This window comes from Vibrio sp. 070316B (genome assembly GCF_013114115.1).
GTDB lineage: Bacteria > Pseudomonadota > Gammaproteobacteria > Enterobacterales > Vibrionaceae > Vibrio > Vibrio chagasii_B.
Window position 1 is genome coordinate 1 of sequence record NZ_VTYC01000038.1, and the last position, 55663, is coordinate 55663.

Sequence of the window (55663 nt, forward strand, 5' to 3'; positions counted from 1 at the left end):
TCCGTGTAGCCCAGGTCCGCCGCCGTGATGGTGTAGCTGCCTGCCTCATCCACTTCCGCCGACAGATCGCCTGTCAGCTCCGGCGCATCATTCACTGGAGTCACACCAACATCAACAGTAATAGTGTCTGTTCCGCCATTTCCATCGCTAACAACAACAGTGAAGCTATCATTGCCGTTGTAATTTTCGTTTGGCGTGTAGGTCCAGTTGCCGTCTTCATCTACAACAACGGTGCCGTTGGATGGTTCAGTGCCTTTAGAGAAGTTTAATGAATCACCATCAGTGTCAGATGCTGAAATGCTACCGTTGACTGGTGTGTCTTCATCAGTAGTTACGGCTATATTGTCGCCAAGTGGGTTGCCATTTGCATCTGTAATGAGTGGGGTATCGTTGACAGGGTTAACGCCAACATTCACAGTGATCGTATCAGTACCACCTTGGCCATCGGATACAACGACCGAGAAACTATCGTCACCATTGAAATCATTATTTGGGGTGTATGTCCAACTACCATCACTGTTTAAAGTGACGGTTCCGTTTGCCGGCGGTTTAGAAATAGCAAAAGAAAGAGTGTCATTATCGCCATCAAAAGCACTCAATGTACCGCTGACTGGGGTATCTTCATCAGTCGATAAAGATATCGTGTCACCCATGGCTACATTGTTTGAATCTGCAAATAAAGGGGCTGTATTTGATTGGGTTGAAGATTCTGAGATAAAACGATAAGCATCAAGCAGGCTCAAGCTTTGTGTACGAGACATACCCAACGCTTCGAAACCTGTAGTGACGAAATCAGTACCAGGGATCGTTTCTTCGCCATCTCGCTCAATTGTACCACTAGTACCTAAGCTAGAACCATTTTGACCAGCAGCGGTTGCGAACTCTTCGCCTAATTCTGTAGGGTCTTGACCTTCTTCTAAGGCTGCGAATATATCAGCAATATCTTGGTCGAGTTCAATCTCACCATCTTCTGGTGAGAATCGCTTCGCGGAAACTTCAGGGCTATTTGATTCATTAAGAGATTCTAAGATGACATCTCCCGCCTGAAGTGGCTCGCCTTCTTCTAGGACTTTAATCGTGCCATCTGTTGAAATAACAATGCGCTGGCCCAGTGCTAGTGCGCCAGCCAAATTCAAAGTCGTCATGTCCATATTAACCCCTAAAACCCATCTTTTGTCATCAACGTCAAAATAGTGACATCTTTTTATAATATTAGTTAGAATATAACATCTAAAAACACATCATTCATAGTTATGATTCCATTATTTAACAACCTTAGATGCAAGGTAATGACAATGCTCACAACAAGTAACAATTCAGGTGCCTAAAACATCAATATAAGTTATTGTGTCAGCGAAAGATAATTCGAATACAAATAAAAGATTTCAGTGCTCAAAATCAAAATAAAACGCACGATGATCGGTTAACAAATTTACAACCATTTACGGCAGCTTCTAGAGCGAACGTTATTTTTTTGGCGGTTCACCTAAATTTTGTGTCTTTACCAAGTAAAGCTCATATTTCGGTGTCAGTCCATTTGGGGAGATGGAAATTGAATTGCATTCAAGCAACAACATTAGGATTAGCGATAGCGCTGAGTTTGCCGGCTGGCGCACAAACCTTAGAGCAGGCTGTAGCATTTACTTTAGAAAGTAACCCTGAAATCAAAAGTGCTTACAACGAGTATATTAGTAAACGTTACTTGAATGATGCATCAGGGGGAGCCTACCGACCAAGTATCGATTTAGATGGAGGTATTGGTTATGAGCACACGGACCTTGCCACGAACGCCGATACAACTGACCTCACTCGCAAAGAAGCGACAATTACGTTAACCCAATTGATATGGGATGGCTCAAACACATCAAATGATATCGACCGTACTGCAGCAGACGCTGAGTCTGTTCGCTATCAATTACTGTCTAACGCGCAAGACATCGCATTAGAAGTAACGAAAGTCTACCTTGATGCAGTTAAGGCCTATGAAGTTCTTTCTCTCTCTGAAAGTAACCTAGCGACACACAAAGAGATATACAGTGATATTCGTAAGCGCGTGGAGTCAGGAATTGGCTCGACAGCAGATATGTCTCAAGTAGAAGCTCGTATTGCTAAAGCACATGGTAACTTACTCGCAGCTCAAAATAACTTGTTTGACACTCACACTCAATTTAAGCGACTTGTCGGACAATCTCCGCTAGGTCTAACCTTTCCTCGCGCCGATGCTGGTGCTATTCCATACACTGTTGATGGCGCCCTAGCAAAAGCCTTCAATCAACACCCTGTGATCAAGATAGCTCAAGCCGACGTTGATTCAGCAAAGTTTCAGTATAAGCAGTCGAAAAGCACCAACTACCCAACAGTGTCTTTTGAAGCAGCGCAAACCTGGCGTGATGATGCCGGAGGTACAGAAGGGAGTAGTGATGAATTCTCCGCGATGGTTCGCTTAAGATACAATCTTTATAATGGTGGTTCAGATCAAGACCGCGCTGAAAGTGCCGCGTACCAACTGAACAAAGCCAAGGATCTTCGTGAGAGCACGTACCGCAATGTTGAAGAGAGTTTACGCCTTTCCTGGAGTGCTCTAGATTTGACGGTCCAGCAAAAAGAATTCCTATCTGACCACGTAGACTCGGCATCAGATACGGTTATTTCATATGAGAAACAATACCGCATCGGTAAACGAACCCTACTCGACTTGCTCAATACAGAGAATGAATTGTTTGAAGCTCGTAAAGGCTATTTAGATGCCAAGTATGACGAGCAATACGCAAAATATCGCGTTATGAACGCAACTGGTAATCTACTTACTGGCTTACGAGTTGAGATCCCTGAAGAATGGAATGAAAAGGTGGAATATTAATGAAGCTAACAAACACAGTTTTATCGCTTTGCTTCATGGTTGTATCTACCCATGCTTTAGCTGACAACAATGAAGATGAATTTGAGTATCGTGCGCTTCCGCCTGTCACTCAAATTTACGATCTACAAGATGACGACAACGACGGCGTAATCAATGCGCGTGATTTGTGTGCCGATACGCAGATTGGTGCAGAAATAGATAACGACGGTTGTGGTTCATATTTCGAGTCATCGGAGAAGAAAGAGCTCCATATACTCTTCGCCAATAACTCTACAGAAATTAACCCTGCTTTCCTCAATCAGATACGCCAAATGGCTGCCTTTTTGAAACGTTACGAAAGCACGACCATTGAACTGCAAGGTTACGCCAGTAAGGTAGGCAATGCCGAGCACAACCTAATGCTGTCAAAAGAACGTGCTGCCAACGTTAGACGCGCACTTATCAGTAACGGTATCCAACCTTCTAGAGTCAATATCGTTGGTCATGGTGATGCTGAGTTCAGTAGCAATGACACTGAAATCAACCATGCCCTTCACCGCAAAGTCGTTGCTTCCGTTGCCGGGTTTAAAGGCAATATCAAAGAAGAATGGCATATTTTCACTAAGATTAAGAAGTAACCCTCCCTACTTTAACCATACTGAAACGTTATCTTAAGTTCACGTTTCAGTATGGTTATAATTCCTTAAATAGCATATACCTAAGCCGTCTATAATGTTAATCTTGCCACGTTATCAACATAGAGAATTAATCCATGAGCAAACTAACAGCTGATACTCAAGCAAATCTAGAACTTTTCGTTTCTGAAACACAAGAAACTAAACTGGTATGGGGCCTTCGCAACGAAGAAGGTTGGCTAGCATGTGACTCAAGTGAATTCGAAAACAGCGAAGTGATGCCTTTCTGGTCTTCAAAAGAAGATGCTCAAACTCACAACGTTGAAGAGTGGGCTGACTTTGAAGTACTAGAAATTCCACTAGACATCTTTGTCGAAGATTGGCTACTAACTCTTGCTGAAGATGGCGTACTAGTCGGTGTTAACTGGAACGAATCTCTAGAAGGCAAAGAGCTTGAGCCTTCTGACCTAGCGAAATTATACATCTAATTTCAAGTATCGGCCGTGCAAATTGTACGGCCGATATCTCTCTGATAAAACTAAATAAATTAGAGATCCCGTTCGCAATCCCTGCCACAAACACCCCTCAAAAATTGAAGCAAGATCAAACTAATCATAGAATATCGTTCTTTATCTACTTGATAGCTTCTTGTGACACGTTCTCTTTTTCTTAGCTTTATCTTTTGGGTTAGTTTTGTTACACACAGCCAACCAGTCAGTCCAAGTCTCTCTTTAGACTCACCTATCACTTTGCCAAGCGCATCTGACATAAACACTCCAAACGCTGATTGGAATGCACTTTACCTATCGACTTTGAAGCACTCTCCTGAACGTGCGTTAAACATGCTGCAAACACGCTATACGAGCTCGACTGTTTACGGTGATAAGCTTTACCTATCATCTCTCCTCTATCAATACATGAGTCATCGCGATCAACCCTTCTATGGCATAGCTTCCAATGACAGCGAATACCAGGCAATTGAAAATGCGTTTCTTTCTGCGCTGATGAAAGACGGCAAAGGTCAATATGAAGAGGCACAGCAAGGCTTTTTGACCCTGTTAGCGAAGATGCAATCGCGCAGCGATTTAACCGGAAGAGCGCTACTGAAATACCAACTATGCCGATCCCTGAACGAGCAAGCGAAGTACCATCAAGCAAACTATTACTGCTCAGCTCTTCAATCCGATTTGCATAACATCGCCGACCCTGTATTGCCAAAATTTGGGACTTATCGAGTCATCGCCAACAATCACCATTTCCGTAGTGACTATCAAGCAGCGCTAAACACCTATCTAGCATTGATTAACGTATTTCCACAAGGGCATGATATTTCTGGAATCTACAATGATGTGGGTAATTTGCTCAAAGAACTAAAGCAATACGATAAATCGGCGCAGTACTTGACAGAAGCGCTAGCACTCAGAGCTGATGCTTCAGATTTAATGAAAGCTCAAGTACACCACAGCTTAGCTGACCTATATCTGAATCAAGGGGAAAATGATTTAGCGATTACCCATTTTAAGCAAGCTAAAGTACTACTGAGTACCTCATATCATAACTACGGCATCGCTCTAACCAATCTTGGTTTGGGTAAAGCGTACACACAAACCAATGACTATGATCTAGCAAGAAGCTATTTAGTCGACGCTCTTTCTGCTTCCAGCGAGCTCAACAATAATGTCATTCGAATCAACGCTTACTTAGCAATCAGCAATATGTTCGAAGATCGGAAGTTAATGAAAGAAGCACTCAATTATGCCCAACAAGCTCTAGCGCTAGCCGAACAAGTTACAAGGCATAAGTACATCGCAGAATCCCTTCTTCAGCTTTCTGATATTCATCAATCACTGGGCGATTACCAGCAAGCGTTTTACTTTTACCAACGTTACTCGTCCATACAGATGGAAGCACGAGATATTGATAACCGGTTAGCCTTTGAAGCACTAGACCTAACTCACGCTAAATATGAACAAGAGTTGGAAAACTCCTTTCTGGCACATCAGACGAAACTCGACCGCATTCAAATTGAAAAGATGGAACATCAAAGGTGGATGTACAACATCACCGTGATCCTATTGTTATGTGCAGCGAGCTTTACAGTATTGGTAAACAGAACCGTTCGTGCAAAAGCAGCCATTGACGTAATGACAAAGGCGTACGGTCGCACCGAAATAATACGAAGAATTAAGCGAGTAAAACGCTGTCAAGGCAAGGACAAGCAACACGTTCTTGTTTTGCTTGACCTAGATAAGTTTAAAAAGATAAATGACCAACATGGTCACCCTACTGGCGACAGAGCACTCGTTCATGTTAGCCAGCAAATAAGAAAACACTTAATGAATGGTGAATTGTTTGGTCGTTTAGGTGGTGAGGAGTTTGTGATCATGCTGACCGACACAAAACCTGCTGAAGTACGAGAGCGTGTTGAAGAGTTGCACTACGCCATATCAAGCACGGTCTTCTTATCAGAAAGTAAAAAGCCACTTAATGTAACCGCGAGTTTTGCTTACTTAGCAACCTCAAACGCATTAAGTGACTTTGATGACTTGTATTCAGTTCTTGATCAAGCGTTGTATCAAGCAAAGAGCAACGGCCGAAACTGCATCATCGATGCCTATAACGAGCCTATTGATTTACCAGAAGTTATTTATTCTCAGCCTGTTTTCGAACCAACTCAGCCATGATGCTTTCGCGGTCACCGAGGTAATCATTGAGGCCGACTTTACGTAATTCACACGCTGGACAATCGCCACAACCATCACCGATGATGCCGTTGTAACAAGTCAGAGTTTTATTGCGCACTAGCTCAAGTGCTGAGTATTGATCGGCTAAGGCCCAAGTTTCAGCCTTGTTTAGCCACATTAGTGGCGTTTTGATGTCCAGCTGCTTATCCATACCTTGTACTAACGCAGAGTTCATCGCTTTTACAAAGTCATTACGACAATCAGGGTAGCCAGAGAAGTCTGTTTCACACACACCGGTAATCACCGTTTCAGCGCCAATTTGATATGCGTAGATACCAGCAAGCGTTAAGAACAGAATGTTACGACCTGGGACAAACGAGTTTGGCAAACCGTTCTCTTGCAGTTCATGAGAAACAGGAATATCGTCACGAGTTAAAGAGCTGATAGCTAGCTCATTTAATAGAGTCACATCCATCACTTTGTGCGCTTTCACGCCTAACTCTTTAGCTAGTGATTCAGCGACTTCAATCTCGAGTTTATGACGCTGACCATAGTCAAACGTAATCGCATGAACTTCATCATACTCTTTTAATGCTTGAACTAGACACGTGGTTGAGTCTTGACCACCACTAAATACTACAACTGCTTTTTTCATTTCCATTCCTACCTAAAATTGACGAGCTTTCTACAACGGGTAAGCACTCTACAAAGTCACAAACTATGCGATGCTCAAGTACTTATGAGTTTGAATTGATAAGCGCCAATTGCGCTCAATGCAGGTATCAATACAAAGCTTCGTCGCACGATCTTTTTGGCTAATTGGTTGTAGAGCAATCACAGTATCGTCAGATACTTCTGCTCGTTCCAGTAAACCATCAAGTTGCTCGATGTCCTTACTTGTTCCTACTGGGTGCTTAATCTCGTTAGCACGCTGTAGAGCGCTGTCTAAGATTTCCAGCTTCGCTTTCATTGCCACTTTAGGTGACACCGTAACCCAGGTGTCAGGTGTCGCTTTGACTTCGGATGTACCGCTAGTCTCAATTTGGCAGCGACAGCCGTGTTTCTCAAATGCTTCAGTAAGAGGGACAAGATCATAAATACATGGCTCACCACCTGTAATCACAATGTGTTTAGCCGTGTAACCTTGCTTGATATATTCATTGACGATTCCTTGAGCATCAATAGAAGACCAAGTCGGTGAATCCTCTGTCTTAACCATGATATCACCAAGGCTAGTCTCGTCTTGTGGCAAAGCTTCCCATGTCTGTTTGGTATCACACCAAGAACAGCCTACAGGGCAAATTTGCAGACGAACAAAAACAGCAGGAACGCCGGTAAACACGCCCTCACCCTGGATGGTTTCAAACATTTCGTTAATCTTGTACAACTTTCCCTCAGCTCAATCATTTGATGAAATTAATCAACCGCAGACCTTAAAGCACTTACCCCTCTTGGTCAAACAAATGAGTACTGATAAATCAGTTGATCAAAGCCCTAGCCTGAAGTTTCAAGTTCCCTTATCCTTTCGCCCATTAGATTTCGTTAGCTTTTAATTTTTAGTAAGGAACAACATGTACAAACTGATTGCTCTTGATATGGACGGTACACTTCTCAACAGTGACAAAGTGATTTCTCAAGAGAACAAAGATGCAATTGCTAAAGCTCGCGCTGCGGGTGTGAAAGTCGTTCTGGCTTCTGGCCGCCCTTTAGAAGGCATGCAAAGCAAACTCGATGAGCTTTCAATTAACGGCGAGGATGACTTTGTACTCTTCTACAATGGCTCTATGGTTCAGAATGTATCAACAAAAGAGATCATTCATAGCGAGATCAGTAATGGTAAAGCAGCAAAAGAAATCGCTGCACTTGCCGAACAGCTTGGTGGCTATGTCCATGCGTTCAGCAAAGTTCATGGTTTAATTACACCAGAGAACAACGAATACACCGGCATTGAGGCGCGCATTAACGGCTTAGATATTACCGAATTCGATTTTTCTCAGTTGGAAGACGACCACGAAATCATTAAAACCATGATTGTTGCTGAGCCAACGAAACTGACAGACATCATCAGTAAATTGCCACAACAGCTTAAGAATCAGTTTACTATTGTTCAGAGCGCACCTTTTTTCTTAGAGTTCCTAAATCCGAACTCGAACAAAGGTGTTGGTATTGAAGCCATTGCCAAACACTTAGGCATTACAGCCGAAGAAGTAATCTGTATGGGCGACGCTGAAAATGACCACCATATGCTTGAATACGCGGGTCTGGGCATTGCAATGGACAACGCGATGAAAGAAACCAAGAAACTGGCAGATCACATCACAGCAAGCAACGACAATCATGGCGTAGCCGTTGCGATTGAAAAGTTTATCTTTAACTCGTAATCATTCGACTGGTATCGTAGACATTAAAAAGGCTGTGCAATGCACAGCCTTTTCGTAGTTAACAAGTATCGTTCGACTATTTTCTTGCCCAAGGCAAACGAAATGCCACAACACCAAACAAAATCAAAATTGGGAAGCGTAATGTCTCAACAATAAATGAAGCGATGCCACTAAAAGAAACAAAGCTACCAGCCCAGCTAATCAGCAGATTTCCCGCAAGCAACATCGCCATCACGCCTAGCACAACCTTAAACGAGAATTGACCGATTAAAGGTTTAGAGTCCGTTAGCGTCACCAGGCAAGCAATGGTCATTAAAATAGCGACCCAGAATGAGAACGTTGGCAGTGGCCAGATAACTGTAAGTACGATTGATAGAAGGCATAAGCCCCACCACACGCCTTTGGAGCTTAATAGCACACTAATATCAACATCGGGTTTACTATCAAGTCTCACTATATGCCAAGTCGTTAAGGCGCCTAACAAACCGCCCATCAACACATCACTGAAAAATGCACTGCCCGTATAAGCTTTAAACAGCATAATCCAAAGTAGCCCGGCAAGTACAATCAGTATCGACTTCTGCTCAAAAAGACGTTTTAGTTTCCACAGCACCAACAAAGTTAAACTCACCCAAAGCGCTGCCAACAAACTTGGAAAACTATAACCACTGCTCATCACTAATTTCAATGTTGGGAGATAAGCGTGTGGACGTGGGAAACCAAACCCTTGGTGCGCTATCAAAGTCAGCAGTGTCACTGATATCAAGGTGAAACCGAACTTCAACGCAAAGTTGCGACCAAAATGCCAAGCGATTAATGGCAAAATCACAATGAAAGCCCACGGTTTTGCGAGTAGATCGGTCAATAGAACCGTATTAGAAAAGATACTAGGTAGGTTATCGAACATGTTTTGCAGCGAGACAATCCAACCTAGTTCAACTTGATGAACTTTTGGCGCTGCACCCACCAGCTCCGTTACGTAAGTCACAGGTTGGTTTGTCGCCGAAAGAAACAGCTCATTAATCTCAGACCACTGTTCTGGGTAGCGGTATTGATTTGCTGGTAGCGCAGTAGGAGGAAGCAACATCGCCCTGCTCACTTCGACGCCATAATGCGGAGCAAACCAAATAGGTAGCTCAAAGCCACCTATTTCGTTTCGAGCTTGATAACTGATCACCTCAGAATCTGAGATACAATCATAAATAACAGCGCTGTCAGTGTAACCAAGTACATCACCAACCGTTACGGATAGCCCCGCTTCTTCCCAGGTTTCGCGCTGCGCTGCGATAGCAGGTGATTCACCGGCGACTACGGTGCCTCCTGGGAGAGACAATTGCCCCGTGATCAGCTCATCAACTAACACAATTTGATTGTCAGCACGTACTACACACAAGGCGCCCGCAATATGATCAGGCAAGGTGTTGTTTGCCAAAGCGGGAGTAGTACTCAACAGAGAAATAATAAAAATCAATAGATATCGAATAGCCAACGAATTTACCTACAAATAATAGAAGAAATGGAGACTGCTATCGCAGTTGAACTATTGTAATGAAACACGCAAAGAATCGCTGTCTATGTTTTGTGCAAAGCCTTTCTCATCCATTGAATGTGAGGTGTGAACCCCATTTTTTGATAGAAGTCCTTGGCAGGAGAGTTAAAGTCCCAAACCTCGACGAACACTTGCGTTACACCATAGTCTTCGAAAGTGGATTCGATACGCTTAAACAACGCCAGTGCAACATCCGCTTTTCGGTATTCCGGTAAAACAAAAAGCTCATCGACACTCCCCATCTGAACCGGCTTACTCACAGTAGAGATCAGCTCGCAGAAATGCCCTGAAATGAAGCCCACAATCAGCTCACCTTTTAATGCTACATACACCAAGCATTCAGGGTCATCCAAGTATCTTACAATACTCTTCTCCTGCTCGATCTCTTCAGCCGTCTTAAAGTGCTCAGGACAAGCAATATGATGGTGATGGTGAAGATCAAACATCAACTCATTAAGTTGCTCTAGATCGGTGTGCTTTGCAGCTCTTAGTGTAACGTTCATTATGAGTACGGTTCTCAGCCCAATTAATTATCTAAACAGAGTCTAGTTTACTTGCCATCACTAGCTATACAAGTGATTGAATTAATTCGTTGTTTGAACCGTGTATTTTAGATACAAAAATGACCACGTTGTCGTGGTCATTCGCGTTGAGATGGGATGGTTGTTAAACCTATTGCGCAAGAGTCGAGCGTTATGCGCCGTCGCCTTTTTTCTCCTCTTTGCCTTCCTTAAGCTCAGCAAGCTGCTGTTCCAATTCAATCAACTTAATTTCCGCTTCGACTTCAGCGACTCGTTTCTCCGCATCAGTGCGGTTATCTTGCGACAAGCCATCAGCAGTCACTTGAGTTCGCTGAGCATTTCTCGCATCATCCGTATCCTTCATTGAACCCGCGACACCACCAGTAACACCACCCAACGCAGCACCTTTAACGGCCAAGCTTGCATCTCCAGTAAGTGCACCCGCTGTCGCTCCTAGTAACGCACCGCCTACCGCACCACGATTTCGTGCAGCATTCTCATTTTCGTTATCCATTGCCGGTGATGCACAGCCAGAAAGAGTCACAATCAGTGTCGCTAAAAGAAAAGGTTTAGTGAATGTCATAGGAGTCTCGCTTCGTTCTTCGTTTGGATTGACGCTATATTAAGCAGACGAACGAACAAGATAAATAAACGCAAGTTTAGATGAAACATAATGGCCTGCTATGTATAACCCAATTTATGCATAACGAAATACTAAGTGCTTTGTGAGCCAGGGTTCTCTCCCCAGACACAAAAAAGGCGATCCCATCGGATCGCCTATTAACCTGTATCAAATAAACCTCGCCCTATTTTCCGAGCTTTTGTGCGATCTCAGTTAAACTTGTTGGGTCATCAATCGTCGAAGGTACTACGTATTGTTCACCTTCTGCAATTTGACGTATGGTTCTTCGTAAGATTTTACCAGAACGCGTCTTAGGCAATCTCTCGACTACTAAGGCTTGCTTGAAGCAGGCGACAGCACCAATCTCATTTCGAACCTTACCCACTAACTCAGCTTGAAGGTCTTCTCCATCCACTTTCACTCCATCTTTAAGAACAACTAATCCGAGAGGAAGCTGACCTTTTAGTTCATCGTAAATACCAACCACAGCACATTCAGCAATGGCAGGGTGGCCACCAACAATTTCTTCCATTTCACCAGTAGACAAACGGTGCCCCGCGACATTTATCACATCATCAATTCGGCCCATAATAAATAGGTAACCATCTTCATCAAGGTAACCGCCATCTCCCGAGACGTAGTACCCTGGGAATTGGCTTAAATAACCCGATTCAAACCTATCGTGGTTGCGCCATACCGTCGGTAAGCAACCAGGTGGAAGTGGTCGTTTTAATGCCACGAAACCTTGTTGGTTAGCTTGTGCAGGCTCACCCAACTCATTGAGGATCTCCACTTGATAACCCGGCACAGGTTTAGTTGAAGAACCCGCCTTCACAGGCAAAGACTCAAGTCCTGTAGGATTAGCTGAGATAGCCCAACCAGTCTCAGTTTGCCACCAATGGTCGATAACTGGTTTATTCGTCTGAGATTCAACCCAGTCCAACGTTGGTGGGTCTAAACGCTCTCCTGCCATGAAAATCGACTTGAGTGATGATAAGTCATACTTGCTAAGTAACTCACCTGCGGGATCTTCTTTCTTTATCGCTCGAAATGCGGTTGGCGCAGAAAACAATACATCGACTTTGTATTCTTCACACACGCGCCAAAATGCGCCGGGATCTGGCGTTCGTACTGGCTTGCCTTCAAACAAAATGGTCGTACAACCATGAATCAATGGCGCATACACAATATAGGAATGCCCAACGACCCAACCGACATCAGAAGCTGCCCAAAACACACCATCTTGCGGCATATCGTAGATAGTGCTCATCGAGTATTTCAACGCAACCGCATGACCACCATTATCACGTACAACCCCTTTTGGTTTGCCTGTCGTGCCAGAGGTATACAGGATATATAGTGGGTCTGTTGCTAGAACAGGCACACACACATTTGGCAAGGCATCCTCAACGGCTTGTTGCCAAAGTACATCGCGTTCGTTGTTCAATTCGGCTAGTGACTGCTCTCTTTGGAATACCACCACTTTTTCAGGCTTCCAGCGGCTGTCCATGATTGCGCGATCGACCATCGGTTTATATGGCAGCACCTTGTTAATCTCAACACCACAAGATGCAGTAATCAACACCTTTGGCTCGGCATCCTCAATTCGAACGGCAAGCTCATGAGGAGCAAATCCGCCAAACACAACCGAGTGAACCGCTCCTAGTCGAGCGCAAGCCAACATTGCCATTGCCGCTTCAGGAATCATTGGCATGTAGATCACCACACGATCACCTTTGGTAACGCCTTGCGTGGCTAACATCCCAGCGACTTTAGCCACTTGGTTACGCAATTGATTGTAAGTGTACGAGGATTGAGATCCGGTAACCGGAGAGTCGTAAATCAGCGCGGTATTGTCACCTCGGCCATTTTCACAATGATAATCCAAAGCCAGCCAACAAGTATTCATCACCCCATCCGGAAACCAGCGTTCAATACCATTATCGTCAGCTTGTAATATCGTTTTTGGTGTTTCAAACCAATCTATTGCTTGTGCTTGCGTTTCCCAGAACGAATTGGGATCTTCCTTCGCCCATTGATACTCGGTGATGTAATCCGTTTCTCTATTCATTCGATTTGTAGCAGACATAGTGCCACCTCCATGATTCATCCATTTTCCAAGCGCCTGCCCTTTGGCAGTAGCACTTGATTGCGCTCTTTTCTCAGCGTTGTATTCGGAACATTTAACCGAACACAACAATCGCTTTACTTGGGAAAAGGCACACGAATGGCACCTTCCATGATCACTCGGGCACTACGACTCATAATCGCCCTCTCAATTTTCCATCCACTTTCTGTCTCTAGCGCTTTAGCACCTACCTTCAATGTTCCTGATGGGTGCCCAAAAGTCACAAAGTCACGAGAGCCTCCTCCCGCCGCTAAATTCACTAGCGTGCCCGGAACACTCGCAGCTGAAGCAATCGCAACCGCGGCTGTGCCCATCATGGCGTGATGCAACTGCCCCATAGACAGAGCACGTACCAGCAGGTCAGTATCATCCACAGCAACTGACTTGCCACTTGAAGCTTGATACGCTTGAGGCTTGGCAACAAAGGCGACCTTTGGCGTGTGCTGGCGCGATTCAGCTTGTTCTAGCGAATCAATAAGTCCCATCGCAACTGCACCATGTGCTCGTATAGACTCGAACAGTGCCAAGGCTTTTGGATCGCTGTTGATATCGGATTGAAGCTCTGTTCCTAGATATCCGACCGATTCAGCATCAACAAAAATCGTTGGAATTCCTGCATTAATATAAGTCGCTTTAATGCAACCTAACTCCGGAACATCTAAAAAATCGACAACATTCCCTGTCGGAAACATCGACCCACTCGCGTCAGCTGGATCTAGAAAATCGACCTGAATTTCTGCGGCGGGGAAAGTGACACCATCAAGTTCAAAATCCCCCAACTCTTGAACTTCACCGTCCACGATAGGCACATGAACAATAATGGTTTTCTCGATATTAACTTGCCATACTCGCACTTCGACCACACCGTTTTCAGGAATACGGCTTGAATCAACTAATCCAGTATGAATGGCGAATGGACCAATCGCCGCAGACAAATTACCGCAGTTACCGCTCCAATCGACAAATGGCTTGTCTATTGCTACTTGACCAAAGAGGTAGTCAACATCGTGATCGGTTTTATCACTCTTCGACACGATGACGGTTTTACTGGTACTGGAGGTCGCGCCTCCCATACCATCAGTTTGCTTACCATAAGGATCTGGGCTGCCAATCACACGTAGAAGAAACTCGTCTCTCGCAGGCCCCGCAACTTGCGCTGCTTCGGGTAAGTCATTCAAGTAGAAGAAAACACCTTTGCTGGTTCCTCCACGCATATAAGTTGCTGGGACTTTTATCTGTTTAATGTTCATCCACAGGCTCCTATTGCGCGAGAAAGTCTTTGGCAAAGCGTTGTAATACGCCACCAGCGCTATACACACTTACTTCGTCTGCCGTATCCAATCTACAGGTCACTGGCACATCAAGTTTTTCTCCGCTTTTACGTGTGATCACTAAAGCCAAATCAGAACCCGCCTGGATGTCGCCATACACGTCGTACAGTTCGGTCCCATCCAACTCTAAGGTGTTGCGATTGACTCCCGCTTTGAATTGCAAAGGCAAAACGCCCATACCCACTAAATTGGTTCTGTGGATTCGCTCAAAACCTTCAGCAACAATCACTTCAACACCCGCTAATCGGACGCCTTTAGCCGCCCAGTCGCGTGATGAACCTTGTCCATAGTCTGCGCCAGCCACAACAATCAAAGGTTGTTTACGGTTCATGTAGGTTTCTATCGCTTCCCACATTCGGGTAACCTGCCCTTCGGGCTCAACTCGGGCTAATGAACCTTGCACGACTTCTCCAGCGTCCTTCACCATTTCGTTAAACAGTTTTGGGTTGGCGAATGTTGCTCGTTGCGCGGTTAAATGATCGCCACGATGTGTCGCGTAAGAGTTAAAGTCTTCTTCTGGAACGTCCATTTTTGCGAGATACTCACCTGCCGCACTTGATGCAAGAATCGCATTTGATGGCGATAGGTGATCCGTAGTGATGTTGTCACCTAAAATGGCTAAAGGCCTCATGCCAGATAGGCTTCGTTCACCTGCGAGAGCCCCTTCCCAATAAGGCGGTCTACGAATATAGGTACTTTGAGGTCGCCAGTCATAAAGCGGTTCAGTCGTTACCTGTTCCCCATCCGGCTGGAACATTTTCACGTAGATTTGTTGGAATTGCTGAGGCTTAACATGCTCCCCCACAACCGCATCGATCTCCGCATCACTCGGCCACAAGTCACTTAAATAGATTGGTTTACCATTGTTGTCAGTGCCTAAGCTGTCTTTCTCGATATCAAAGCGAATCGTACCCGCTAAGGCATAAGCAACCACCAATGGCGGTGAGGCTAGAAAGGCTTGTTTTGCATAAGGATGGATTCGACCATCAAAATTTCGATTGCCCGATAACACCGCAGTGGAATAGAGATCGCGCTCAATGATCTCTTGTTGAATTTGAGGATCCAACGCTCCACTCATACCGTTACAAGTCGTACACGCATAACCGACAATGCCAAACCCCAACTGTTCCAGTTCTGGAAGTAAACCTGCTGACTCTAAATAGAGCTTGGCAACCTTAGATCCTGGAGCAAATGACGTTTTCACCCAAGGCTTACGAACCAGACCAAGTTGATTGGCTTTTTTTGCCACTAGTCCTGCTGCTACCACGTTTCTTGGGTTACTGGTATTAGTGCAAGAGGTAATCGCGGCGATAATTACCGCGCCATCTGGCATTTGCTCGTCGCTATATTGCTCCGCGTGTTGCGCTTTCCAAGAAGCTTGGCTGATACCTTGCTGAGCAAGCTCACTGGTTGGTAAACGGCGATGTGGGTTCGAAGGTCCTGCGAGGTTTCGCTCAACTTTCGATAAATCAAACTCCAGTACACGCTCATATTGAGCCGAATCGAGGTCATCCGCCCACAGTCCGGTTTGCTTTGCGTAAAGTTCGACTAACTCAACCTGTTCAGGATCACGACCTGTCAATTTAAGGTATTGAATGGTCTGCTCATCAATGTAGAACATGCCTGCCGTCGCACCGTATTCAGGCGTCATGTTTGAGATAGTCGCACGATCACCAATGGTCAGTGCACGAGCACCTTCACCGAAGAATTCTAAGTAGCTTGAAACCACCCTTTCATTGCGAAGAAACTCGGTAATTGCGAGCACAATATCGGTTGCGGTAATGCCTTCTTGTCGCTGACCAGTCAGTTTTACGCCCACGATATCTGGCAAACGCATCATCGAAGGGCGACCAAGCATTACCGTCTCGGCTTCCAAACCACCGACACCAATCGCAATAACGCCCAGCGCATCAACGTGAGGAGTGTGACTATCGGTACCAACACAGGTATCTGGGAACGCAATACCTTGTTTAGATTGAATAACCGGAGACATTTTCTCCAAGTTAATCTGGTGCATAATTCCATTACCTGCAGGAATCACACTGACGTTTTTAAACGCCGTTTTACACCATTCAATGAAATGAAATCGGTCTTCGTTGCGACGCTCTTCAATTGCGCGGTTTTTATCAAACGCTTCGCTGTCAAACCCTGCATGTTCTACAGCTAAAGAGTGATCCACAATCAGTTGAGTTTCGACCACTGGATTTACTTTGGCTGGATCCCCACCTTGGTCAGCAATCGCATCTCGTAAGCCCGCTAAATCAACCAAAGCGGTCTGACCCAGAATGTCATGACACACGACACGCGCTGGATACCAAGGAAAGTCTAAGTCGCTCTTACGTTCTATGATCTGTTTTAAGCTGTCTTCTAGGGTTTCAGGATCGCAGCGTCTTACCAATTGCTCCGCCAACACTCGGGACGTGTAAGGCAAGGTTTTATAGCTGCCCGGAGATATCGCGTCTACCGCTTCACGGGCGTCGAAATATTCCAAGCCAGTTCCCGGTAGAGCCTTTCTGTATTGGCTATTTTCAACGCCTATATTTTGATCAAGGCTCGGGGTTTTCTCAATTTTCACATCAGACATACATCCACCATTATCTAAAATTCTATTCATTGGTTCTCAAGGACGACTCGATATATGAGCCGCCTTGAGACAGAAGGATTAACGTAAATGAATAGGTAACCAGTCTTGATGCTCTGGCCCGGTGTAGTCTGCACTTGGACGAATGATGCGGTTATTCTCTCTTTGCTCGAATATATGTGCCGTCCAACCGGTAAGGCGACTCATCACAAAGATAGGCGTAAACAGTTTGGTAGGGATATCCATGAAGTGATAGGCAGAAGCATGGAAGAAGTCAGCATTACAGAACAAGCCTTTCTCACGCTTCATAACCGCTTCAACGCGCTCAGATACAGCATAAAGCTGCTCGTCGCCAACTTCTTGCGCTAGCTCTTTTGACCAAAGTTTAATTAGCGCGTTACGTGGGTCGCTCTCGCGATAAATGGCGTGACCGAAGCCCATGATTTTGTCTTTATTAGCAAGCATCTTCATGATGTTCGCTTCAGCTTCATCGGCGGTTTTCCAATCTTGGATCATTTCCATTGCCGCTTCATTCGCACCACCATGGAGAGGGCCTCTTAGTGTACCAATTGCTGCTGTCACACACGAATGGATATCCGACAGTGTTGATGCACAAACCCGAGCCGCAAAAGTAGAGGCATTAAACTCATGCTCTGCATAAAGCGTTAGCGAACAGTGCATCACCTTCTTATGCAGTTCACTCGGCGCTTTGTCCGTTAGCATCTTCAAGAAGTAACCACCCAAGCATGCTTCGCTTTGGTCCTGTGTATCAATACGCACTCCATCATGACTGAAGCGATACCAATAGCAGATAATGGCAGGGAAAAGCGCAAGCATACGCTCTGTTGCTGATAGTTGCTCCGAAAAGTCAGATTCTTGCTCTAAGTTACCCAACATTGAGCAGCCTGTTCTCATTACATCCATAGGGTGAGCGTCAGCAGGAATAAGCTCTAAAGCGTCTTTCAACGGTTGAGGCAAGCCACGTAAACCAATCAACAATGTTTTGTAGTCATCTAACTCTTTTTCGCTGGGTAAATGACCTCTTAATAGTAGGTGTGCTACTTCTTCAAATTGAGCATGATTCGCAAGGTCGGTTATGTCATAGCCACGGTAAGTTAAACCCGTTCCTGATTTGCCAACCGTACATAGCGCCGTCGAGCCCGCGCTTTGTCCTCGTAGGCCAGCACCACCAATCGCTGGTGCTGCACTTGCTTGTTGGTTTACCGCTGAAAAATTATCGACAGTTGCTTTATCACTCAAAGATACAGACATGATGAACTCCTTCTCTGGGTTAGCCGCCCTGCACTCTTTGGTGCTGACTATTTATATTCAGTGACCGCGACTATCTCACTAGATTTCACGGACCCGATGTGGCTGACTAACCATTCACGTTATTGGATTAAGTTGATGTTTTAATATTTGAAACTGGTTTTATTCTTCACTCGAAAACAATTGATCCAGCTTGTTCTCGTAGTCGTGGTAATTGAGGTGTTCGTAAAGCTCTTTACGGGTTTGCATTGAATCCAACAGCGCTTCTTGATTGCCTTCAACTAACAAGTGTTTGTAAACATTCTCTGCCGCTTTGTTCATCGCGCGGAATGCACTGAGTGGATAAAGCACCATGTCGACATGAGATTGCGCCAGTTCCTTGCAGTTGTAGAGTGGGGTTTGTCCAAACTCGGTAATGTTAGCCAAGATTGGCACATGCTTACCTGTTGCCGATTTCAGCGCCGCCGAGAACTTCACGTATTGGTCGAGCTGATTCATCGCTTCGGGAAAAATCATGTCCGCACCCGCTTCGACACACGCAATCGCACGTTCAATTGCACTATCTATCCCTTCAACCGCCAGAGCATCGGTTCGAGCCATGATCACAAAGCTCTCATCAGTTCTTGCATCGGTTGCCGCTTTTACTCGATCGACCATTTCCTGTTGGCTAACAATCGCTTTGTTTGGTCGATGACCACAGCGTTTCTGTGCCACTTGATCTTCCATATGAATAGCAGCAGCGCCCGCTTTTTCCATCGCTCGAATAGTTCGTGCGATATTGAACGCTCCACCAAATCCCGTATCGATATCCACCAGCAAAGGTAAATCACACGCGTTGGTAATGCGTTCCACATCCACCAACACATCGTTCAATGTGGTAATACCCAGATCAGGTAAACCGTAAGACGCATTGGCGATACCTCCACCAGACAAGTAGATAGCCTGATGACCCAAGTTCTTTGCCATCATTGCGCAATACGGATTCACCGTACCGACGATCTGCAGTGGATCATTGTCTTGCACAGCTTGGCGGAACTTCGCTCCTGCTGATAACTTCATAATGACGCTCCCTGTTAAATGTTTATTTGTCAGTTTTTTAATCCATATCTTTGGATTGAATTTGTTGCTCGATAAGCAGTCGGCTACCAGAGATATGTCGTCGCATCAGCATTTCTGCTAGCTCTTCATCACGGTTACGAATTGCTTGTAGGATATATTTATGTTCATCAAGCGCCTCTTTTGGCCGAGACTGTGCTCGTGGCGATTGATAGCGATACATTCGCAGTAAGTGGTAAAGCTCATCACACAATAAAGAAATGAGTTTGCTGTTACGGCTGGCTTTAATGATTCGATAATGGAAGTCGAAATCGCCGTGTTGATGAAAGTAGGAAGAACCCTCGACTTCATCGATATGTTGGGAATGTGTCGACAATAATCCTTCAAGCCCGATAAGCTCATCTTGTGTAATGTGTCTTGCTGCTAGCCTTGCAGCCATGCCTTCTAGAGCCTCTCGAACCGCGTAAAGCTCAAGTAACTTGTCAGCAGAAAAAGTAATCACTCGGGCGCCAACATGTGGAATTCGCTCGATGAGCCCGAGCCCTTCGACACGCATAATCGCTTCACGCAAAGGACCACGACTGACCTCAAAGCGTTTAGCTAACTCTGGTTCAGAGATCTTGCTACCCGGAGCTAACTCACCGTTGACTATCGCTTCAACCAAATACTCCGTCAGGCTTTCTGACTTGGTATTTTCTTTGTCTCCAACTCGCGTTTTGGTGTTGGCACTTAAGGTAAGATCTTTGATCGCGGTATTCATATTCACGCTGCCCACTTCTTATTGCCGACCTTAATTGTCAACAATCTCATAACATGAATATAAAATACACGATCAAACTGTCGACAATCAAGAAGATTGTCGACAATTTAGACTAAGGTATGACACTAAAAAGCTCAACAAGGTGGTGTAGGATTGGTGAATAGTCGTTAGCAGAGCTTAATCGCGTATTACGAGGTAAGTGAGGTGGTTGATACGAAACAGCACATCTTGGACATTTACTGTTTTACTCGTGCTTTGATTACAGGCATTAACGGGCAGCTATTGTTTCATCAGGTTATTGGCACGTATTGTTGACTGCGAGAACGCGATACCAACGTTGGGAACTCAAATATTCCCCCTTTGATAAGTACGATGTGTTGGCTAAAGTAATTCACGGCACTACGACTCACATCTCGGGTTCGCGTTTTCATTACGATGTCAGATGCCGTGAAAAACAGCTCTTCAAAATGAGGGTCGGTTTTATGTTCGGTAAAGTCCTCTACCTCAGAATCATATAAACAGTACTCGAAAACATTTTTGTGTCTCTCGACCACTTGCGCTTCAGAAGTAAATAACACCCCATCGCCGCTATTCGAAAAAGAGTAAGACATGATGGAAAAGTGCTCATCAGTAAAGTTGGTCGAGCTTAATGTCTTGAGTTTGAGCCCGTTCTTTCTTTCAACGTACTGTTTATAGTTGTAGACAAAGCTTAAGTTGTGACGATTCTGATGCGTATAATGCCTAATAAAAGAAAAAAGCATAAAAACTAAACTTAACAGAAAGAAAAAGTGATACTTATTAAAATTTTTCAAGGATATTTTTAATTTTTTCATTTTGAGAGTGAACTGAGATTATATAGTTATTGGCATAAGAGTTTTGCGATACATCTTCTAACGCATAGGCGAAGTAAACCTTCTTACCTTCAACTTGATAAAATAGCGTCATATCGGTATTCAGTTGACTAATAAGGTTCAATAATAGCTTAGGCGCAGTATGATCCCTTAAAGTGATCAGGTTGATATTATTACCAGCCCGACTCTCCAAGACCTTTAAATGGTAATCTGATGATATAAACGAATCTTTCATATATGGTGAGATCTGGGATAAACCTGAGTAAGCATAATCCTGGTACAAAAAATAACCACCAACAGCAAGATTTAAGCTAATAAAGAGCGTTAAAATAGGTTTTGCCTTGGTTGATATCTTGCTTGTAATCTCCTGATATAAGGGCTCGCTCTTTTCAATTTCTGGCTCTTCTGAGTCCAGGCTTATCAGTGCGTTATCGATAAACACATTCAGTTTAGTGCTTATGCTGTAACCAACACCACGGAATGCCGTAATTTCAACGTTCGCCTCTAGATCATAAAAGGCCTTTCTCAAAAGCGAAATACTTCGTTTTATCGACCCCTCAGTCACCACCTTGTTCTTCCAAACTGTATCTAATATGGTCGACTTTTCGACCATTTCTCCTTGCTTTTCCAATAAAAGAATAGCTAATTTAAACTCGTTATTATTGAGCAGTAATTCCTTTTCTCGATAAGTTATTTTATTTTTCCCACTATCAAATTCTACATTCATTGATAGAAAAACCTCATTAAAGCATCTAGATTCATAAAATCACATCGATTGTAATCACAGATCAATTATACCTAGTAAGCAACTTGATAAACACAGTCGCCCAATCAGAATTGAAATGAATCCTAGAAAGGATTTAATTACCCCATATCACTACGCAAAAATAGAGGAAAAACGTTTACTATTTGACCTGAAATTTATTTGATTTACTAAGAAAATAAAAAAGCCACAGTTTTATACATAAACTGTGGCTTTTTGATTGATACCTAACCATTTAACTAACAAATAATTTAGAATAATAGTGGTCAGGGTTCTGGTTTATGCTTGTGTATTAAGGTTACAAAGCCATCACTTGGTTTACTTGTTCACATAAGCTGGCATTAAGCGTGTTGTCCCAATCATTTTCCGTAACAAACTCACCGTTAGTGTTAAAGACCGTCACATTGTCTTTTTCTAAAACGTATGGTGTGAATGTCGAGGTTTGTAACCACTGTGACATAAGATCATCTTTAACAGACTTATCCTTATTAGAAAATTCAGCAGGTCCAGATACTGCATTCACCTCATTACCGAAAATAAAAGAAAGCTCTGCACCATGACATGAGCTCTCAGATGGCTTACACGTTTTGGCAAAGCTCTGTACGTAGTAGTCGGGCCACAGGCTAAAGTCAGGTTGATAGTTGAACTGGTATAGCGCCGCATTCGAACCACCTGCAGCCAAGTTTTGCGCAACCTGTTGAGATGAACAAGCAAACAGCACTTGATTCATTAGTTTGCGGGCATTGGCTTTACGCTTTGCTGCGGTACTATTCCAGAAGCTTAATTTGAACTCTGGAATCTCACGTAGCATAGAACCCTTATCTGCACCGAAAAACAGATCGATCAGTGAATTATAACTGCCTGGTAAATCAAGAAGCGCATCAAACGGCGCAACAAAGATATTCGACTCATCTTGGTTGAAACCCAGCGTCACATCAACACCATTTACCGATTTTAGTTCACTCGGCTGATACGGGATAATCTCTCCATCGACATAAGGTGCCCAAGATAACAGACCGGCCGTTTTAGGGGTAATACTGGTCAAGCTGTTCAGCTGCGTTGCTACAGCTTTCATTTGAACTTGAACATCCACGATCTCTTCAAAAGGCACGCTAGTAATGTCTTTGTCCTTTCCAAGCTTATCTTGAACAATACCCGCTACCCATTTCGCTGACTCGGCATCTTTGTACTTAACGCCATATGGATTACTTTCCATGATGGCACGTTGGTACAGGTGAGAGTTTTGTTGCTCATCCATTAATTGGATGCCAATCGACATCGCACCTGCACTTTCACCAAACAAAGTAATGTTGTCGGCATCGCCACCAAAACTATCAATATTGGCATGAATCCACTGCAACGCCGCCTTCTGGTCTTGGATACCGTAGTTACCAGAGTGTTGTTCACTGTAGTAGCTACCAAGAATACCCAAACGGTAATTCATGCTAACTAGAATAAAGGGGTTGCCCTCATCTGCATTTTTAGCAACAAGCTTCGCGCCATCAAACTGCTTAACTGTACTAGAGCCTAGCTCAAATGCACCGCCATGAATGAACACATAAACGGGAAGCTTTTCACCTAGCTCAACCCCAGATGGGCGCCAAACGTTCGCATTTAAACAGTCTTCACTTTGTGTTTCTTGTACTACGCCGTTCGCTTCCATTGTGTGAGGTATTTGCGGGCAGATATCCCCTGCAGAAGTCACATCATAATGAACGCCAGCTTCAAAGTGACTAAGCTTGGGGGCCTGAAAGCGTTCTGCTGAAGCATATTTTACGCCCATAAACGCATCGACTTGTGATGAATAGCCCACCGGCGAATGCGCTAGGCCTTGTAGTGTCGCCCCTTCAATATCCACGCTTGGTGCTGCAATGGCTTGGTTGCTTAACGCTAGAACGGCGCTTGCAATCGAGATTGATAATGTATTTTTCATCGGTTTACTCAAAAATAGAGAATCAGTGTTATTCGTAAAAATCAAAAAAGGAGCAAGGTTTGTCACCTTGCTCCATATGCTTACAAACTATTATTCAGGAGCGACTGTCCAAGCGTTGTAACCTTTCTTCGTCTCAGTGAAATCAAGATTTGGTCGGCCCATTCCCGCTTCACACTTCGTTTCATTCGCTGGCAAAGAGAAGAATGCATTGTGTGGGTTAAACTCTGGGAAGAAACGATACACTTGGTCGAAAGCGACCGGCATATTCATTAAGCGGTTATCGACCATTCTGGTTGTGCCCGCGCGAACCAGTTCCCAACGCTCATTCCAGTTAACACGAACATACGCGTCGTAATCTGAGTTGTTGGTCGCCGTCAGCTGGATACGGCTCCAGTAATTAAAAAATGAACCACCCGTTTGGCATCTCATGGTTAAATCTACTGGCACAGTTTGTGGTCGGTTCGCTTCATTCTGAATACCGAAACGAGAAACAAACATGTATTGATTTGGTGTGCCTTTGTCACCATTTTTTGGATAGATGATAAGCTCATCTTTAACTGTCCAATCAACACCGCCACCACTTCGGTCAAAAATACGTCCATCTTCAACCGAAGTAATCGTCATCTCAGACGTATTTCCCGAAGCAATGATGGATTCTTCTAGGTGTTGATCAGATTGCGCTTGGAAAGAAAACAACTGAGATTTACCACTATCGACACTGCATCGTTCACTAGTAACTTTGTTACCTCTCACTGTTAAGCAATCATCAGGGGCTGCAATAGGATCCATCGAGCGAATTTGAAAAACATTCGTTGGGTGGTTTATGGTACCTAATGCAGCAGGCAGAAACTTAAACAGTACGTTTCCATCGGTATCTTCGCCAACTGGCATAGAAGTATCACAGTCTTTGAAAGAAAATTGACCATACGTATTTGTCAGACATTGAACGCTTCCGTCGCTAGAGAAATTGAGAATACGCTTACCTCGATCACCGATAGCAATATTGAAGCGTTTTGACTTCACCTTACCAACCCCTTGTACACGGTAATGTGCGACGAGATCCAGTGGTAATACTACGTTAGCAAAGCGAGGAAGATATTTTGCGTATTCGCCGCCTAAATTCGCAGCAGCATCTGCGATAGAATCATTGAGTGTCGCAACATCAAGGTAGAATTGGCCCTCTTCAGAGAACTCAGAAGCATTCGCCAAAATAGTGCTATTGATTGTCTGCTCGACCAGTTTCAATGCTTCTTCAGCTAAGCTAGGTAGTTCAGGTACATACACCTTCACAAGCTCAACTAACGGGTATTCGGCTGTCCAAGTTACACTTTCCAAACCTGAAATGGCACTGTGATCCAGTGTATCCAATGACAATTGAATCCCCGTATCACGGATTTCTCGGCTGCCATTACGGCTGCCTTTGTTGGTAATATTTGTTACCGCGCCATTAATGTATGCGTTGCCGTAAAACACATCGTTCGTTGCATCTGCATCGGCAAGCACAATTTGGCTGGCATCAGTGTTGTACGTCACAACCGTAGAAACGTTGTTCCAAGTAAACGTCTGTTTGCCTGTGGTTTGAAGATCGAACGCGACGTCGTTTGTTACGTGGCCACCTTGTAACGTTTTAGTTTGGGTGCCCGCTTGGATGCTTTGTCGATTGTCATCATCTTGCCATACATTAAGACCCGTCAGTTTTACACCGCTACCGTTGGCAATAAAGTCACACGACTCCGGGGTGTTTTGTGTCAACACACAGGTACTGTCTGGGTTGTTAGAATCGACAATACGCATTGGCGATGCACTCAAGTAAGCGCCTTGGCCTGTCATTGTGGTGCGGCCTTGCGGATCAACAAAAGAAACCGGTGTGTCATTGTCGTTCAGCTTATAACCCAGCGATACACTGTAGAACGCCGCTGAATCCCAACCTTGCGAAGGAATAACCTGACCCGTGATGGTGTTGTGACCACTGTTGATGCTTTGGCTTTGGCCTGATAGCGTTACCCACTCTGTTGTGGTGTTGTCTTCGCCAGTACCGACCGTTTTTTCCAGCAGCACTCGAATAGGTTGGTTAGCAAAACTGTTTGTGCTGCCATTAACTAAATCAAAGTCTAACGTGACATTGATTGGCGTTTGGGTCGCTAGCCACATTTTGCCGTCTCGGGTCAGGTTTTCACCTTTTGCCGGTGCAAATGTCGCGGATGCGTTTTCAATTTCAGGCGCATCAGGGATCAAATCGTCCATGATAAGGTCGCCGCCCCACATTCTGCGCACGCCATCGGCCACCCACAGTTCTATCTGAACACCGGTGCTGTGGTAACCAGACTCAGGAAGCAAACAAGACCACTGGTTGTTGCCTAAGCTCGAACAAGTAGAATTGTGATTATCAGAACCATGAATCACCACCTTAGATGGGGCTTGCTCTTGGTACCACTCACCCTGCGGGAACGATACCGGCGTGGTGAGTAAGACCTTTTGATTTGGCTCTAGAGTAAGCCCTTCCGGTTTAAAATTAGCCACACAATATGGACTGGCACCATGTGGGTTGAAATCTAAACACTTCAGGTGAGGGTCAATATTGTCCGCGCCATATTCGTTAGCAATGTTCTGAGAGTGTTGAGCAGCATGGGCTACTGAAATGCTGGCTAAGCTGGTTAGCAGCGCCGCATAAATAGGAGAAAATTTCATTAAGATTTCAGTCTCTTCGTTTGAAAATAACAGTATTTAAATGGAGATAAAGGCCTTTAAAACCTCAACCGCTTCGAGCTCGTTAGCAACGAATGCCATTGAATACGGTCAGCCAAATGGCCGTTGTTGGAAGTCACAGCCAAAAGCAAGCAACCTTTAAAGACAGGCCAAGCTTGTGCTTGATTTGGCGTGAAATACAGTGAATTACCGTTAGTTTAGGTTTTATGAGTTTTTTTTAGAGCTTGTTAATTCAATGAGTTAGCAGAAGTGAGCCCGCTTCGTAGAAAGCGGGCTCACTCAGTGAAAGAATCGCCAGTGTTATGGCTTAAGAAGCGCAGGCACCTAGTCACTTTGCAACGCGCAGGTGTGTAAAATGTCCAGAATCAGAGCATTTTCATCGATGGTGTCTTGGTAAGGGATGGTCGGTAGCCCTTCCAGCGCTAAGTGCAGCTTTTCTGCGGTATAACGGTAGCTATCAAACCCCTGATGTTTCCATAATTCAATCGAGGCAATTGCACGGTCAATACACGCCTCCATAGGTACCGGCTCCACTAAATCATCGACGGTCAGTTCACCGCCCCACATTCTGCGCACGCCATCGGCCACCCACATCTCAACTTCCATACCCGTGCTGTAGAAATCAGACTCAGGAAGCACACAAGACCACTGGTTGTTGCCTAAGCTCGAACAAGTGGAATTGTGAGCATCAGAGCCAATAATCACCACCTTTGATGGGGCTTGCTCTTGGTACCACTCACCCTGCGGGAACGATACCGGCGTGGTAATCAATACCTTTTGATTTGGCTCTAGAGTAAGCCCTTCCGGTTTAAAATTAGCCACACAGAATTGACTGGCACCATGTGGGTTGAAATCTAAACACTGACGGTGAGGGTCAATATTGGCTGCGCCATAGCCTTCCGCAATGTTTTGAGAGTGTTGAGCAGCATTAGCTGCTGAAATGCTGGCTAAGCTGGTGAGCAATGCCGCGTAAATAGGAGAAAATTTCATGGTTGTTGGTCTCTTGGTGGTTAAATAAAAAGGTAAAAAGGTAAAAAGGTTAAAAGGCACAAGTCGGCCTGCTCTAGGAGCTATAGAAGCTAGCGCGTTGAATCGTGATTTTATAGGTACTGAGGCAGTGGAATATAAAGGCGAGAACAAACCTGCCATCCCACACTAGAGTAATATCCACAGCTGATTGGTATAAAAACAGCTGGTGGTAGTCACTGAAGGCAAGCATCTATTTGCCCTCAGTGCTCGTTAGTTGAAAAAGCATCACCAACTGATTGGGTTATGTCTCGATGGTTAGCGATCAAACTGTTGGCAATTGACCATACTCTTTCTTCTGTCTTGGTCACTGCCCGCCATCGTAAATTGGAATTGAAGGTTACTGATGGTGATTTCAGGGTTTGCCTCGGGATAAGGCAAAGCCAAGTTGCTGTCTGTCGTTTGATATATCACTAGCCCAAAACTAGGGGGGATCGGGTTCTTGGTCAGCGTAATCGGTATCGGATTATTGCCATCGTATGAGAAGTTGACAACCAGCGTTTCGGGTAACTTTTTGTCTTGAAACTTTGGAGTCGATGGGCTGAAGTCGACGGTTTGCACGCTTGCCAATTCGGTCATTTCCGTCACGCCCGGCAAAAAATCGAACGCCAGCGTTGGAAAGCTCAATCGATACCGCCTGCTTCCAGACGGATTTGAAACAATATTGCCAAACGCAACTTGCATATAGTCGACGGTTTGCGCTTCATAGCAAATCCCTTTGGTACCATCTGGTGAGTACTTAAGTGCCACGGGTAATGGTTCACTTTCAAAGGTGCGCGTTGCTTCTGGGTAACCCTTGTCAACCTTGCCGCTGTATTTCACGGTCAGAGGTTTAAAGCCCACGCCTTTATCAAACACCTTATCAATGTCTGATGGGTGGATGGTCAGGGTTGGCGAACTCGCAAAACACTCTCCCTGATCATTACACCACTGGTAGTTTTTTGAATCAGCAATGACCTCATCGCCATCGGGATCGAGATCTTGAATAGGACGAACGGAAATAGGGCCAGTGCCGATGGTGTTGTTCTCACTCGGTGCGACATTCCATTCAGGCATATCAGTTGGGTAACCGTGGCCTGAAATGGCTGGCGTGTGGTTAGAGCAAACTTGGTTTTCAGGGCATTCTGCCATCGCTGACCAAGAACAGCATAAAGCCAAAATAGTGATGATGGATTGACGTATCATGGTTGTACCCCTATCGAGAGAAAGCGGGCTGAAAACAGCCCGCTTGGTTAGTGGTTAAAGCAATCTCAAAGGATTAACGTAGTGAAGCACGCGTAATTGGTTCTTCGTTCATAGACGCAGTGATCGTGTAACCTTGTGCCTCTTTCGGTAATACGAATGTTAGGTCATTACCGGCGTCAACCAGCGCCGCTTGAAGCGCAGCTTCAGCATCGCCTTTCTGGTAAAGGCCAGCTGTGTCTGTTTCATTTTCTGTCAGTGTGAGCGTCACATCTGCTTTAGCCAGGTCAACAACCGCACCGTCATCCGCGTGTACCGTCAGAGTTTGACCCACTTCAGCTGTACCGCTGATGGTTAGGGTCATTGCTGCAGCAACGTTGAAGCCATTCGATTTCTTTTTATCAGAGACAAGCGTTGTTGACGGGTAGCCGTGTTCAGTATGAACTTGCCACACTAGGTTTAATTGTTTGTTTTTTAGCTCATTGAAGTTTGAAAATGTAATGACACCCTTGTTCAGCTCGCTGATATCCGCTTCATCTACTTTTGCGTATTCGGTACCACTCGCATCTTCTAACCAGTACGTCACCTTGGTGATGGCATCACCGTCTTGGTCTTCAAGAGTAGTAGGTGCATCGAATTCGACTTCAATATCCGCAGGTGTCCATACAATATCAGTTGTCGTCACCACAGGAACCGATACCGTTGGTTTGTGGCCTTGTACAGGTGCAGTGGCAACGCTGTCGATAGCCCAAGCTGCTGTTGCTGTAAAACCACCCATAAGTAAGCCGATAGTGATCATTGATTTTTTCATTGTCTTTCCTTTCTGAACGAAAACGTTCATGTTTTATTGTTAGTTATGAATTACTTGTTGTTTGTCGCCGACTTTGAATCCGACGGTTTTTTCTTTGTCACTTGGACTTTGAACTGGAACCCTTGGTCTTCGCCTTTCAACACATACTTTTGCTGATTGGCGTTCGCCACCTTGGTAAATTCTTTTTGGGTATCATGCTCTCTTCGCAACCATTGGAACGAGTATTGAGAGAGGTCTAAAATCGCCGCCTCATCTTCGAACACATAAGCCGTGATGGCTTCCGTCGTGAATAGGTCTTCATCTAGATGGTGCCCTTCATGAAACAGGTCGACACGATAGACACTGCCCTTTAACCACTCAATGTTGCCTTGCTTTGCGTCTTGTTCGTTCTGATCGTAAATTGCTTTTACCGTGACGGATTGCGCCACATGACTCAGTAAAACCAGCTCAGCGATGCCTTCTTCATTGGTGACGGTTTGGTAAACGAAGTTCGCTTGGTTCGGTTCTAGCTCTAACGTCTCACCATCCAACGTCAAAGATGTTAAGTCTTCAGCGATAATTTGATAGGTCACCGGGATATCGGCAACGGCTTTGCTCAATAAGGCACTCGCAACGATGCTTTCACCCGCGGTCGCGGTTTCTGGTTCAAACGAAATTGACTCAAGAAACTTACTGTCAGTGACCGTAATCGACATTGTGTTAGACTCTTTCACTTGGCCGCTTTTTAGCTTGTATCGAACCTTGAGCGACAGTGTATTGTTGCCGTCATAGCGGTAGCTTGGCGCGGTAAATAAAGGTACCGAAGCACTCTGACTGTCCAGATACGAATTAGCAGTACCTAACCAGGTGTAAGACACGATGTCAGGTCCCCCTTTCACCTCCATCCACTCCGCTAATGACTGCTGAGAGTTTTCTGCAACCACCACAGATTCAGGCAGACGAATACTGATCTCTGCGTATTTCTGTTTGTATTCCAAAACAATGTTATGGTCACGCTCAACAAAGTCCGTTAAACGGTCTTGTTTTGGTAAAGAGCTTTGGAAAACTTCACGGCGCTCAGGCTCGTAGAAACCGCCAAGAGACAAGGTATAGTTAACACCAGCTATCCACTGTTCACTTGCCCCTTCCTCATTTTGGTATCCCAATGAGAACGCCAGCTCTTTGGTCGGTTTAAACTCGGAGTTTAACTCGAAACGCAACGGGTTTTTGGTCGGGTTACTGCCATCGCGATGTTCTACGTATCGACCAAGATATTGACCCGCAGTACCACTCACCTTCCAGCGTGTATCCATCGGTAGATAGCTTTCTAGCGTGAGATCCCAACCCTTCGCAGGCTTTTCAACAAGGCTGTTCATCCCTTCATACTCGTCCGGCGAATCTTTCCAATTCGACAGAGGGAAATAGAAATTGGAGCTCATATTTCCGTAGCCCACCCCGTACTCAACACCTAAGCTCATTCTTCGGTGATAGCGCTGGTGGTCATAATCTATGAAGGTGTTTACCCCGTAGTACTCATCTTCAGCGAGTTGACGATAACCCGTACCAATGTGCGAAAAGTCTCGGCCATGGAAGTCGTCTTGGTTAAACACCGCACCCGCTTGAATAAACCACAAAGATTTATCGTCGGCTTGCCAAAAAGGGAACAGGCTTTCAACCTGATCAACTTTCCATTTGCTGCCTTTCGCTAAAGAGACGCCTAAATCAAACTGCGCGCCACCAAAAGCTTCAGATAACCAATCTTCTGTTTCACTCACACCAGCAGCTACTAAACGAGATGGTACTTGCTCTTGGTAGGCGCGAATGTTGCCCTGTTCAGACTGTTGTTGAGCAATGGTCACGAGTTCGGAAGTCATGGGAGCAATATAAGGGTTCGCTTCGTTAAGCTTACCCTCGTCCAAAGCTAGGTTTGGCAACGAAGCACTATCTAGCCCCTTGCGGGTCTGATATTGATGATCGGTCAATTCAGCAATAAGTGGCTCTACAGTTTTCCACTCCGCATCACTGTATGGACCACACTGAAGCTCGTCCTTCCCTAGCTCAACCTCACGGCAATAGGTGCTCATGCTAGTAATGATATTTAGTAGCGCTTCATCGACTTGATAAGCTGAAAACGTAACAAAGGTATTTTTTACCGTCTCTTGCTCATTGCTAACTTGCGTGTTGTTAGCTTGTACGGTTGAAGCTACCTCTACGGGTTTTAGTTGGTTCCCCTCTAATGGGTTTGCATAACATGCTAGGCTCACAGCCAAACTACATGGCAGTAAGAACACAGCATTAATGGTTCTTGGCTTAAACATGACAAAATGGATTCTTCAAAAATTTTTCAGAATCTTAATCAAGAAAACTCGAATTACCGCGTAATTCACCGTGAAAGATGAAAAGTGCTTAAATTCAATAATTTGGAAGGTGAAATGAGGGCTAAAAGGCGTGTAATTTAGAAGTTTTTTAGTTTTTATTGATAAAATTACCAAGTGAAATCCTTATTAATATGGGTTACCAAGCGATAAATTGCCACTTCAAAAAATGGGATTTTTTTTCATCTTGTTTTTCTGCGAACTTATTGACACATAGTGATGTTGCATAGAAAAAGCGCACCAATTGAGTGCGCTTTTGAGTCCTGCCAAAATAAAGGTAAATCGCTTATTCACTTAATGTACATCGAGTAGTGAAGTGCCTTTTAACCGAGGGGCATTAAGCCGCTGCACTTTTCTGGAGATATTTCGACACGTCGACACTGTCTATTTGCTCCGGTTTCAAGTACGTTTCCGCGTATCGAATGTGGGTCCCACTCGTTAGGAACAGCCTAAACAGTTCTATGTCGATATGTTCATCCAAAGCCATTTTGTGCATGATGTCGATGGCAACACTGATTGGCTTTGCTTTCTTGTACGGTCTATCAGCCGCTGTTAGCGCCTCAAAAATGTCCGATATCACAAGAATTCGCTCGGGGATCGAAAGGTCCTCTGCAATTAGCTTTCTTGGATAGCCTGTACCTTTTAGCGTTTCATGGTGAGTCGACGCATAGCGCGGCACTCGTCTAAGTTCTTTCGGGAATGGCAGGCTTTCAAGCATTTTGATGGTACCTATCATATGCTCATTGATTTTGAATCGATCTTCGGCCGTTAAAGTGCCACGAGCAATACACAGGTTGTAGACCTCACCGAGATTATATAGATGTTCAGGTACATCCATTTTTATCTGATGCTTTGGATCAAACTCTAATGGTCGGTCTCGTTTGACTATGTGTTCTGGTCTATCACTTAAAAGCTGCTCTATAGCGGGTAAGCTTGAGCTAGGAACCCGATTCATCGCCTCTATTGGCGATAAACCCAATTGATCATCAAAGTTACGCGTCCATGTCGTTTCTGCGATAGAACGAATACGGGCGACCTTATCATCACTCATAAATTCACCACCCACATTAGATGTCGCGATGAATGCAAAATCGTCTTGTAACTTTTGCTTGGTTGCCGCTAACTCTTCGGCTATCTGATCCGTTGGAAACTCGCCTTCAAGTTGCTTTCGCAAAGCCGTAATTTCTGCATCACGCCAAAGCACCTCAAATCGAGTTCTCACCTCATGGATACGGTTATAGTTCGCTTCTAGTTTAGAGCCTTTATCCACGATATGTTCAGGTGTTGTGATCTTACCGCAATCATGTAGCCACGCTGCAATTCTAAACTCACGACGTTCATCGTCATTTTCAAACTTAAAATCTTTAAAGTAGTCTGATTGAGACTGTTCAGCCGCTTCTGCCAACATCAATCCGAGCTCAGGTACACGGTTACAATGACCTGCAGTGTAAGCAGACTTATCATCGATAGCTTGCGCGATAAGTTTAATAAAGGATTCGACAAAAGCTTCCTGTGTTTGTTCGTGCTGCTTTATCTCCGCAGCCATGTCTTTGACCGCGACAGATAGCTCCCATACCTCTTTTATACGTGTATCAAGTACGGTCACATTGTCATAGTCACGCTGCTTTACCTTGTTGGTTTCAGCTTTTAGCTGACGTATTGGCCGAACAATCGGCGCACCAAAAATCCAAGCGACAGGCAAAGTAAGGCTCATTAATAGAACGGTCACACCAATTGAGGTCGCGACTCGCTTGTTAACTGCGCTGTATATCTCAGTTTCAGGGATGGCTACCGCAAAGTACTCTGAGTAATGCCCACCCGTATCGATCTTCTTCAAATATAGGTGCTTAAGTTCACCATTGAGGTTTAGTTCAACCATCTCACCTTCAACAGTCGCTGTTGCGGTTTTTTCATAGAGCTCCGTGTAAGGAATCGTGGTACCTGCATTGAAAGCCTGATGATCAAACCACTTTTGAGCTAACGCCGTTTTATGCTCATCAGTAAGCGACTTGATGGCTTGGTTGATGATAGGTAGCAGCTGTTGGTGTTTATTCTGCAAAACAATATGGAATTGATTAGGATAGTCTGTTTTTAGATCAAGCAGCGCTTCACTTACTTTCAAGTTCCGATGGAAGAGCTTATCCAATGAAAATGACAATACAGGCTTAACATCAATTACCGCAAAAACCTCTCCGTTGTCGACAGCGTCTAGCGCTGCCTCAATATCCGTAAACTCCAAAAGATTAATGTTTGGGAAGTCAGATCTTAATTTCGGTGTAATTGACCATCCAGATAAAATGGCTACGCTCTTTCCATCAAGCTCTTGGTAGTTAATTACTGCTGGAGCATCACGTTTCGTGACCACAGCAAACGGTAGTTCATAAATCGGGTCAGTGTATAAGCCGATGATACCGTTACTTTCGTAATTTTGAACCGAGTGTAAGCCATCAATACTTCCCTCTTGGAATTTGCCAGTTAACTCCGCCCACGAGAAGCCATTTACAAATTCGAACTGAACTCCACTCATCTCACTGATCATTTTCAGTAGATCAATCGCATAACCGTGTGGTTTTCCTGATACTGAAAAATCCATCGGTCCCCAATCACTTTGATTTGAAAACAATAGAGGCGATGTATTGTCTATTATGGTTTGTTGCTGTGAAGACCAGTTAATTTGGTTAGCTTGAGGGAGTGTGTTACTCGACTGATAATTGCGATTAGACGCGATGATGTTGCCTGACTTTGAATAAAGGAAAGACTCAACTTTACTGTCTTCATCTAGATCCAACGCACTCGCAGACAACTTACTCGCTAACGAAGACAAAACAATATCAATCCCTATCACATGTTGAGTGTCGCTTACTGCTTTGGATTCAAACGCTAATGAATATGTTTGGCCAGTGATTTGAAGGTGTTGAAATAGATAAGGCTGAGTTTTCTCGACAGTCTCTGTATTGGCAGATACATACCAAGGTCTTGTGGTTGGAAAGTAGTTGCTTGGTTCTGTCTTAGAGTCTCTAAGATTAAAGTCCAAATCATAGTATTTGGTGGTACGAATTCTACCTCGATGTTGGTTGCGGATTTCAATGACAACCCAACGGTCGCTATTCTGTGCGCCTATCTTATCTCTAACATGCGGTGAAGACTCCAAATTAATGATTTGGAAGAAGTTGTCGTTAGATGAACCGATATAAATACTGTAGAAGAGAGGATTATCTGTTATCGCTTCAGAAAGAATCCCACGCGATTCTTCTCTGGATATTTGATGGCTGATAGAGCGATGCACAGCAGAAAGCAAGCGTGCAGTGTTGATCGCGTCTGAATCGACGTTACTTATATAGTCACTTAAGTCTTGAGACACCATCGTCAATTTTGACAGGGTATGCTCAGTCGCCATTTTTTTACTGAAGTAATATTGAAGTGATACAGCAACAATTGCCGTAAGTACCGTTGCAAGTAAAAACATCCCGCCAACGGTCACCCGTAATGAGATTTTTGTGTTTGTCATTATTCGATCCTTGAATAACCACTAGCCCAGAAATGTAACATGCCAGCAATACTTATATTATTACAGTAGCATAACCAACCTAGCAACACATTATTCCATATATCCAAGATCGTCTCTCCATATCACTCTTTGCGTCACAATAAGTTCCCTCTTTGATGATACATAGCTGTATAAAGCGACCAACAGTCAAAAAATTGCTCACATAAACTCAAGGAAAACCTAATTATTATGGCTGGCAGAATCCTATAGCCACGCCACTGTGAACTTTATGAACAATATTATTCCAATGTTCTTTATTCTCAATATCACCACATTACAGACATTTCGTTAACACACCGTTAACTTTAACTTCATCTGCTTAGCAACACCCAAAAGTGATGTTTAGCAGCTAGATATAAAACATAAGTTTCTCTCCATTGAAGAGATCCCCTACATAAGGAACGTGAACCATGTTCAAGGCACTGAAACCTACTCTTGCGGCTTCTATTATCGCAGCAACCTTTTCTTTCAACACTTTTGCTGCAGACGTAGAAAAAATCCACTTCCTAATCCCTGGCGGCGCTGGTGGCGGTTGGGATATGACTGCGCGTGGTACTGGTGATGTACTAGTGAAATCAGACATCGTAGAAAATGTCTCTTTCCAAAACCTATCTGGTGGTGGCGGCGGTAAAGCAATTGCTCACCTAATTGAAACGGCACAACGTCAAGAAGACACATTAATGGTGAACTCTACCCCTATCGTTGTTCGCTCACTAACAGGTATCTTCCCTCAATCTTTCCGCGACCTAACACCGGTTGCTGCAACGATTGCTGACTATGGTGCGATCGTTGCGTCTGCGGATTCTAAATACAACACTTGGGAAGACGTAGTAAAAGAGTTCGAAAGTAACCCTCGTAAAGTAAAAATCGCTGGTGGCTCTGCGCGAGGCAGCATGGATCACCTAGTAGTTGCAGCGGCATTTAAAGGCGAAGGGTTTGATGCTAAGAAAGTTCGTTACATCGCCTATGATGCTGGTGGTAAAGCGATGGCAGCACTACTTTCAGGTGAAACGCAACTGCTATCAACCGGCCTTGGTGAAGTGCTAGAGATGTCTAAATCTGGACAAGTAAAAGTACTGGCAGTAACAGCTCCGAAACGTCTTGAAGCAGCGCCTAATATCCCAACACTAACTGAGTACGGCAACGAAACTGTATTTGCCAACTGGCGTGGCTTCTTCGCGGCTCCAAACACAAGCCAAGCGAAAATCGATGAGTGGAACGAAGCGTTAGGCAAAATGTACAAGACCGATGAGTGGCAAGTGGTTCGCGACCGTAACGGTTGGATCGACAACTACAAAGCAGACCAAGACTTCTACGCCTTCTTAGAAGATCAAGAAAAACAGATGGGCGACCTAATGCGTGAGCTAGGGTTCTTGAAGTAACCAATAACGATAGAGGGTCATAGTGCCCTCTTACTCTTTCCTTGTTTCGCCGTACATGAGTTTACTAAAACTCCTTTGTTTATTCGTAACGTATTACCAAAGCTTGCCGATTCGTTGTAGACGCAAGTGGCTAAAGCAGCACTGTAATTCGCTCACTTTTGGTTAGTGATCCCAGACATTCTTCATTAACTCGCTCATGTACGGCTTTTTTACTTTCTATACACCCCAAATGGAGTTGGATATGTCGGACTTACCAACCAAATTTCTGAGTAAGGAATCTTTGCTTTCGAAGGATCGCATCGGAGCCATGATCTTTATGCTGGCGTGCTTGTGCTACGGCTACCAAACCACGCTGATTCCTTTGTTTCCCGGTGACGAGTACGAACCCTTCACAGCAAGAACCTTACCTACCCTGTTGACGTTTATCGGCATTGGCCTTTCATTGATCCTGCTAATAACAGGACAACCGGATAAGAAAGTCACATGCGACGCAACGCCGCTGAACTGGAAACTGCTGATTGGCTTCTTGGTGTTAATGGCACTGTACGGTGTTGGGCTGACTTATCTTGGCTTTGTTTTAGCAACCAGCTTCTTCTTACTTGCAGGCTTTTACCTGTTGGGTGAGCGTCGTAAAGCGGTTTTATTTGGCGCGTCGTTCCCTTTCGTTATCGCGTTCTTTCTTTTATTAACTCAAGGCTTAGATATCTACCTAGAGCCTGGTTTAATCTTCACTCTTTGGTAGGGATAACATTATGTTAGACGGAATTTTACAAGGACTTTCGACCGCTGTGATGCCAATGAACATCATGATGGTAATTGTGGGGTGTTTCGTTGGCACCTTCATCGGTATGCTTCCGGGGTTAGGTCCAATTTCAGCAATCGCGTTGATGATCCCTATTACATACGGCCTAGACCCTTCTTCTGGCCTAATCTTGATGGCAGGTGTTTACTACGGCGCGGTATTTGGCGGCTCGACATCATCAATCCTAATCAATGCACCGGGCTGTTCTTCTACGGTTGTAACCGCTTTCGATGGCTACCCAATGGCGCAAAAAGGTCAAGCAGGTAAAGCACTAGCCCTTGCTGCATACTCTTCTTTTACTGGCGGTACGCTTTCAGCGATCATGCTTTTGATTGCAGCTCCGGCGCTAGCAAGCGTGTCACTGAGCTTCCAGTCTTCAGACTACTTTGCACTGATGCTATTGGGTCTCTCTGCTGTAGCAGCGTTTGCTGGCCCGGGTCAGGTTATCAAAGCCTGGATGATGACTATCTTAGGCTTGATGCTATCAACCGTAGGTATCGACAAGGGTGTTGGTGTCGAGCGTTTCACATTTGGCCTAACAGACTTAATGGACGGTTTTAGCTTCCTACTACTGGCGATGGCAACCTTTGCTCTGGGCGAAACCTTAATGGGCATTCTTAAACCAGAAAAAGACACCAGTGCTGAAGAAAGCCAAAAGATGTCTGATATCGGCAGCATGAAAGTGACCAAAGAAGAGATCAAAGAAGTGGCTCCAGTTTCAATTCGCTCTTCAATCCTTGGCTTTTTTACTGGCGTACTTCCGGGTGCTGGCGCGACCATCGCCGCTTTCCTTAGCTATGGTATGGAACGTAGCCTTGCACCAAAAGACAAACAGAAAGAGTTTGGTAAAGGCAGCATTCGTGGTCTTGTTGCTCCAGAATCGGCAAACAACGCAGCATCAAGTGGTTCATTCGTTCCTCTACTGACGCTGGGTATCCCGGGCTCTGGTACCACCGCTATCATGCTAGGTGCATTAATCGCTTATGGAATTCAACCTGGCCCTCGTCTATTTGTCGAGCACCCGGATGTATTCTGGTCGGTAATCATCTCTATGTACTTCGGTAACATCGTACTGGTTATCTTGAACCTACCGCTTATCCCGTACATCTCTAAACTGCTGGCTGTACCGAGAACCGTATTACTACCAATGATTTTGTTCTTCTCAATCACAGGTGTTTACTTGGTCTCTTTCAACACCATGGATGTATTTGTAATGTTGATTATTGCGATGGCTGCCATTGCGTTGAGGTTGGCTAACTTCCCTCTAGCGCCGCTACTGCTTGGCTTTATCTTAGGTGGTTTGATGGAAGAAAATCTAAGACGTGCGCTGATGATCAGCGATGGTGAACTAAGCTTCCTGTGGGAGCGCCCTATCACGATGACATTCACTATCCTTGCGGTATTGGTTCTATCTAGCCCGATTCTAGTGAAACTATTTAAAAGCTTTAGAGCAAAACCAGTGGAAGTTTAAAGCTCTACCAAGTCAATTAAACCTCAACGAAAGGAGCCATTGGCTCCTTTTTTCATTTCGACTTTCAATACGAACCAGCAGTTAAAGATGGTAGCAAACTCACAAACTAGCACCTTCAACACGCTCAGCTCTGATATTTTTAACAAAATAAAGTAAGGTAACCAGTCATTTAACGCATTGGACTCAAAACTATGGATTGGTTGATTCTATTTCTCTCAGGCGTGATTGGCGGTGTGCTTAACTCTATTGCAGGAGGCGGAAGCTTTATCACCTTCCCTGCCTTATTATTTGCTGGTGTTCCACCAATAGCCGCAAACGCGACCAATACCTTTGCATCATGTGCAGGCTACATCAGTGGCGCTTATGCACTGCGTCATGAGATCCAATCGGGTACCAAGCAGCTAAAGCTTACCATCGCTTTGTGCGTACTAGGTGGTGGTCTTGGTGCTTTCTTGTTATTACACACACCCGAAGCTTTATTTACTCAGTCCGTACCTTGGTTACTGCTTTTTGCAGCGTTGCTTTTCACTTTTGGCGGAACACTAAACAAATGGCTTAAGCGCGCCACAGAAAAACACAAACACGCCACCAGCGCTGGGGCTTTTTTTTCAGCACTATTACTACTCGTTGTGTGTATCTACGGCGGCTATTTCAACGCAGGATTAGGCATAGTGACATTAAGCTATTTAGCTCTTGCTGGTTACACCAATATCAATGTAATGAATGGGATCAAACTGCTGGTTTCAGCTTGTGCCTCGCTTGCAGCAATTGTGTTTTTTATCGTCAATGGGTCGATTGATTGGCCCTCTGGCATGGCGGTTTTAATGGGGACATTGGTTGGTGGCTATTACTCAGCGAAGATCTCTCGCCGCATTCCACAACAATATGTTCGAAACACAGTGATCATTGCGAGTTTTCTAATCACTGCCTACTTCTTTTACGCCAGTTAAACGCGGAATTTTTGTTACTCACGCAAGAGTGACTATCTACACAACGTTACTCTCGAACTAGCCAGACCGCTATTCTATTGCTTATATAATAGCCAGCTTGGAATGTGTGAATACCGTCATCGAATTAGTAAATTTGATATTAATTTAGGCTATTTTTTAGCCTTTATTATGAACAAAGTGGGATAATTCTCCTGTCGAAAATGAGACTTCATTAGGAGGCGTTATGAACATTAAACTCGGTCATGTCATGTCATCAAGTCGACTCATTTGCTTTGTCGCTTTTCTTGCTGCCACATTCGCGTGGATCCTAAAAATGCCCGCTCTGTTTTCTGTGTCAGCGCTCTTCTTACTGGTCAGCGCTATCGTTTATGTCGCCGATCTTTGGAAGAACCAAAAGAGAAATCGCGAAGCTTAAGGCTCAATAGCACTAACCTGAACACACGAAAAAAGGAGCGCTTAGGCTCCTTTTGTATTTTGTAATAATCACTTTAGTTAGCTGCTCTATCTAGTGATAGGCTTTTTAACGAGTCATTATTGGCTTCGCTTTATTTAACGGCGTCGTTTTTATTAACGACGAAAGTTACGACCGTTGCCGCCACGACGAGCTTTAAAAGCAGAAGCTGCTTTAGCTTGTGAAGCTTGAATCGACTCTACCGTTAACTCCATTGGTTCACGAGGCTCTAAACCATGTCGGAACGTTCTTGAGCGAGGTGGCATCTGGTATTCAATGTCTGACGCTTTAGGCATACGCTTGAAACGGTAAAGGTAGAAGTTTTCAACCTTTTCACGAGCCCACTCAGTCTTCTTAAGGTATTTAACAGCACTTGCGATAGTTGGCTTAGTGTTAAAGCAGTTCATGCGCATTGCCGCATCCAAAATTTCCCAACCATAGTGATCCACTAATTCAGTGATCATGGTTTCAAGCTTTAAGCCGTGTAGCGGGTTATTTTGTTGCAGTTCGATTCTTTCTTCTTCAGTCATAACATTACCTTTTTCAAGGCAGCTCGCCACCTTGAATATACGCTAGAACACCATCATCAATGACCGCTTCTAGCTCAATCACTTAGGCATTATGTCCATTGCCTTTCTTTATGCCTTTATGATGGCATAAAGCATGTCAGTTATCCTATTTATCTTTTCATTTAATTTAAAAACCTTCATCAACCATCCTAGGCATAACCTCATAGTTGTTCATTGATTAGCTGTTGCACCTACCTATGTGCAAGTTAACAGAATTAATGAGAACACACTGAAATAACCATTTAATTACTATTGTTATTATCTTTTATCCGCACGCAGTGCTATGGTTTATTCGAGACTAATGAAACAAAAATACTAATAAGAAACAATGATATAACTATAATTAAAGGTTGACTTGTAACATGTTTGACTACTCCCAGCTCAACAGAGTAGCGGCTCAAGATAAGGACATTATCGCCATTGTTAATGACCTTTTTCGGCTAGCTCGCGAACATTACCCCATATTATCTCGGCTTTCGGTCATACTTTGCAGTGACAATAAGGCATCAGATTACTTTGTTGCAGACGCCCTTAGTAAAGAGGCTGAACATCGACACATCGAGCAGAAAATCAAACCAGAATCGGCACTTTCTCGATTAGCTGAATCCCTCGATATTCGAATCATCAACGATCTAACTTCGGTTCACCAAACCAGACAGATTTCCAACCTCATTAAACTTGGCCATCGAAGCAGCTATACCACGCCCATTCAATACCAAGAACACAGCCTTGGCTTTGTATTTATTAACGCATCATCAACCAACTTCTTTGATGAAACATTAGTTCAAAGCGATGCCGCCTATCTCGCTCAAGTTATTTCGAGTTTGTTCATTCAACTGTTTGAACGACAACGACATTTTCAATCTTCGTTGGCCATCGCACTGAATATGGGACATGCTCGTGATCCGGAGACCAAAGAACATTTGATTCGAATGGGTAAATACAGCGAACAGTTGGCTCGTACCTTGTCACACAGTAACGCTGACATCACTAATCAGTTCATTCATCGTATTCGGCTTTACGCGCCATTCCACGACATCGGCAAATACAGGATTCCCGATAAGATTCTATTTAGTACAGAGCGATTCACTGATAAGCAAAGAGCGATAATGAACAATCACACCTTGTATGGTGAAGAAATGATCAATGATGTAGTCTCCCTCTCCCATCATAATTCGATGTGTTCTGACGAAATACAATTCCTTAAGAATATCGTGCGTCATCACCATGAAAGGTTTGACGGTACAGGCTTACCTGATGCCTTGAGTGAGCAGTCCATACCACTAGAGGCGAGAATCGTAACCTTAGCAGATGTGTTTGATGCGCTAATGAGCAAAAGAGCTTATAAGCGGGCTTGGTCAATCAGTGAAGTGATGGATTATATTGAATCAAATAATGGCTCGATGTTTGACCCGCAATGCGTCAAAGCTCTGAAGCAAAATCTCGATTACTTCCTGTCAATTAGAAAGCAATATAACGACGACATTCAACCGCAAGCCATGACAGCTTAGTTAGGGCGTGTTGTTCTTTCGAGCTGGTTTTTGCAGCGAGTTGCTGGGTATTTATACAAGGCAGAGGCTTTGACGTGTAGCTAGCCTACATGAGAAGCCGATAACGCAGTAGAAATGACCAGCAAACGCTGCCCGAAGGGTTCGAGCTGGGCGCCCCCGCAAAAAGCGTGTTACTCTTTGTTGAGGGGGATTTGCTTAGAATGACTAGGCTACTTCCCCCTCGCCGCGATTAAAACGCTTTTGACTAGGCGTCCCCACCCGAACAAAATTTAACCACGAAAGATCAACACGCCCTAGTACTTAACCTGCAAGATCCCAATCTAATATCAAGCGTTAACTAAACTACAGCCAACAAAAAAGGATGCCAATTGGCATCCTTTTGATTTTTAGCTTTCACCTTTAAGAGCGTCGGCGCTCTTAACAGCTTCTCACTACGATTATACGTCGTAAGTTGTAGAAGCAGTGTCGCCGCCTGTACCAGTCCAGTTTGTGTGGAAGAATTCACCACGTGGACGGTCAGTACGCTCGTAAGTGTGAGCACCGAAGTAGTCACGTTGAGCTTGAAGCAGGTTCGCAGGTAGACGTGCTGTTGTGTAACCGTCTAGGAAAGATAGCGCAGAAATCGTACATGGCATTGGAATACCAGACTCTAGAGATTTCGCAGCTACTTTACGCCATGCCGCTAGGCTGCTTTGTAGGATGTTTTTGAAGTACTCGTCAGAACCTAGGAACGCGATGTCTGGGTTTGCTTCGTACGCATCACGGATGTTGCCTAGGAATGCAGAACGGATGATACAACCACCACGCCACATTAGTGCTACGTTACCGTAGTTTAGGTCCCAGCCGTTCTCGTTAGACGCTTCGCGCATTAGCATGAAGCCTTGAGCGTAAGAGATGATCTTAGAAGCTAGTAGAGCTTGACGTAGTGCATCAACCCACTCTTGCTTGTCACCTTCAACTGGAGTAATTGTCTTCTCAAACAAAGCTTCAGCTTCAACACGTTGATCTTTCAGTGCAGATAGGCAACGAGAGAATACAGACTCAGAGATAAGCGTTAGAGGAATCCCTAGGTCTAGTGCGTTGATACCTGTCCACTTACCCGTACCTTTTTGGCCTGCAGTGTCTAGGATCTTTTCAACTAGCGCTTCACCGTCTTCATCTTTGTAGCCAAGGATGTCAGCAGTGATTTCAACTAGGTAGCTGTCTAGCTCAGTCTTGTTCCAGTCAGCGAATACTGCTTGCATCTCGTCAGCAGACATACCTAGGCCATCTTTCATGAACTGGTAAGCTTCTGTGATAAGCTGCATGTCGCCGTATTCGATACCGTTGTGTACCATCTTAACGAAGTGACCAGCACCGTCGTTACCAACCCAGTCACAACAAGGCTCACCAGCGTCAGTTTTTGCAGAGATACCTTGGAAGATTGGCTTAACCGCTTCCCAAGCTTCAGCCGCGCCGCCTGGCATGATTGAAGGACCGAAACGAGCACCTTCTTCACCACCAGATACACCAGTACCGATGAAGTGGATACCTTTCTCACGACAATGCGCTACACGACGGTTAGTGTCTGGGTAGTTAGTGTTACCACCATCAATGATGATGTCGCCTTCGTCTAGAAGTGGGATTAGGTTTTCGATGAACGTGTCTACAACGTCACCAGCACGAACCATAAGCATCACTTTACGTGGTGCTTCTAGCTTCTCAACTAGCTCTTCTAGAGAGTAAGCACCAACAATGTTAGTGCCTTTAGCTGGACCTTCTAGGAACTCGTCTACTTTCGCAGCAGTACGGTTATGAGCCACAACTTTGAAGCCGTGGTCGTTCATGTTTAGGATAAGGTTCTGACCCATTACTGCTAGGCCAATTACACCGATATCACCTTTCATTATTTATATCTCCTTGCGGCTAGTCGCACTTATGCGATAGCACTTGCTGCATTTGAATCTAGGAACCACTCTGTCTCGCCAGTTTTAGACTGGATTTTCGCTGCCGGGTAAGGCAACTCTGAAGCAGGAGTAGTATGAATTTCTTTAACGATCTCAACTTTACCTGCACCCAGTACTAGGTAGCTGATTCGTTTTGCTGCTTCTAAAACTTTTGCTGTTTTAGAAACACGGATTTGACCCGACTCAGGGTGAGAAGCCAGTACAGACAGGTTCTCATCTTGGTAGTTAGTAACACCCGGGAACAGTGATGCTGTGTGGCCATCTGCGCCAACACCTAACAGAATCCAATCAAAAACAGGCGTGCCGTTTTCAGAAGGGATCACATCAGCCATCTCTTTAGCGAAGCGTTCTGCTTCTGCTTTAGGCTCATCTTCACCACGAATACGGTGAATGTTCTCTGCTGGAAGATTCACGTTTGAGAAAAGTAATGCGTTCGCTTCCCCGAAGTTGCTTTCTGCATCATCCGGTGCAACACAACGCTCATCACCCCACCAAAAATGAAGGTTGTTCCACTGAATGCCTTCTGCGTATGGCGCTTGCGCCAGCAGTTTGAAAAGCATTTTTGGTGTGCTACCACCAGACAGCGAAATGTGAACAGGTTTACCCTGCTCGCTGTACGCTTTCATTTCGTTTGCTAGGTTTTCAACAACTAGCTCTGGCGTTTCAAAGATCTTGTGGTTGATCATAGTTCGCAGTAATCCGTGTCTGTTAAGTTTTTGCATGGGAAACGCCATGCGCGGCCATCACGTTGCAGAAGTTCATCAGCTTCCTGTGGGCCCCAAGTACCACAAGCATAGCCAAACAGTGCTTGAGGATCTTGTTTGAAGTCTAAGATTGGTTGAACGTACTTCCAACATGCTTCTACCGCATCGGTACGTGCAAACAGAGTTGCGTCACCGTTTAGCGCATCAAGAAGAAGACGCTCGTAAGCTGTTAGCATTTGAGTTTCTGGCAAGTCAGAGTAAGAGAAGTTCATTTTCACTTCTTTTGCTTTGAAGCCTGCGCCTGGCTCTTTCAAGCCAAAGCTCATCTGAATACCTTCATCCGGTTGGATACGGATAATCAGCTTGTTCTCTGGTGCGTCTTGACCAAATACTGGGTGTGGCGTGTTCTTAAAGTGAATCACGATTTCAGTCACACGTGTAGGTAAGCGTTTACCGGTACGTACGTAGAAAGGAACGCCATTCCAACGCCAGTTATTGATGTGAGCTTTCAAACCGATGTAAGTCTCGGTACGAGAATCATCCGCTACACCATGCTCTTCACGGTAACCTAGTAGGTGCTGACCACGAACATCTGATGCTGTGTACTGACCTAATACTAAGTCTTTACGCAGATCATCTTCTTCTAGTGGCTTAAGACACTGAAGCACTTTAACCACTTCATCACGAATAGAATCAGCGTTAATTTGTGCAGGTGGCTCCATACCCACCATTGCTAGCACTTGTAGCAGGTGGTTTTGGAACATGTCGCGAACTGCGCCAGAACCGTCATAGTATCCGCCACGTTCTTCAACGCCAAGGAACTCGGCACCTGTGATTTCAACGTAATCAATGAAGTTACGGTTCCACAGTGGTTCAAACATCGCGTTTGAGAAACGAAGCACTAGAAGGTTTTGTACCGTCTCTTTACCTAAGTAGTGGTCAATACGGTAGATCTGGTGTTCTTGGAAGTGATGATGGATCTCTTCATCTAACGCTTGAGCAGAAGCTAAATCGTAACCAAATGGCTTCTCGATGATCAGACGGCGCCAGCCATTCGTTTCATCGTTTAGGCCATGCGCAGCAAGGTTTGCTGGGATAACACCGTACAGGCTTGGCGGCGTTGCCAAGTAGAACAAAGTGTTGTGGTTTTCGAATTGGTAGTCTTGCTCAAGTTTGTCTAGACGTTGTGCTAAACGAGCGTAATCGTCTACATCTGAAGTGTTGATCGCTTGGTAATGCAAATGTTCAATAAATGCATTCAGCGTCTCTGGTTCAGTTTGTTCCATTTCCTGAAGAGACTTCTTCAGCTTCTCACGGTAAGACTCATCGCTGTACTCAGTACGGCTCACTCCAAGAATCGCAAAGGATTCTGGTAGTTGATTGCTAGCATACAGGTGGTACAAAGCAGGAATTAACTTACGGTAAGTTAGATCTCCCGACGCACCAAAAATAACGATGCTGCTGTTTTCAGGTATTACCATCATCTTTCCTATAAAAACAAGGTTTTTAGTATTCGCTAAAGGTATCAGCGACATACGAAAATAGATAATAGGTCTTGGCTATTACATCAATAGCAAGTGCCTATTACACTTGAGAATGCGTTTGGTAAACGAGGGTGAATGCTATCACCACTATTCGGGACAGTATTGTCTATGAGTATTTGATTTACATCAACCACTGTGAAGGCAATCGATTAAATATTGACTCTTTTCGAACAAAATATAATCGACCATAGATTTCTCAAAGGTTGAAACAGAAGCAAATCAGCATTCTCGAACATTGTAGTCGAGAAAGAATGGCATCTGGTCTGTGGAGTGAGTAGAGATAGGTGAAAAAGAAAGTAAAACCAGCTTATTCAACTGGTTTTACACATAATGAGTAGCAAAAGGTTATCTCTTAAATAGAAGGATAGATACGCTACCTTGTGGCTTTGTTGTAGCAACGTTCAGGTCGTCCCACCGTACCGTAATTCAAATCAGCGGCTAACTCTCCAGTGGTAATCAAAAACTCAAGATAGCGTCGTGCTGTAGTTCGGCTTGCACCAATGCGTTCACCAGCCTCATCAGCCGTGATGTTCACCGAATCTGCGTGTTGAAAAATCGCGCGAATCTTATCGAGTGTTACGCCGTCGATCCCTTTAGGTAACGTCGATACTTTTGCAGAGTCTGCTTTAGCATTAGCTTGCAGCATCTTATCAACCAAACCTTGGTTCAAATCAGACACGCTTTCGAACTCTTGTAACTGTGACTGATACTTCTTCAGCGCGGCTTCCAAACGAGGAAACATGACTGGTTTTAATAGGTAATCCACCACGCCGCCGCGCATCGCTGTCTGTAAGGTGTCTACATCTCGCGCCGCGGTAATCAAAATCACATCACACCCTTGGTTGTTACCTCGAACGTGATTAAGAATATCGATCCCACTACCATCTGGCAGATACACATCTAATAGCACCAAATCTGGTTTTAAGATGTCCAATTGCATAAGCGCTTCAGACTGTGTAGTGGCAATGCCAACCACGTCAAAGCCTCCCATCTGTTCTAGATAGCGATGGTGAAGCTCTGCAATCGCAATATCATCTTCAATGACCATGACTCTCGTGATTGCGTTCATTTAAGTTCTTCCTTTAACCATTATTTTTCCGTCACGGTGATCTTAATAGATTCGCTCGTGCTCTATTGTTCTTCTTTCGGCAAATACACTGTCATGCGCGAGCCAAAGTCGTTGTTGTCGAACATTTCTAACTGCCCTTGATAGCGATCAGTGAGCTGCTTAACCAAATACAAGCCAACACCGCGGTTTTGTTTGGCTTTGCTCGACACCCCTTTATCAGTCAGCGCATCGGTTGCTAAGTGCTTGGGTAATCCACATCCTTTGTCTTCCACTTCCACGATGATCTCGTTGCCAAAATCACTGATAGAAACTTCAATCATTCGACGTGAAGGGACAATCTGCCCCTCTTGTTTTATCGCTGACATCGTCGCATCAAAAGCATTGTCAATCAGGTTACCAAGAATAGTGACAACATCATCAGCGTTCAGCCAACTTGGTAATGCCTCTAGCCTAGACCCCTCTTCAACTTTGAGTTCTAAGCCTATCTCTCGTGCGCGCTCGGTTTTGCCTAGCAACATGCCCGCAATCAGTGGATCTTTTACCGTTTCTCTCAAGAACTCGATAAGGCTTTGATAGTGCGCTGTTTCTTGCCCAATCAATTGCTGAACAGATTCCAACTCCCCCATCTGGATCAAGCCACTGATCGTGTTTAGCTTGTTCTTATGCTCGTGAGTTTGTGAGCGTAATAAATCGGCATATTCTTTGGTTTGCGAAAGCTGATCCGTTAAGTCGTTAATCTCATCGCGGAGTCGGAAACTCGACACCGCCCCAACCACTTCACCAGCAACAACAATCGGACTGCGGTTGGCAATGATCCGCTTATTGTTTAAATACAACTCAACATCGTGGTCGATGTCGCCTGTTGATAACAGCAGTTCTAAATCACTGCCTGCTAACACATCAGAAAGGCGCTGTTGATTGAGTGCTTTATCTCTATCGATGGATAAAATATCGCAGGCACTTTTGTTTATTGAGCGTAAGATACCGTTCTTATCGATACTTAAAATGCCCTCTTTAACAGTGCTCATGGTGACATCTAACTCAACATACAGTCGGCCTATCTCTTCAGGCTCAAAACCTAAAATAGCGCGCTGAAAACGACGAGATACATAACTCGAAATCAAAGCGTTGACCGCAACCACCAGCAACGCCATCACAATCAAAAAGGCCAAGTAAGGTTCGATTCGATCTTGCAAAGAATCCAATAGGTAACCAACTGACACGACGCCAATTATCTTCCCATTAGCGTCCTTAACGGCCGATTTACCACGAACCGAAAAACCTAATGAACCTTTAGCGGTTGAAACATAAGACTCCCCGAATACCAATGCTTTTTGATTGTCTCCGCCGCGCATTGGTTTACCGAGCCTATCGTCATATGGGTGAATCAAACGAACACCTTTTTCGTCACCAACAACAATAAACGCCGCGCCAATCAATTGAGTGAGGTTCCGGAATTTAGCTTGGGTTTCTTCAGGGAGGGTATGTGGGACGCCTTCAGGATTCAGTGTTCCTTTTTCTTCAATAATGCGCGTTACAAGGGGAGATTCCGAAAGAAACTCAGCCACACCCAACGCTTTCAACCCCATTTCTTGCTCTTGAGATTGTTTGATATAAGCAAAACCCGCCGCTGAAAGGATCAACAGCTCAACAAGGCCAGTTACCGTCATGATAATCAGCAACCTTTTTCGGAAGCTGATACTACTCCATCTCATATAAACCCGTCCCTAGTGCTCAGCAGGCCATGTTAACACTAAGTTAACCAGAGCACCTTTACGCCTATACGAATTTGTGACTATTGCTCAACTAAATAATTAACCAGATTATTAATTGATATTCCTTTACGTTGCTCGCCTCGATAAATCGTTCACTTTTAGAACGGATTAGTTAATAAACCCAAAAAATCGAATAAATATTGAGCTAGATCACTAAGCTTTTAGGTGTTTTTTAGGTTGTTTAAAATAAATACAATTATAATGGTTGCATATGAAGAAGTTTATCGTTGCCTAGCTATACGTTGCAATTTTAAGACAACGCTTTAAACCGGAATTTTGGTTAACAGAAAGGCAACAACTCTTCACCCACTGGACGTATCGATAAATAAAAGTTGCGTGCTCGCCGTTACAAATGATGAACAAACGGATTAAGTATTCTCCCCTATTCATCTCGCTATTTCACACTCGGCAGGCCAGACAACAAAGAGGTGACTGACAAAAGCAGCACCCAAGAATAAAGCATTGATGAGCAGGAAGTTTCGATCAGTGGCAACGTCCGACAGAAACAGGATAAAAAACATAACGTATTAACATTGTTGAAAAGGAAACCAGGCAATGAAACGCGATACTTTTGGAATCTGCCTCACAAAGGCTATGCTGTTCAAAAACTTACAATCTACTTTTACTCATGTCAGAGCATATGAGAAGAACGAGACATCCCCGCTCGACCTAAAAGTGTTGTTAGCTTTCCCGCAAATGTCAGGTAGAGATTTATTACAAACCATGCAAGGTTCAAAACAATTGGTGTGGCGTGCCGATCACCATTGCCCAAGCTTTAAATAGTACCAGTCCATTTGTAGTAACTTCTTCTATACTGAACTTAAAGAGCACGATTTGTCGTGCTCTTTTCGTTTCTTTGTCTATAACCGCTAAATCCTTAATAGCATTCACATAATGTTAACGAATGATTATGCTATTTGCTCATATGAGGTAATCTGTTCAAGACAAATGATGATCCCCCTGCTAACATTAGAGCTAATACTCTAATTTGGTAATTAATGCAGATGACCAAACCAAAATTCAGATACCTTGCACTCGCCAGTATGCTTCTCAGCACTATGGCTTCGCCAGGCTATGCAGCTCCACTCACTTTTTCTGAAGCGTGGCAAATACTCCAAGAGAACAACAACTCTCTTGCGGCTCAACAAGCTAACGTTGAGCGTTATCAACATCTCCAAAATGCAACAGGAAGCCTCAACCTGCCTTCAGTGACGCTAGGTGCTAACTACACTCACCTTGATAGTGATGTGACCATCAATGGTGAACAGTTCGCTGATAGCCTGAGTGGTGTACCATCTATTGGTCTTCCTGTTCCTCCTCAAATTATCAGTGCGCTTGGTGGCATTACCTCAACGATTACTGAGCAAGATATCTTCAGCTCTTCCATTCGTGCAGTGTGGCCAATTTTTACAGGTGGTCGAATTACCGCAGCACAAACCGCAGCTGAAGGTAAAAGCGAAGAAGCGCAAAGCCAACTGCTAATGGAAAAACAGGCTCGTTACGAAGACTTAAGCAAATATTACTTCTCAGTGATCTTAGCGGAAGATGTGGTGAAAACTCGCCAAGCCGTAGAAGCAGGCCTAACTCAACATCGTGATTTTGCCATTAAGCTTGAGCAGCAAGGGCAAATTGCACGAGTAGAACGCCTGCAAGCGGACGCCTCTCTGGATAAGGCAGTAGTTGAACGCACTAAAGCTGAGAATGATCTTAAAATTGCTCAATTAGCTCTTACCCAAATTCTAGGTCAAAGCCAAAGCGTTGAACCTTCAGAGCAACTGTTTATCAACAAGAACCTGCCCCATATGGATGTGTTCATTGATCAAACACTCATGACCTACCCTGGTCTTAAGATTCTGGATGCGAAAGAGAAACAAGCAAGCAGTTTAATCAAAGCTGAAAAAGGCAAATATTACCCAGAGGTTTATCTTTACGGAGATTACAGTCTCTATGAAGACGATTCACTCGCCAGTGAAATGAAGCCAGACTGGTTAGTCGGCATTGGTGTCAACGTACCGCTACTCGACACCTCTGGTCGTTCAGACAAAGTGGCTGCTGCGCACAGCGCGGTATCTCAAGTTAAATTCCTAAAGTCACAAGCCAAACAAGATTTAACCGTATTGGTACAAAAGACCTACCTCGAAGCAAACCAAGCGATTGAAGAGGTTCAAGGCCTTAATTCTAGCTTGTCATTAGCTCAAGAAAATCTACTACTTCGTAAAAAAGCGTTCACTCAAGGGCTTTCTAACTCGTTAGAAGTGGTTGATGCAGAGTTATACCTTGCGAGCATCAAAACACAGCAATCTGCTGCGCGATTCAAATACCTTATCTCTCTCAACAAGCTATTAGCGCTAACCAGCGAAATGAACGCTTACTCGAGTTACTTAACTTCTTCTGTTACGTCTGATTTCGACTCAAAAACAGACACCGCTAGCCAGTCAAAAGGATAATTCATGAAACCTATTAAGCCTCTTCTTCTATCTATAGTTGGTATCGGCATTGTTGGCTGGGTCGGATACAGTTTTTACCAAGCGTACCAACCTCAACCAGTTAAGCTTCAAGGTCAAATTGATGCACAGCAATACAGCATCTCTTCGAAAGTACCCGGCCGTATTGACGAGGTATTTGTGCGCAAAGGCGACTCTGTTGAGAAAGGTGAATTGATCTTCTCCCTTCTAAGCCCAGAGATTGACGCAAAGTTAGAGCAAGCAAAAGCAGGTCAAAAAGCCGCTGGTGCACTGGCTCAAGAAGCAGAAAATGGTGCTCGTACTCAGCAAATTCAAGCCGCTAAAGACCAATGGTTGAAAGCCAAAGCAGCCGCAGACTTAATGGACAAAACCTACCAACGAGTAAACAACCTTTACAACGATGGCGTCGTTGCAGAACAAAAACGTGATGAAGCCAAAACACAGTGGCAAGCTGCTAAATACACAGAAAGCGCGGCTTTCCAAATGTATCAGCTAGCACAAGAAGGGGCTCGCGATGAAACCAAAGTGGCTGCCGCTCAAAAAGCATTAATGGCCGCTGGCGCGGTAGCTGAAGTCGAAGCCTACGCAAAAGACACACAAATCCACAGCTGGTTCAGCGGTGAGGTTTCTCAAGTGCTGCTTAGTAGCGGAGAACTGGCACCACAAGGTTTCCCAGTCGTGACCGTGATCGATACGAAAGATGCATGGGCGATACTCAATGTACGTGAAGACATGCTCAAGCACTTTGAGAAAGGCTCACAGTTTGAAGCTTACCTGCCCGCTTTAGATAAGTCGCTGACTTTCCAAGTGACGAACATTGCGGTGATGGGTGATTTCGCAACTTGGCGTTCAACAGATGCAGCACAAGGCTTTGACTTACGTACATTTGAAGTAGAAGCACGCCCAGTTGATACAAACGAAACACTGCGTATGGGTATGAGCCTTGTGGTTGAGCTTTAGGTGACATATGTCTGCTAATTCTCACTTACCAGAACATCACAAAACGATAAACAGCTTACTTCGACAGTGGGCGATAGTCCGTAAAGACAAGTGGTTGTTGTCGTGCTTAACTTGGATACCTTTGCTACTTGCTGCAAGTATCTGGCTGATCTTTTCACAAGGTATCGCTCGTGATTTGCCTGTTGCAGTGATTGACCTAGAACACAGCCAAATTTCGCAGCAGTTTACTCGCTTAGTCGATGCCTCACCTACCCTGCAGGTCACTCAGAAATACAGCTCCGCAAGTGAAGCAGCAAAAGCCATGATAGAGCGTGATATCTACGGCTACGTTGTTATACCTAGACACTTTGACCGAGACCTTTATCTTGGGCTAAACCCGCAGGTTTCCGTGTTCTACAACAGCCAATTTATATTGATTGGTAAACTGGTGAACTCGGCTCTGTTGCAAGCTCAAGGCACGTTCAACGCCCAACTTGAAGTGATTAAACAGCTTTCCCACGGAGATACCACGGTAAAATCCGCCTTGGGGCAAGCTGTCACCGTTCAAAGCCAGATCACTCCGCTGTTCAACAAGAACACTAGCTATGCTCAATTCTTGGTATCTGCGGTTATTCCTGCTTTATGGCAAATCATGATAGTGGTAGGAACGATTTTAGTACTCACTGCAAATGTGCGAGCTCGTGGGCTAAAAGCGTGGTTATCGCATTCTCCGGTTAAGTCCCTAGCATTAACACTCACCCCTTATGTTGTTCTGTTTTTAGCGTTCGGTATTGCGTTTAGCTTTTGGTTCTATCGACTTTTAGAGTGGCCATTTAACGGCAGCTTTATGGCATTAACCATTGCACAGTTACTAACGGTTATTAGTTGTATCATTATGGGTTGCTTGTTCTTCTTTTTGACGCTTGACCCAGCAAGAGCAATGAGCTTTGCAGGTGCTTTCACAGCGCCAAGTTTTGCGTTTATGGGGATCACCTTCCCTGTCACAGACATGAACACGGCAGCCCAAGTTTGGAGAAGTCTATTGCCTGTTAGTCATTACATCGAAATACAAACGGCTCAGTCCAGTTACGGCGTGAGCGCTGCGCAATCGCTGATGAACCTCACTTCAATGTTTTGGTATGTTATTCCTGCTTTTGTAGTGATCTTATTGATTAAAAAGCACTTAGCGCAAGCAGCACAGTCAACACAAGCAGAGCATAAAGGAGTAAATCAATGAGCTTTACTCAATTGCTGAAGCAAGAACTCCTGGCGGTTCTGCGTAACCCAGTAGTATTACTGACCGTGTTTGGTGGTGTGGTCTTTTACTCATTCTTGTACCCTTTGCCTTACGCCAATCAAGTACCCCAACAATTGAAAGCGTCCGTTGTAAACCTAGACAAGAGCCAAAGCAGCTACCATTTAGAGCGAATGGTCGATGCGACCTCTCAAATTGATTTGGTTCGCCGTGACTCCACTATCGCAGACGCTAAACAGGCTGTACTCAATCAAGAAATTGGTGGGTTCATCGTCATTCCTGAAAACTTCTATAAAGATCTACTTCTTGGGAAAAGCCCAACACTCTCTTATGCGGGTGATGCATCTTACTTCCTAGTGTATGGCACCATAGTTGAGGGACTTGCAAAGGCAGGCGGCACGTTAGCCGCACAAGTTAAGGTGAGTCACTTGTTAGTTGAAGGTGTACCTTTAGAATCCGCAGCCAAAGGCTACAGCGCATTTAGCTTAAATTTAAAACCTACTTTCAATAGTCGAATGGGATATATCGATTACGTCGTTCCCGCTGTCTTTGTATTGATCCTTCAGCAAACCCTAGCCATGGCATCAGGGTTGGTTGGTGCAACGCAAAATGCTCAATCCACATTCGGCTATTGGAGCAGAGTTCATCCAACCAAACTAATCCTTGCTCGCTGTTGCACCTTAGTAGGCATCTACTACTTATTATCGATGTACTACTTCGGCGCCAGCTTTTCGATGTACGGGATTAACCTACTCGCCTCAATCTCACAGATTTTAACCTTGTTACTGCCCTTCTTATTGGCCAGCTGTTTGGTTGGCATTTTTATCGGTGAGTTAGTGCCACGAAGAGAGTTAGTCACGGTTGTGGTGTTAATCAGTTCAATGCCACTGATCTTCTCTTCAGGTTTTATCTGGCCGATTGAAATGATGCCTGAATGGTTGGTACTGTTATCACAACTGTTTCCAAGCACACCTGCTATCCAAGGTTTCTTAGCGCTGAATCAGATGGGCGCTTCGTGGCAAGAGGTCGCATCTCAATGGACACTGTTATGGGGACAAGTTGTACTTTGGGGTTCGTTGCTTGCACTGAAGCTCTACCACAAGTCGAGCAAAAGCATCGTTAACCGCACTACCGATAATAGCCTTTGAGTGGTTTAGCTCATCGCAACCATAAAAAGCTCTGATAAAGGGCTTTTTTAAGGTTCATCGCGGATTAGCGGGAACTAAAAACAAAAACGGTAGTAAGTGATATGGTTTAGTCGCCAAACAAAAATCATACACAAACTACCGTTTTCATGCCGA

Annotated in this window: 43 protein-coding genes; 16 read left to right on the forward strand and 27 right to left on the reverse strand. The window is 44.5% G+C overall.

Annotated features, from left to right (window positions below; genetic code table 11):
- Positions 1-1151 (reverse strand): tandem-95 repeat protein (locus tag F0251_RS21110; protein WP_171731740.1); only part of this gene is annotated, 1151 nt, incomplete at its 3' end.
- 443 nt (positions 1152-1594) lie between these two features.
- Here F0251_RS21110 and F0251_RS21115 point away from each other — a divergent pair.
- From F0251_RS21115 to F0251_RS21130, 4 genes are all read left to right on the forward strand, one after another.
- On the forward strand, positions 1595-2860 hold the full coding sequence (locus F0251_RS21115) for a TolC family outer membrane protein (RefSeq protein ID WP_061033501.1): 1266 nt from the start codon (positions 1595-1597) through the stop codon (positions 2858-2860).
- The gene (locus tag F0251_RS21120; protein ID WP_008224671.1) at positions 2860-3477 is read left to right on the forward strand and encodes an OmpA family protein; all 618 of its coding nucleotides are present in this window, start codon (positions 2860-2862) and stop codon (positions 3475-3477) included. The genes F0251_RS21115 and F0251_RS21120 overlap by 1 nt, the downstream gene beginning before the upstream one ends.
- A 134-nt stretch (positions 3478-3611) precedes the next feature.
- Positions 3612-3962: a DUF2750 domain-containing protein gene (locus tag F0251_RS21125; RefSeq protein WP_004738289.1), complete on the forward strand. Its 351-nt coding sequence runs from the start codon at positions 3612-3614 to the stop codon at positions 3960-3962.
- 162 nt (positions 3963-4124) lie between these two features.
- A complete protein-coding gene (locus F0251_RS21130; protein WP_105057194.1) occupies positions 4125-6158 on the forward strand; it encodes a diguanylate cyclase in 2034 nt (677 codons plus the stop codon).
- On the opposite strand, the gene queC is transcribed toward F0251_RS21130, so the two are convergent.
- On the reverse strand, positions 6118-6813 hold the full coding sequence (gene queC / locus F0251_RS21135) for a 7-cyano-7-deazaguanine synthase QueC (protein ID WP_061033467.1): 696 nt from the start codon (positions 6811-6813) through the stop codon (positions 6118-6120). The two genes, F0251_RS21130 and queC, sit on opposite strands and share 41 nt — an antisense overlap.
- Positions 6814-6876: 63 nt before the next feature.
- Positions 6877-7545: a 7-carboxy-7-deazaguanine synthase QueE gene (queE, locus tag F0251_RS21140; protein WP_308507424.1), complete on the reverse strand. Its 669-nt coding sequence runs from the start codon at positions 7543-7545 to the stop codon at positions 6877-6879.
- A 184-nt stretch (positions 7546-7729) separates the two neighbouring features.
- Between queE and F0251_RS21145 the strand changes: the two genes are divergently transcribed.
- Positions 7730-8539 carry a Cof-type HAD-IIB family hydrolase gene (locus tag F0251_RS21145; protein WP_171731741.1) on the forward strand — a complete coding sequence of 270 codons (810 nt, stop codon included), beginning with the start codon at positions 7730-7732 and terminating at the stop codon, positions 8537-8539.
- Between the two features lie 76 nt (positions 8540-8615).
- Here F0251_RS21145 and F0251_RS21150 read toward each other — a convergent pair whose 3' ends face one another.
- The 18 genes from F0251_RS21150 to F0251_RS21235 all read right to left on the reverse strand — a co-directional run bounded on the left by F0251_RS21150 (position 8616) and on the right by F0251_RS21235 (position 35490).
- Positions 8616-10028, reverse strand: a complete 1413-nt coding sequence (locus F0251_RS21150) for a phosphatase PAP2 family protein (protein ID WP_171731742.1) — start codon at positions 10026-10028, stop codon at positions 8616-8618.
- A gap of 83 nt (positions 10029-10111) precedes the next feature.
- Positions 10112-10591 carry a GNAT family N-acetyltransferase gene (locus F0251_RS21155; protein WP_171731743.1) on the reverse strand — a complete coding sequence of 160 codons (480 nt, stop codon included), beginning with the start codon at positions 10589-10591 and terminating at the stop codon, positions 10112-10114.
- A gap of 190 nt (positions 10592-10781) precedes the next feature.
- Positions 10782-11192 (reverse strand): glycine zipper domain-containing protein, encoded by a 411-nt coding sequence (locus F0251_RS21160; protein ID WP_105057199.1) that lies wholly within the window; start codon positions 11190-11192, stop codon positions 10782-10784.
- Positions 11193-11415: 223 nt separating this feature from the next.
- Positions 11416-13320, reverse strand: a complete 1905-nt coding sequence (locus F0251_RS21165; RefSeq protein ID WP_171731744.1) for a propionyl-CoA synthetase — start codon at positions 13318-13320, stop codon at positions 11416-11418.
- A 116-nt stretch (positions 13321-13436) separates the two neighbouring features.
- Positions 13437-14609, reverse strand: coding sequence for a 2-methylaconitate cis-trans isomerase PrpF (gene prpF, locus F0251_RS21170; RefSeq protein ID WP_171731745.1), 1173 nt, complete (start codon positions 14607-14609; stop codon positions 13437-13439).
- Between the two features lie 10 nt (positions 14610-14619).
- Entirely contained in the window at positions 14620-17274 is a 2655-nt protein-coding gene (gene acnD / locus F0251_RS21175) for a Fe/S-dependent 2-methylisocitrate dehydratase AcnD (protein ID WP_061033474.1), read from the reverse strand.
- Between the two features lie 78 nt (positions 17275-17352).
- On the reverse strand, positions 17353-18543 hold the full coding sequence (gene prpC / locus F0251_RS21180; protein ID WP_171731746.1) for a 2-methylcitrate synthase: 1191 nt from the start codon (positions 18541-18543) through the stop codon (positions 17353-17355).
- Between the two features lie 159 nt (positions 18544-18702).
- Positions 18703-19599 (reverse strand): methylisocitrate lyase, encoded by an 897-nt coding sequence (prpB, locus tag F0251_RS21185; RefSeq protein ID WP_061033476.1) that lies wholly within the window; start codon positions 19597-19599, stop codon positions 18703-18705.
- Between the two features lie 37 nt (positions 19600-19636).
- Positions 19637-20356 (reverse strand): GntR family transcriptional regulator, encoded by a 720-nt coding sequence (locus tag F0251_RS21190; RefSeq protein ID WP_105057204.1) that lies wholly within the window; start codon positions 20354-20356, stop codon positions 19637-19639.
- A gap of 290 nt (positions 20357-20646) precedes the next feature.
- Positions 20647-20967 carry a hypothetical protein gene (locus tag F0251_RS21195; RefSeq protein ID WP_239936268.1) on the reverse strand — a complete coding sequence of 107 codons (321 nt, stop codon included), beginning with the start codon at positions 20965-20967 and terminating at the stop codon, positions 20647-20649.
- Positions 20968-21154: 187 nt separating this feature from the next.
- Positions 21155-21934 carry a winged helix-turn-helix domain-containing protein gene (locus F0251_RS21200; RefSeq protein WP_171731747.1) on the reverse strand — a complete coding sequence of 260 codons (780 nt, stop codon included), beginning with the start codon at positions 21932-21934 and terminating at the stop codon, positions 21155-21157.
- A 334-nt stretch (positions 21935-22268) separates the two neighbouring features.
- The gene (locus tag F0251_RS21205) at positions 22269-23903 is read right to left on the reverse strand and encodes a carboxylesterase family protein (RefSeq protein ID WP_171731748.1); all 1635 of its coding nucleotides are present in this window, start codon (positions 23901-23903) and stop codon (positions 22269-22271) included.
- 90 nt (positions 23904-23993) lie between these two features.
- Positions 23994-26591: a hypothetical protein gene (locus tag F0251_RS21210; RefSeq protein WP_105057205.1), complete on the reverse strand. Its 2598-nt coding sequence runs from the start codon at positions 26589-26591 to the stop codon at positions 23994-23996.
- A gap of 342 nt (positions 26592-26933) precedes the next feature.
- Complete coding sequence (locus F0251_RS21215; RefSeq protein WP_253820312.1) at positions 26934-27599, reverse strand: hypothetical protein; 666 nt, start codon at positions 27597-27599, stop codon at positions 26934-26936.
- Positions 27600-27893: 294 nt separating this feature from the next.
- Positions 27894-28820 (reverse strand): hypothetical protein, encoded by a 927-nt coding sequence (locus F0251_RS21220; protein WP_171731749.1) that lies wholly within the window; start codon positions 28818-28820, stop codon positions 27894-27896.
- Positions 28821-28893: 73 nt separating this feature from the next.
- Positions 28894-29628 carry a hypothetical protein gene (locus F0251_RS21225; RefSeq protein WP_061033482.1) on the reverse strand — a complete coding sequence of 245 codons (735 nt, stop codon included), beginning with the start codon at positions 29626-29628 and terminating at the stop codon, positions 28894-28896.
- A gap of 50 nt (positions 29629-29678) precedes the next feature.
- Positions 29679-31925, reverse strand: a complete 2247-nt coding sequence (locus F0251_RS21230) for an inverse autotransporter beta domain-containing protein (protein WP_171731750.1) — start codon at positions 31923-31925, stop codon at positions 29679-29681.
- Positions 31926-32319: 394 nt separating this feature from the next.
- The gene (locus tag F0251_RS21235) at positions 32320-35490 is read right to left on the reverse strand and encodes an HD domain-containing phosphohydrolase (RefSeq protein WP_171731751.1); all 3171 of its coding nucleotides are present in this window, start codon (positions 35488-35490) and stop codon (positions 32320-32322) included.
- Positions 35491-35939: 449 nt separating this feature from the next.
- Between F0251_RS21235 and F0251_RS21240 the strand changes: the two genes are divergently transcribed.
- From F0251_RS21240 to F0251_RS21260, 5 genes are all read left to right on the forward strand, one after another.
- Positions 35940-36911: a tripartite tricarboxylate transporter substrate binding protein gene (locus tag F0251_RS21240; protein WP_171731752.1), complete on the forward strand. Its 972-nt coding sequence runs from the start codon at positions 35940-35942 to the stop codon at positions 36909-36911.
- Between the two features lie 241 nt (positions 36912-37152).
- Positions 37153-37653 carry a tripartite tricarboxylate transporter TctB family protein gene (locus F0251_RS21245; RefSeq protein ID WP_065677028.1) on the forward strand — a complete coding sequence of 167 codons (501 nt, stop codon included), beginning with the start codon at positions 37153-37155 and terminating at the stop codon, positions 37651-37653.
- A gap of 10 nt (positions 37654-37663) precedes the next feature.
- Positions 37664-39184 carry a tripartite tricarboxylate transporter permease gene (locus F0251_RS21250; RefSeq protein WP_061033486.1) on the forward strand — a complete coding sequence of 507 codons (1521 nt, stop codon included), beginning with the start codon at positions 37664-37666 and terminating at the stop codon, positions 39182-39184.
- Positions 39185-39375: 191 nt separating this feature from the next.
- A complete protein-coding gene (locus tag F0251_RS21255) occupies positions 39376-40134 on the forward strand; it encodes a sulfite exporter TauE/SafE family protein (RefSeq protein ID WP_171731753.1) in 759 nt (252 codons plus the stop codon).
- Positions 40135-40357: 223 nt separating this feature from the next.
- The gene (locus F0251_RS21260; RefSeq protein ID WP_061033488.1) at positions 40358-40549 is read left to right on the forward strand and encodes a hypothetical protein; all 192 of its coding nucleotides are present in this window, start codon (positions 40358-40360) and stop codon (positions 40547-40549) included.
- 152 nt (positions 40550-40701) lie between these two features.
- Here the strand turns inward: F0251_RS21260 and F0251_RS21265 are convergent, their stop codons facing one another.
- Entirely contained in the window at positions 40702-41115 is a 414-nt protein-coding gene (locus tag F0251_RS21265) for a VF530 family DNA-binding protein (protein WP_061033489.1), read from the reverse strand.
- 401 nt (positions 41116-41516) lie between these two features.
- Here F0251_RS21265 and F0251_RS21270 point away from each other — a divergent pair, with 401 nt between their 5' ends.
- A complete protein-coding gene (locus F0251_RS21270; RefSeq protein WP_253821647.1) occupies positions 41517-42665 on the forward strand; it encodes an HD-GYP domain-containing protein in 1149 nt (382 codons plus the stop codon).
- Positions 42666-43102: 437 nt separating this feature from the next.
- Here F0251_RS21270 and gnd read toward each other — a convergent pair whose 3' ends face one another.
- The 5 genes from gnd to F0251_RS21295 all read right to left on the reverse strand — a co-directional run bounded on the left by gnd (position 43103) and on the right by F0251_RS21295 (position 49598).
- A complete protein-coding gene (gene gnd, locus F0251_RS21275) occupies positions 43103-44551 on the reverse strand; it encodes a decarboxylating NADP(+)-dependent phosphogluconate dehydrogenase (RefSeq protein WP_171731755.1) in 1449 nt (482 codons plus the stop codon).
- A 29-nt stretch (positions 44552-44580) separates the two neighbouring features.
- Positions 44581-45297: a 6-phosphogluconolactonase gene (gene pgl / locus F0251_RS21280; RefSeq protein ID WP_171731759.1), complete on the reverse strand. Its 717-nt coding sequence runs from the start codon at positions 45295-45297 to the stop codon at positions 44581-44583.
- A complete protein-coding gene (gene zwf / locus F0251_RS21285) occupies positions 45294-46796 on the reverse strand; it encodes a glucose-6-phosphate dehydrogenase (protein WP_061033492.1) in 1503 nt (500 codons plus the stop codon). Before zwf ends, pgl begins: the two co-directional genes overlap by 4 nt.
- 436 nt (positions 46797-47232) lie before the next feature.
- On the reverse strand, positions 47233-47928 hold the full coding sequence (locus F0251_RS21290; protein ID WP_102423692.1) for a response regulator: 696 nt from the start codon (positions 47926-47928) through the stop codon (positions 47233-47235).
- Positions 47929-47990: 62 nt separating this feature from the next.
- Positions 47991-49598, reverse strand: a complete 1608-nt coding sequence (locus tag F0251_RS21295; RefSeq protein ID WP_171731760.1) for a sensor histidine kinase — start codon at positions 49596-49598, stop codon at positions 47991-47993.
- A 660-nt stretch (positions 49599-50258) separates the two neighbouring features.
- Here F0251_RS21295 and F0251_RS21300 point away from each other — a divergent pair.
- The 5 genes from F0251_RS21300 (at position 50259) to F0251_RS21320 (ending at position 55510) form a co-directional block, all read left to right on the forward strand.
- On the forward strand, positions 50259-50486 hold the full coding sequence (locus F0251_RS21300; protein ID WP_061033495.1) for a hypothetical protein: 228 nt from the start codon (positions 50259-50261) through the stop codon (positions 50484-50486).
- A 215-nt stretch (positions 50487-50701) separates the two neighbouring features.
- The gene (locus F0251_RS21305) at positions 50702-52150 is read left to right on the forward strand and encodes a TolC family protein (RefSeq protein WP_171731756.1); all 1449 of its coding nucleotides are present in this window, start codon (positions 50702-50704) and stop codon (positions 52148-52150) included.
- Positions 52151-52153: 3 nt separating this feature from the next.
- Entirely contained in the window at positions 52154-53128 is a 975-nt protein-coding gene (locus F0251_RS21310) for an HlyD family secretion protein (RefSeq protein ID WP_171731757.1), read from the forward strand.
- A gap of 7 nt (positions 53129-53135) precedes the next feature.
- Positions 53136-54344 carry an ABC transporter permease gene (locus F0251_RS21315; protein ID WP_171731758.1) on the forward strand — a complete coding sequence of 403 codons (1209 nt, stop codon included), beginning with the start codon at positions 53136-53138 and terminating at the stop codon, positions 54342-54344.
- Complete coding sequence (locus F0251_RS21320) at positions 54341-55510, forward strand: ABC transporter permease (RefSeq protein WP_105057218.1); 1170 nt, start codon at positions 54341-54343, stop codon at positions 55508-55510. The genes F0251_RS21315 and F0251_RS21320 overlap by 4 nt, the downstream gene beginning before the upstream one ends.
- Positions 55511-55663: the final 153 nt, after the last annotated feature.

What these genes read in the sequence shown, in the direction of transcription:
- F0251_RS21120 (WP_008224671.1), top strand. Translation starts at nt 2,860, where the DNA reads ATGAAGCTAACAAACACAGTTTTATCGCTTTGCTTCATGGTTGTATCT.
- F0251_RS21125 (WP_004738289.1), top strand. Translation starts at nt 3,612, where the DNA reads ATGAGCAAACTAACAGCTGATACTCAAGCAAATCTAGAACTTTTCGTT.
- queC (WP_061033467.1), bottom strand. Translation starts at nt 6,813, where the DNA reads ATGAAAAAAGCAGTTGTAGTATTTAGTGGTGGTCAAGACTCAACCACG.
- F0251_RS21145 (WP_171731741.1), top strand. Translation starts at nt 7,730, where the DNA reads ATGTACAAACTGATTGCTCTTGATATGGACGGTACACTTCTCAACAGT.
- F0251_RS21155 (WP_171731743.1), bottom strand. Translation starts at nt 10,591, where the DNA reads ATGAACGTTACACTAAGAGCTGCAAAGCACACCGATCTAGAGCAACTT.
- F0251_RS21160 (WP_105057199.1), bottom strand. Translation starts at nt 11,192, where the DNA reads ATGACATTCACTAAACCTTTTCTTTTAGCGACACTGATTGTGACTCTT.
- F0251_RS21165 (WP_171731744.1), bottom strand. Translation starts at nt 13,320, where the DNA reads ATGTCTGCTACAAATCGAATGAATAGAGAAACGGATTACATCACCGAG.
- prpF (WP_171731745.1), bottom strand. Translation starts at nt 14,609, where the DNA reads ATGAACATTAAACAGATAAAAGTCCCAGCAACTTATATGCGTGGAGGA.
- acnD (WP_061033474.1), bottom strand. Translation starts at nt 17,274, where the DNA reads ATGTCTGATGTGAAAATTGAGAAAACCCCGAGCCTTGATCAAAATATA.
- prpC (WP_171731746.1), bottom strand. Translation starts at nt 18,543, where the DNA reads ATGTCTGTATCTTTGAGTGATAAAGCAACTGTCGATAATTTTTCAGCG.
- prpB (WP_061033476.1), bottom strand. Translation starts at nt 19,599, where the DNA reads ATGAAGTTATCAGCAGGAGCGAAGTTCCGCCAAGCTGTGCAAGACAAT.
- F0251_RS21190 (WP_105057204.1), bottom strand. Translation starts at nt 20,356, where the DNA reads ATGAATACCGCGATCAAAGATCTTACCTTAAGTGCCAACACCAAAACG.
- F0251_RS21195 (WP_239936268.1), bottom strand. Translation starts at nt 20,967, where the DNA reads ATGTCTTACTCTTTTTCGAATAGCGGCGATGGGGTGTTATTTACTTCT.
- F0251_RS21200 (WP_171731747.1), bottom strand. Translation starts at nt 21,934, where the DNA reads ATGAATGTAGAATTTGATAGTGGGAAAAATAAAATAACTTATCGAGAA.
- F0251_RS21205 (WP_171731748.1), bottom strand. Translation starts at nt 23,903, where the DNA reads ATGAAAAATACATTATCAATCTCGATTGCAAGCGCCGTTCTAGCGTTA.
- F0251_RS21210 (WP_105057205.1), bottom strand. Translation starts at nt 26,591, where the DNA reads ATGAAATTTTCTCCTATTTATGCGGCGCTGCTAACCAGCTTAGCCAGC.
- F0251_RS21215 (WP_253820312.1), bottom strand. Translation starts at nt 27,599, where the DNA reads ATGAAATTTTCTCCTATTTACGCGGCATTGCTCACCAGCTTAGCCAGC.
- F0251_RS21220 (WP_171731749.1), bottom strand. Translation starts at nt 28,820, where the DNA reads ATGATACGTCAATCCATCATCACTATTTTGGCTTTATGCTGTTCTTGG.
- F0251_RS21225 (WP_061033482.1), bottom strand. Translation starts at nt 29,628, where the DNA reads ATGAAAAAATCAATGATCACTATCGGCTTACTTATGGGTGGTTTTACA.
- F0251_RS21230 (WP_171731750.1), bottom strand. Translation starts at nt 31,925, where the DNA reads ATGTTTAAGCCAAGAACCATTAATGCTGTGTTCTTACTGCCATGTAGT.
- F0251_RS21235 (WP_171731751.1), bottom strand. Translation starts at nt 35,490, where the DNA reads ATGACAAACACAAAAATCTCATTACGGGTGACCGTTGGCGGGATGTTT.
- F0251_RS21240 (WP_171731752.1), top strand. Translation starts at nt 35,940, where the DNA reads ATGTTCAAGGCACTGAAACCTACTCTTGCGGCTTCTATTATCGCAGCA.
- F0251_RS21245 (WP_065677028.1), top strand. Translation starts at nt 37,153, where the DNA reads ATGTCGGACTTACCAACCAAATTTCTGAGTAAGGAATCTTTGCTTTCG.
- F0251_RS21250 (WP_061033486.1), top strand. Translation starts at nt 37,664, where the DNA reads ATGTTAGACGGAATTTTACAAGGACTTTCGACCGCTGTGATGCCAATG.
- F0251_RS21255 (WP_171731753.1), top strand. Translation starts at nt 39,376, where the DNA reads ATGGATTGGTTGATTCTATTTCTCTCAGGCGTGATTGGCGGTGTGCTT.
- F0251_RS21260 (WP_061033488.1), top strand. Translation starts at nt 40,358, where the DNA reads ATGAACATTAAACTCGGTCATGTCATGTCATCAAGTCGACTCATTTGC.
- F0251_RS21265 (WP_061033489.1), bottom strand. Translation starts at nt 41,115, where the DNA reads ATGACTGAAGAAGAAAGAATCGAACTGCAACAAAATAACCCGCTACAC.
- F0251_RS21270 (WP_253821647.1), top strand. Translation starts at nt 41,517, where the DNA reads ATGTTTGACTACTCCCAGCTCAACAGAGTAGCGGCTCAAGATAAGGAC.
- gnd (WP_171731755.1), bottom strand. Translation starts at nt 44,551, where the DNA reads ATGAAAGGTGATATCGGTGTAATTGGCCTAGCAGTAATGGGTCAGAAC.
- pgl (WP_171731759.1), bottom strand. Translation starts at nt 45,297, where the DNA reads ATGATCAACCACAAGATCTTTGAAACGCCAGAGCTAGTTGTTGAAAAC.
- zwf (WP_061033492.1), bottom strand. Translation starts at nt 46,796, where the DNA reads ATGGTAATACCTGAAAACAGCAGCATCGTTATTTTTGGTGCGTCGGGA.
- F0251_RS21290 (WP_102423692.1), bottom strand. Translation starts at nt 47,928, where the DNA reads ATGAACGCAATCACGAGAGTCATGGTCATTGAAGATGATATTGCGATT.
- F0251_RS21295 (WP_171731760.1), bottom strand. Translation starts at nt 49,598, where the DNA reads ATGACGGTAACTGGCCTTGTTGAGCTGTTGATCCTTTCAGCGGCGGGT.
- F0251_RS21300 (WP_061033495.1), top strand. Translation starts at nt 50,259, where the DNA reads ATGAAACGCGATACTTTTGGAATCTGCCTCACAAAGGCTATGCTGTTC.
- F0251_RS21305 (WP_171731756.1), top strand. Translation starts at nt 50,702, where the DNA reads ATGCAGATGACCAAACCAAAATTCAGATACCTTGCACTCGCCAGTATG.
- F0251_RS21310 (WP_171731757.1), top strand. Translation starts at nt 52,154, where the DNA reads ATGAAACCTATTAAGCCTCTTCTTCTATCTATAGTTGGTATCGGCATT.
- F0251_RS21315 (WP_171731758.1), top strand. Translation starts at nt 53,136, where the DNA reads ATGTCTGCTAATTCTCACTTACCAGAACATCACAAAACGATAAACAGC.
- F0251_RS21320 (WP_105057218.1), top strand. Translation starts at nt 54,341, where the DNA reads ATGAGCTTTACTCAATTGCTGAAGCAAGAACTCCTGGCGGTTCTGCGT.